Raw genomic sequence first — 54,623 nt, 5'->3', positions numbered from 1 at the left:
TGGACTTCCTTCGCTTCCGCTTCCGTCAATCCGGAAGGGGACCTGTAGCTATCCGCCATAGTCGGATCTCCTTGAACTGGCCTCGCGGCCGTTACCGCGCTTCGCCCGCGCAGCAGGGATGGCCGTGGCGGGAGATGCCACGGGTGTCTGGCAGCCCGGCGTGCCGGGTGGGCCAGAGGCGATGGCGGGGGCGGTCATCCGACCCGGCCCTCCGCGAGCTCGTGCAGCAGCCGCGCGACGCGGGGCGCGGTGACGCCGGCCTCGCCGGCTTCGCGCGCGTCGCGCTCGGCGCGGTCGCGCAGGCGCTTGGCGGCGGAGATGCGGATGAGGAAGGGCTCCGTCTCGAGGTGCCGCTCGAGCAGGGATTGCGCCTCGGCGTCCCAGCGCTCGGCGGGGCGGGCCGGCGTCGCCTCGACCTTGTCGAGGTCGGTGCCGAGGGGAAGGATGTGAAACAGCGCGTCGAACAGAGCGTTGCAGTATTCCTGCACGATGTAGGTGGCGCCGGCATAGCCCATGAAGGGCGTGCCGGTGGCGCGGCGGATGATCGCGCCGGGGAAGCTCGCCGGGATGTAGGTGCTGCGGGCCTTGGCCTCGGCCGCGTACATCCGCTCGTTGTAGCTGCCGAACAGAACCAGGTGCGGCGTGGCGCGGATGGCGGCGCGGACCGCGGCGTTGTCGGTCTTCATCCCCGGCTGGCGGGCGAAGGAGAAGGCGCAGGGCACGCCCATCTCCTCCTCGAGGAAACGCCGGAAGCCGCGGACGTAGGTCTCGGTCGCCACGATGGCGAAACTGGCCGTCGCGAAGAAATCCTGCGTGACGGAGCGCCAGAGATCCCAGATCGGCTTGATGGTGGTGTGCTTCTCGCGCTCGATGAAGGGCTCGGGGTCGAGGCCGGTCAGCTCGCCGAGCTTGCGGAGGAAATTGGTGGTGGCGAAGAGGCCGATCGGCGCCATCAGGTAGGGGCGGTCGAGCGTCTCACACAGTTTCCGGCCGAACTCGCGGTACATGCAGATGTTGACGTCGGCGTCCGGCAGCTTGGCCACGTCCTCGATGTGGGAGCCGAGCGGGAAGACCAGGTTGATGGTGCAGCCGATGCCCTCGACCAGGCGGCGGATCTCGGCGAGGTCCGACGGCATGTTGAAGGTGCCGTAGATGGGGCCGATGATGTTCACGCGCGGCGGCAGGCCGGGCTTGCGGGCGCGCACCTTCTTCGCGCCGAATTCGGTCCAGAGCCAGTTGATGGCGCGGTCGGCCGCCTGCCACTGGTCCTCGTCGATGGTGCGGGGGATGAAGCGGCGGAGGTTGCTGCCCTCGGGCGTCACGCCGCCGCCGATCATCTCGGCGATGCTGCCGGTGACCACCACCGCGGGCAGGTCCGGGTCCTGCGTCGCCGAGGCGCGGCGCATGGAATCCTCGGTGCCGTTCTTCGAGAGGCTGTCCTCGTCGAGGCCGGTGACGACGACCGGCAGCTCGTGCGGCGGCAGCGCGTCGGTGTAGTGCAGCACGGCGGTGACGGGCAGGTTCTCGCAGCCGACCGGGCCGTCGATGACGACGCGCAGGCCGCGCACCGCGGTGAAGGCATAGACGGCGCCCCAGTAGCCGCCGGCGCGATCGTGGTCGAGGACGAGCATCGCCTTACGTCCCCACCGCTTCTTCGGCCTTGGCCTTGGCCGCCCGCAGCTTGCGCTGGCGGTCGCGGAAGCCGGGCGGGTCGACCGGCTTCTCGCGGAAGCCGTAGCCGGCGCCATCGGGGGTGCCGACGCCCTCGAAGAAGCTGACCATGCGGCCGAAGCGCTCCCGCCCCCTGGTCTGCGCCGCGACGATGGCGGCCATGGAGCCGGCGCCGGCCGGGCCGAACAGCGGCCGGGCGGAGACCATGTTGGTGAAGTAGAGCGCCGGGATGCCCTGCTCCTTCGCCTTCTGCACCAGCGGCGTGGTGCCGAGCGCGAGGTCGGGCTTCACCTCCAGCATCGCCGCCATGTCCTGCTCCAGGCTGGCGCGGTACTGGACATGGGTGCCGCGGGAGGCGAGCCAGGCGCGGTCGGCCTCGGACCATTCGGTGCGTGGGCAGGCGGTGCCGACATAGGGCACCTCGGCGCCGGCCTCGACCAGCAGCCGGGCGACCAGCAGTTCCGAGCCCTCGTAGCCGGAGACGGTGACGCGGGCCTTGATGGGCGCGGCATCGAGCGCGGCGCGGATGGCGGGCAGTGCCTTGCCGAGGGCGAGGTCGATGCGGGATTGCGGCAAGCCGGCGGCGCGGCCGATGGCGTTGAGCCAGGCCTCGGTGCCCTCCACGCCGACCGGGCCGGAGCCCACCACGGGGCGGCCGGCGGCGCGGAACTCGCGGATGCTGGCGGTGTAGAAGGGATGCACCGCGGCGGCGACCTCGCAGTCGAGCGCGGCGTAGAGGTCGCGCCATTCCCGGGCCGGGGTCTGCGGCGCGACGGCGAGGCCCATGGGCGCGAGCAGGGCGGCGACGCCCATCGGGTCGGCGGGAAACAGCTCGCCGATGAGGGCGACGGTCGGCTCGCCATCCACCAGGTTGCGGGGGCGGGCGACGGGGCCGGCCTCGGCCTCGTTGCGGGCATAGCGGAGCATGGCGCCGGCGAGGACGTCCTTGGCCTCGGCATGGGTCGGGACGCCGAAGCCGGGGACGTCGATGCCGATGATGCGGACGCCGTCGATCTGCTTCGGCAGCAGGTCGAGCGGCACGCCGGAGGCGGTGGGCACGCAGAGGTTGATCACGATGACGGTGTCGTAGTCCGCCGGCCTGGCGGTCTCGTGCACCGCCTCGCGGATGTCCTCGAACAGCTTGCCGGTGACGAGGGATTCCGAATTGAAAGGCACGTAGCCGACGGTGCGCTTGGCGCCGTAGAAGTGGCTGGTGAAGGTCAGGCCATAGACGCAGCAGGCACTGCCCGAGAGGATGGTCGCGGTGCGGCGCATCCGCAGCCCGACCCGCAGCGAGCCGAAGGCCGGGCACATGCTCTGCGGCTGGTCGTGCGGGCCGCGCGGGTAGTCCGCCAGCATGCGGGCCACCTGCTCCGACTTGCCCGCGGTGCGGGCGGCGTCAAGCATGGTCTCGCGGCCGCCGTGGCAGGAGGGGGCTTCGGTCGCCATGGCTCAGCTGCCCTCGTAGACCACTTCGAGGGAGGGCTTCTCGACCAGGGCGCTGCCGCACATGTCTTCCATGGTGGCGGGGTTCAGCACCACGCCGCGGCCGACCGCATCGCCCTTGAACAGGCCGAGCAGCGCGTCATGCGTCAGCGGGGTCGGGCGGACCGGGGGGGCCGTCGCAACCTGCTCGGCGAGCGTCTCGAAGACGCTGGCCCAGGGGCTGCCGGGGGTGCCGACGATCTCATAGTTGGCGGACTTGCGGCGGATGTCGTCGTCGGCGGGAATGGCCGACAGGACCGGGATGCCGACCGCGGCGGCGAAGGCTTGCGCTTCACCCGTGCCGTCGTCCTTGTTGATGACCAGGCCGGCGACGCCGACGTTGCCGCCCAGGCGCCGGAAGTAGTCCACCGCCGAGCAGACGTTGTTGGCGACGTAGAGGGATTGCAGGTCGTTGCTGCCGACGACGATGACCTTCTGGCACATGTCGCGGGCGATCGGCAGGCCGAAGCCGCCGCAGACCACGTCGCCGAGGAAGTCGAGCAGCACGTAGTCGAAGTCCCACTGGTGGAAGCCGAGCTTCTCCAGCAGCTCGAAGCCGTGGATGATGCCGCGGCCGCCGCAGCCGCGGCCGACCTCGGGGCCGCCGAGCTCCATGGCATAGACGCCGTCGCGCTTGAAGCAGACGTCGCCGATCTGCACCGCCTCGCCGGCCAGCTTCTTCTTGCTGCTGGTCTCGATGATGGTCGGGCAGGCGCGGCCGCCGAACAGCAGGCTGGTGGTGTCGGATTTCGGGTCGCAGCCGATGAGCAGCACGCGCTTGCCCTGCTGCGCCATCATGTAGCTGAGGTTCGCCAGGGTGAAGGACTTGCCGATGCCGCCCTTCCCATAGATGGCGATGATCTGGGTTTCCTTCTTCACCGGGCCGGTGTGGACGGCGTCCGGTTCCTGCGCGGCTTCGTCGCGCAGCGCGGATTGCATGGCCTCGGCGGAGGAGGGTTTGCCGACAGCAGCGTTCATGAGCACGAGCTCCAATCCAGGACCATTTTCAGGCAGGCAGCGTCGGTGAAGGCGGTGCGGTAGGCGGCAGGCGCCTCGGGTGCGGCGGCCTGGTGGGTGATGAGGCCGTCGAGCGAGAGGCGGCCGTCGGCCATCAGCGCATTGACCGCGGCGATGTCGGGCTCGCGCCATTCGGCGGCGACGCGGATGCGGGCCTCGCGCAGGAAGGCGGGCGGGAAGGCGAAGGTGAGCGGCGCGGCGTAGAAGCCGGCGAGGGTGATCTCGCCGCCCGGCGCGAGGCGGCCGATCAGCGTATCCAGCAACCCGCTGTCGCCGCTGACGTCGTAGATGGCGCGGTAGTCGCGGCGCGCATCCTCGGCGGGGTCGATCACGCGGTAGCCGGTGGCGCCGTCGCGGCGGCCGGCATTGGTCTCCCACACCGTCGGCGGCGGGGCGCCGGCGACCAGCGCCAGGCGGGCCAGCAGGCGGCCGAGCACGCCGTGGCCGATGATGAGGTCCGGCTGCGCCGCACCGGCGGCGGCGTGGTAGGCGGTGGCGGCCAGCGCCAGCAGCACGCCCTGCTCGCGCAGGGACTCCGCGACCGGGACGACCTTGGCGCCGGCGGTGACGAGGCGACGCGCGGCGCCGCCGAACAACCCGCGCACCGGGCCGAAGCAGCGGGCGCCCGGGACGAAGACGCGCTGGCCGATCTCGCGGCCCGACTCAGGCCCCGCGAAGGCGATGCGGCCGACGGATTCGTAGCCGGGCACCAGCGGGTAGCCCATGCCGGGAAACATCGGCATGCGGCCGGACCAGAGCAGGCGTTCGGTGCCGGTGCTGATGCCGCTCCACTCCACGTCGACGACGACATCCGCGGCGCCGGGCGGGGTCAGCTCGAGACGGCTGAGCAGGAGGTGCTCGGGTTCCTGGAGCAGGACTGCGATGGTTTCCACGATATCCGCCCTCCCCTTTCCGGCTTACTGTCACCTTAGCCTGACGCCCCCGACTGTCAATCAGAAACGACAGTTTAAGCGGCGGCGGTGTCAGGCTGGCTTGGCAACCATGACGCGGGCGAGCAGCGGCGTGCTGGTGGGCAGCAGCTTCAGCGCGCCGAAGCCGGCGGCGCGGAGCAGGGCTTCCAGCTCCGTCGGCGTGCGGGCGCGGCCGGTGCCCATGGCGAGGAGGTAGAAGCCGAAATAGGCCTCGGCGATGGGCTCGGCGCCGGGGGTGCCGGACATGGGCTCGGCCAGCAGCAGGGTGCCGCCGGGGGCGAGGGCGCGGCGGGCGGCGCGCAGCAGCAGCAGCACGCGGTCGTCGTCGTGGTCGTGCACCACGCGGACCAGGCTGATGAGGTCGGCGCCCTCGGGCAGCGCATCGGCGCCGAAGTCGCCGCCGAAGCACTGCGCGCGATGGGCGAGGCCGGCCTCGGCGAAGCGGGCGCGGGCGCGTTCGGCGACGGCGGGCAGGTCGAACAGCATGAGCTGCAGGCCGGGCGCCGCAGCCGCGGCGGCGCGGAGGAAACTGCCGTCGCCACCGCCGACATCGAGCAGGCGCTTGTGGCCGCGCAGCGGATAGGCGCCGAGGATCTCGGCGGCGATGATCGGCTGGGAGGCCGCCATTAGGGTGGTATAGGCGGCGACCTGATCCGGGCGCAGCGCCGAGGGGCGGTCGGTCTCGGCATAGGGCCAGTAGCCGGAGAGGCCGTTCCCTCCGCGATCGCGGCGCAGCAAGGCGACGGGGTCGGCGAGGTCGCCGTAGACCATGGCATGGTGCTCGACCATCGCCGTGACGGCCGGGTTGTCCACCATGGCGGCGCCCAGCGCGCCGAGGCCCCAGCGGCCGCCGCGGCGCCTGGCGACAAGCTTGAGCGAGGCGGCGGCGTTCAGCAGCCGCAGCGTCGCATCGGGCGAGAGGGCGAGGCGGCCGGCGAGCGTCGCGGTATCCTGCGGGCCTTCCGTCAGGATCTCGAACAGCCGCAGGCGGACGCAGGCGAGCAGCACCTGGGAATAGACGAAGCCGGCGCAGAGATCGAAGAGCGCGCGCACCCGGCGGCGCACCACCGGCCGGGTCAGCGGGAAGCGGGTGGCGAGCTGGCGGAAGCGCGGGCTGGCCAGGATGCGGTCGTAGTGGTCGCGCAGCCGGTCCAGCAGGCGCGGTTGCTCCATCAGGCTCGCCGACACTCAGGCGGCCCGGGCCGCGAGGCTGCGCGGCAGCAGGCGCTGGGTCTCGAGCAGGATGACGGCGCGAAGGTCGGCGGCGCCGGGGCAGGACGGGATGGCGCCGACGGCATCGGCGGCCAGCGCCCGCAGCCGGTCGATGGCACCGTCGAGGCCGAAGAGCGCGACCGCATTGGGCCGGTGATGCGCGGCATCCTGTCCGATCGGCTTGCCCAGTTCCTCCTCGTCGGAGACGGCGTCGCGGATGTCGTCGGCGACCTGGTAGGCCTCGCCGAGGCGGTCGCCGAGCCGGCGCCATTCGTCGGGGTTGGCCCCCGAGGCGGCGGCGCCGGCGGCGGTCGCCGCGGCGAAGAGGGAGCCGGTCTTCTGCTGCTGGTACTGCGCCAGGTCGCAGCGCGGCTCGCTCTCCCAGCCCTGGCCAGCGACGATGCCATGCGGCATGCCGACCGAATCGCCGATGGTGAGGATCAGCCCGCCCAGCCGCTGCGGCGCGCCGGCCGCGGCGCGGGCCATGATCTGGAAGGCGAGGACGATCATCGCATCGCCGGCCAGCACCGCCAGCGGCTCGCTGAAGGCGCGGTGGACGCTGGGCTTGCCGCGGCGGGTCGCCGCATCGTCGAAGCAGGGCAGGTCGTCGTGGATGAGCGAGGCGCAGTGCAGCAGCTCGATCGAGGCGGCGGCGGCATCGGTCAGGCCGGGCTGGTCGTCGCCGCAGGCGCCGGCGACGGCGAGGCAGAGGCGCGGGCGGATGCGGGCGCCCCGCGGAAAGACGGCGTAGCGCATGGCCTCCGCCAGGCGGGGCGGACTGCCGGGCGAGGCGGCCAGGTCCATGGAGGCGTTGAGGGCACGCTCAATCCGCGTCACGGCGTCCATGGAACCTCCCACCGAAGCTGCCCACGGAATGCGTGTCAGCTTTTGTTGTCGGCTGGAAGTGTCATTCTTAATGGACAGAAGCGTCAATCAGTTTTGTCATCGCGGGATGGTGATCCCTGCCGGTTCGTATGGCAGTGCCATATCAGTGGGCGAAGTCTCGGCTCCAGGTCGGGGTCGGGATCCCTCAAGGGAGTACGCCCATGGCTATCGCCTGGACCAATGGCGCCGCGCTCGAGGTTGCCGATCCTGTCATCCACCGCATCGGCCTGCCGGACCTGCGGCAGGCATTGGCCAAGGGACGGGATGATTTCCTCGCCACGCCGACGCAGCTCGTCTTCCTCTGCGTGCTTTACCCGATCGTCGGGCTCGTCGCGGCGCGGATGCTGGCGGGGGACAACACCATCCAGCTGATCTTCCCGCTGGTGGCGGGGCTGTCGCTGGTCGGGCCGGTCGCGGCCGTGGGGCTGTACCAGATCAGCCGGCGGCGGGAACGCGGCGAGCCGGCGAGCTGGCTGAATGCCTTCGACGTCCTGCGCGACCCGTCCTTTCTCTCCATCGCCGGGGTGGGGCTGCTGCTGACGGTGGTCTTCGTCGCCTGGCTTGCCGCGGCGCGGGCGATCTTCGAGGCGACGGTGGGCCCGGTCCCCGGCAGCTTCGGTGCGCTGGCGCAGGCGGTGTTCCACACCCCGGAAGGGCACCGGCTGATCCTGCTGGGCAACCTCGTCGGCTTCGGCTTCGCCGTCGCGGTGCTGATGCTGACGGTGGTCTCGGTGCCGCTGCTGCTGGACCGCAATGTCGGCATCGCCACGGCGCTGCGGACCTCGATCCGCGCCTGCCTGGCCAATCCGCTGCCGATGGCGGTCTGGGGGCTGATCGTCGCCGTGCTGCTGATGCTGGGCTCCCTGCCCGCCTTCATCGGCCTGGCGGTGGTGATGCCGGTGCTGGGGCATGCGACCTGGCACCTGTACCGCCGGGTGGTCGGCTAGGCCGGCGGGCTCGCCTGCCGGCGGTCCTGCGCCAGCAGGAAGAGGTCGACGAGCCGGCCGATGCCGGTCTCCTCGACCACCGGCCGGCGCGGGATGGCCTCGACCAGGTAGCGCGTCGCCTCCAGCGGCGGCGCGGCGAGGGCCCGGGCCGGCAGCGCGATGGCGCCGAGGCTGCGGGCCAGCAGGGCCAGCTTGCGGCGCCCTGAGACGACGGCGCGGCGGGAGACGCTGTCGCCGCCGTGGCGCAGCACCTCCGCGCCGATTTCCGCATAGATGTAGCGGGCGGCGCCGATTCCGGGACGGCAGGCCAGCGGCAGCCGGGCGATGCCGGATTCCGAGCGCCGGTAGAGCGCATCGGCGCGGGCCAGCAGGCGGCGGACCACGCGGCCGATGCGGGCATCGAAGACGGGGTTCGCCAGCCAGGCCTCGGGGTCCAGCCCTTCCTCCCGCAGCCAGGCGAGCGGCAGGTAGAGGCGGCCGGCGCGGGCATCCTCCCCCACATCCCGGGCGATGTTCGAGAGCTGCATGGCGACGCCGAGGTCGCAGGCGCGGGCGACGACCTCGGGCGCGCGGGCGCCCATCAGCAGGGTCATCATGGCGCCGACCGAGCCGGCGACGCGGGCGGCATACTCCTCCAGCGCCGCGATGGTCTCGTAGCGGCGGCCCTCGCGGTCCCAGGCGAATCCGTCCAGCAGGGCGGCGGGCAGGGCGCGGGGGATGCCATAGGCGGTGACGACGGCGGCGAGCGCCCGGTCGGCCGGCGTATCCATGGGCTGGCCGGCGTAGATGGCGTCCAGCCGGCGGTGCAGCAGGGCCAGGGCGCCGAGCGAGCCGTCGAGGTCGATGGCGTCGTCGGCGACGCGGCAGAAGGCATAGAGCGCCGCGGCCGGCTCGCAGACCCGGCGCGGCAGCAGGCGGGAGGCGGCGTGGAAGCTTTTCGAGCCGCCCTTGAGCAGGGTGCGGCAGGCTTCGAGGTCGGCCTGGCTCAGCACCGGCCTGCGGCCCAGCAACGGCATTCCGGCGCCCTCCCCTTGTGTCAGATTTATCCGTCACCATAAGTGTAAGCCTGAATTGACAGGCGATGCCAGGGCGAATCGTCGCTAGGATGGCGGCATGACGGCGAGCCTGCTGGCCTGTGCGACCCTGTTCCTCGTCGCCCTGGCCGCGGCGACGATCCTGCCGCTGCAGTCGGAGGCGGTGCTGGTGGGGCTGCTGCTGGAAGGCAGCCTGCCGCCTTGGCTGCTGGTCGCCGTGGCGAGCGCGGGGAATACCCTGGGCTCGGCGGTGAACTGGTGGCTCGGGCGGCAGCTGCACCGCTTCCGCGACCGGCCCTGGTTCCCCTTGAAGGGCGAGGCGCTGGCGCGGGCGGAGGGCTGGTACCGGCGCTGGGGCAAATGGTCGCTGCTGCTGAGCTGGATGCCGCTGATCGGCGACCCGCTGACCCTGGTGGCCGGCGCGCTGCGGGAGCCGCTGCCGGTCTTCCTGCTGCTGGTGGCGATGGCGAAGACCGGGCGATATGCGACGCTTGCCTGGGTGACGCTCGGCCTGAGCTGAGCCATGCTGGCGCCCAAGAAACCACCGTGCAGGGAAAGCCGATGTCCGAGACCCGCCCTCATGCCATCGTCATCGGCTCCGGCTTCGGCGGATTGGCGGCGGCGGTGCGGCTGGGGGCGCGGGGCTTCCGGGTGACGGTGCTGGAGAAGCTCGATGCGCCGGGCGGCCGGGCCTATGTGTACCGGCAGGATGGCTTCGTCTTCGACGCCGGGCCGACCATCATCACCGCGCCCTATCTGCTGGAGGAGCTCTGGGCGCTGTGCGGGAAGCGGCTGGCCGATGACGTGGACCTGCGCAGCATCGACCCCTTCTACCAGATCCGCTTCGACGACGGCACGGTGATGCGCTGCACCGCCGACCTCGACGCGATGCGGGCGGAGGTACGGCGGATCGAGCCGGAGGATGTCGCCGGCTTCGACCGCTTCATCCGGGACAGCGAGGCGATCTACAACATCGCCTTCCTGCAGCAGGCGGCGCAGCCCTTCCACAAATTCATGACCATGCTGGCGGCGGCGCCGGACCTGCTGCGGCTGGGCGGGCAGCATTCGGTCTTCAACAAGGTCGGGCAGTATTTCCGCAACGAGAAGCTGCGGATCGCCTTCAGCTTCCACCCGCTGCTGATCGGCGGCAATCCGCTGACCACCACGGCCTACTACTGCCTGATCGCGCATCTGGAGCGGACCCATGGCGTGCATTTCGCCATGGGCGGGACCGGCGCGGTGGTGACCGGGCTGGTCGGGCTGATCGAGGGCCAGGGTGGGGTGCTGCGCTACAACGCCGAGGTGGAGCAGGTCACCGTCGAGGCGGGCCGGGCGACGGGCGTGCGGCTGGCGGATGGGGAGGAGATCCCGGCGGCCATCGTCGTCTCCAACGCCGATGTCGCCTGGACCTATGGCAGGCTGCTGTCGCGCCACAAGCGCCGCCGCTGGACCGACCGCAAGCTGAAGCGGGCGCGGTATTCGATGAGCCTCTTCGTCTGGTATTTCGGCACCAACCGGCGCTTCGAGGATGTCTATCACCACACCATGGTGCTGGGGCCGCGCTACCGCGAGCTGCTCGACGACATCTTCACGAAGAAGCATCTGGCGGAGGATTTCAGCCTGTACCTGCATCGGCCGACGGCGACCGATCCGTCGCTGGCGCCGGCGGGGTGCGACGCCTTCTACGTGCTGGCGCCGGTGCCGCATCTCGGCGGCGGCGTGGATTGGCGGGCCAAGGCGGAGCCCTACCGGGCGGCGATCCAGCGGCGGCTGGAGGAGACGATCATGCCGGGGCTGGGGGAGACGATCGTCACCTCCCGCCTGCTGACGCCGCAGGATTTCCAGGACCGGCTGCTCTCGGTGAATGGCGCCGCCTTCTCGCTGGAGCCGCAGCTCTTCCAGAGCGCCTGGTTCCGGCCGCACAACCTCAGCGAGGAGGTGGCGGGCCTCTATCTGGTGGGCGCGGGGACGCATCCGGGGGCGGGGCTGCCGGGGGTGGTCTCCTCGGCGAAGATCCTGGACGAGGTGGTGCCGGACGCGGCCAGCTTCCGCTAGGCGGCGGCGGTGCGGCGGGTAGGCGGCTTCGCCAGCTTGCGCCACTGGTACAGGATGATGGAGATGCCGGTGACCAGCGGGATCGACCAGGTCACCGGATGCAAGGCGAGTTCCGGGATGACGCGGACCGAGCCGAAGGCGAGGAAGGCGGTGTAGACGGAGATCCCGGCGCCGACGAGCGCCTTGATATGCTCCCGCAGCCAGGCCTGCGGCGCCGGCGTCGGGTTCAGCAGGAATCGCAGGTTGGTGACGCCGGTGGCGACGCCGACGAGGGAGATGCCCATCATCAGCGGCTGGCCGATGAGCCAGCCCTGCACCGCGCAATTCACCGCCGCCAGGATCACCGCGGCCTGCAGCGCCAGGTTCAGCCGGGTGCGGTTGGCGGCATGGTTGCGGCGGTTCTTGATGCAGAGCCAGCCGTACCAGGCCAGGTTGATGGTCAGCACCCCCATGTGCAGCATCATCCAGCCGAAGATGCCGCGGATGAAGCCGGGCTCGAAGCGGCCCTCGAGATGCGGATGCGTCGCCATCGGCTCGAAGGTGGTCAGCAGCGCCATGAGCACGGCGCAGCAGCCGGTGGCCAGCATGGCGAAGGTGAAGACGCGGCCCCAGCGCTTGTGCTCCGCGCCGCCCTTGCGCGCCAGGATCGGCACCCAGAAGGCCAGGGCGCCGGTGCTGCCGGTGACGATGTGCCCGGCGACCAGGGTGTGAAACAGGGCCAATTCCATGGGACGGCGTTCCGCGGCTCCGGCTGACAGTATGCATTGACAGTATGTAGTGTAAACCTAAACTGACGTCCGGCCACAGCCTGGAGGTTCCGGTGTACTGCCCCCCGAGACCGAAGGCCCGCTCCGCCCTTGTCGCCCTGGTACGCGCCGCCCTGCAGGGCGACGGCAACCTGCTCGGCCTGCTGCCGGCCGAGGCCTACCGCATGAAGATCGGGCCGCTCGGCTATTCCCGGCGCTCGACCATCATCGTCAACCAGCCGGACCTGGTGCGCCACGTGCTGCTGGACCCGCAGGGGATCTTCCCGAAGAGCGACCTGATGGTGAATGCGCTGGAGCCGCTGATCGGCGACAGCATCTTCGTCAGCAGCGGCGCGACGTGGAAGCGGCAGCGGGCGATGATCGACCCGGCGCTGTCGATGATGCGGGTGAACCGGGCCTTCCCGGCGATGCAGGCCGGCGTGGATGCCTGCGAGGCGACGCTGGAGGAAGCCGCCGGGACCGGCGCCCCCTTCTCGCTCGACCTGGCGATGAGCCACCTGACGGCCGACATCATCTGCCGCACCGTCTTCTCGACCACCCTGCAGACCCAGGTGGCGCACGACGTCTTCGACGCCTTCACCGTCTTCGAGCGCAGCGTGGCCCAGGTGGAGATCCGCCGGCTCATCATGGACCCGGCCTGGACCCGCGTGCCGCAGCAGCCGGGGGTGCTGGAGGCCTGCCGGCTGATCCGGCACCAGCTGGGCGAGCTGCTGGACACCCACCTGCTGGGGGATGGGCGCAGCTTCGACGACATCGCCGCGGCGGTGATCGCGGCGCGGGACGACCTGGGCGGCCGGGCCTTCACCCGGGAGGAGCTGATCGACCAGCTCGGCGTGCTGTTCCTGGCGGGGCATGAGACCAGCGCCAGCGTGCTGACCTGGGTCTTCTTCATCCTGGCGACGCAGCCGCAGGTGGTCGCGCGGATGCGGGCGGAGATCGACGCCGTGGTCGGCGACGGCCCGGTGGAATTCGAGCACACCAAGCGCCTCGTCTTCGTCCGCAACGTCTTCCGCGAGACCCTGCGGCTCTACCCGCCGATCACCTTCCTGCCGCGCATCGCCAACGAACGGACCATGATCGGCGACTACCCGGTCAAGCGCGGCGCGTTGGTGATGATCGCGCCCTGGACCCTGCACCGGCACCAGGAGTACTGGCGCAACCCCGACCAATTCGACCCCGACCGCTTCCTGCCGGAACGCGAGGCCGAACTGACGCCGGGCGCCTATATCCCCTTCGGCCTGGGGCCGCGCATCTGCGCCGGCGCGGCCTTCGCCACCATCGAGGCGACGCTGCTGATCGCCCGGCTGTTCCGCCGCTTCGACTTCAAGGTGCGGGACGCGGAGAAGGTGCGCCCGGCGGCGCGGCTGACGACGCGGCCGGCGGAGCAGATCCTCTGCACCGTGGCGCGGCGGTGAAGACCGTATTGCTGACGCTGGGGCGGCTGCCGAAGGCGCTCGACCTGGCGCGCAGCTTCGCCGCCGCGGGCTGGCGGGTGGTGGTGGCCGAGCCCTTCCGGCGGCACCTGGCCGGCGCTTCCCGCCATGTCGCGCGCAGCTACCAGGTCACCGCGCCCGCGGTGGACCGGCACCGCTACCTCGCCGAACTCGCCGATGTCGTGCTGCGGGAGGATGTCGGCCTGGTGGTGCCGATCTCGGAGGAGACGATGCATGTCGCCTTCCTCGCCCCGCTGGTCGGGCCGGAGGTGCGCGTCTTCACCATGCCGCCGGAGGTGGTGCTGCCGCTGCACGACAAGCACCGCTTCATCCTTCGCGCCCGGGCGGAGGGGGTGGCGGCGCCGGAGACGGTGGCGCTCGGCGACCCGGCCGCGGCGGCGATGGTGGCGCGGCAGGATGTGGTGGTGAAGCCGGTCTATTCCTGCTCCGGCCGCGGGGTGCGGATGCTGCCGCGCGGTTCGCCGCTGCCGCGGGACGAGGCGGCGATCGTCCAGGCCTTCATTCCCGGCGCGATCTACAGCACCTGTTCCCTCGCCCATGGCGGGCAGCCGGCGGTGACGGTGGTGTACCGCGCGGTCACCCTGTCCGGAAGCGTCGCGGTGGCCTTCGAGCGCGTCACCGACCAGCCGGCGATCGAGGCCTGGGTCACGCGCTTCATCGCCGGCACCAGCTACAGCGGCTTCATCTCCTTCGACTTCGTAGTGGATGAGGCGGGCAAGCCCTGGGGGATCGAGTGCAACCCGCGCACCACCAGTGGCCTGCATTTCCTGGCGCCCGAGGACCTCGCCCCGGCGATCGTCGCGCCGGGCACGGCGGTGCGCTTCCGCCCGGACCGCCAGCTGCAGCAATTCTGGTCCTGCCTGACCGAGACCCAGCACGCCTTCGGCGACTGGCCGCGCTTCCGCGCCAACCTGCAGCAGCTGGTCGGCACCCGCGACGTGACCTGGCACTGGCGCGACCCGCTGCCGCTGCTGACCATGCCCTATACCGCCTGGCAGATCATCGCCATGGCCCGCGCCCGGGGCGTGCCCTTCGGCGAGGTGGCGACGCTCGACGTCGGCTGGTACGGCGATCCCGTCAGCGCAGCGGCCGCGGCACCTTGAAGGGCAGCATGGCGTACATCGCCGGCGAGCGGAAACGGTCGAGCGACAGGCTCTCATGCACCGCCGTCGCCTCCTGGCCCAGCAGGTGGGTGCGGATCTCGCTGCGGGAATAGAAGGGCGTATCCTCCAGGCTGCGGACCACGCGCGCGGCGCCGGTCTCGGATCGCGTGGGGCGTGGGATCAGCCAGCGCGTGCGCGGCAGGTCCACCCGCGGCGGCGGCTCGAAATCCTCGACCACACCGTTGCGGCCGACGCGCAAGGCCAGGGACTGGGAGGTGCCGTCGCGGCGCTCGGCGTTGTAGAGCACCGCCGTCGCCTCCTCCATCGGCGCGCGGCACCAGTCCCAGCGGATGAAATCCTGCTCCAGCGGCGCGCTGCCGGCATTGGTGTCGAAATAGGCGGGGCCGGACCAGCGCAGCGCGGGGCTGGTGAACGCGACCTCGACGCGGGATCGCGCGGCGATCGGCTGCCACTGATGACGGCCATCGGCATCGAGCTGGAAACGCCGCTCGGACAGCGCCTGCGGCCGCAGCCGGACGGTGCCGCTGAGGCGGGAGGGGATGGGCGCGGTGGTCTCCTCGATCCGGATGGTCAGCGTCTCGCCGTCCCAGGCGAGGCTGCTGGGGCCGATCTCGAGGTGATCCGCGTCGCGCCGCAGCGCATCGCGGCGGCGGTCGGTCATCGCCCAGCGGCGCGGGTTGCCATACAGCGCGACGTTGAGGCAGCAGTGGTTCTCCGGGTCGCCGCCGCCGCCCCGCCGCGCCAGCGCGTACCAGGGCGAGAAGACCGTGCCGATGAAGGCGATGAGGGTGATGCCGTGCCGGCCGTCGTCGCTGAGGGCATCGACATACCACCAGCAATAGCCGCGCGGCGGCACCGATTGGTCGAAGGCCCAGGCGCGGCTCATGCCGCCTCCCCCAGCACGGCGGCGGCGGCGAGCCGGCCGGACAGCGTGGCCATCGGCACGCCGGCGCCGGGATGCGTGCTGCCGCCGGCGAGGAACAGCCCGGCCAGCTTCGTGCGCGATCCGGGCCGGCCGAAGGTCGCCTGCCAGCCATGCACCGACTGGCCATAAAGCGCGCCGCCGGTCGCCGGGAACAGCGCATCGAACCCCGTGGGCGTGGTCAGCACCGTGCGCTCCGGCGCGCGGTCCAGCCGCAGCCCGGCGCGATCCAGCAGCGCGAAGGCGGCCCGCTCGGCAGCGGCGACGGCGGCCTCGGGCAGCGGGCGGTAGTCGCCGCGGGCGGGGGCGTTGATCAGGCAGAGCAGGCGCTCGGGGCCCTCGCGCGCCGCATCGTCGTCGCCGCGGTCCTGGGCGCAGACATAGACGGTGGGGGTCGCGGGCAGGCTGCCACGGCTGGTGAGGTCGGCGAATTCGCCGGCATAGTCGCCGGAGAAGAAGACGTTGTGCCGCAGCAGCGGGAAGCCTTGCGTCCGCGCCGTCAGTGCCCAGGTCACCGCCGAGAGCGAGCGGCCCGCGCGCGGCACGGCACCCACCGCCTTCGCCGCCGCCGCGCCGAAGCGCCCGGCGGCCAGCGCCGCCACGTCGGCATTGGCGATGACGGCGGCGGCCGGGATCACCTCGCCATCGGCCAGCCGCACGCCGGTGGTGCGGCCATTGGCGGCGAGGATCTCGGCCACCTCGGCGCCGTAGCGGAAGCCCGCACCCCGGGCGGCGGCGAGATCGGCGACGGTGCGGGCCACCCGATGCATGCCGCCCTCCACCAGCCAGACGCCGGATTGCTCGACATGGGCGATGAGCATCAGCGTCGCCGGCGCGAGGAAGGGCGAGGAGCCGACATAGGTGGCGTAGCGGCCGAACAGCTGGCGCAGCCGCGGGTCCTTGAAATGCTCGCCGAGCGCGTTCCACAAGGTGCTGAAGGGCGAGGTCGCCAGCAGCCGGCCGACACCGCCGAGCCCGGCGCGGGCCACGAGCGAGACCGGGCTCGGCCGGGCGCCGCGGATGAAGGGCCCCTCCAGCGCCGCATAGGTCCGGCGGGCGCGGGCGCAGAAGTCGAGGTAGCCGCGCGCCTCGGCCGCGCCGGCGAAGCGGCCGATGGCCGCCGCCGACTGCTCGATGTCGGCGAACAGGTCCAGCCGCGCGCCGCCGTCCCAGGCATGGCGCGCGAGGGTGGTGACGGGCTGCAGCGTGAGATGCTCGGCCAGCGTGGTGCCGGCCTGGGCGAAGAGCTCGTCGAAGACCCAGCGCATGGTGAAGACGGTCGGGCCGCCGTCGATCCGCGCCTCGCCGATGGCGATCTCCCGCATCTTGCCGCCGGGCGTCGCGGCGCGTTCGAGCACGAGCACCTCCATGCCGCGCGCGGCGAGCGCCAGGGCCGCGGCGAGGCCACCGATGCCGGCGCCGATGATCACCACGCGGCGGCTCATGCAGGCTGCTTCATTCTTGGCTCCCGTGTGGCCCGCGATGATGGGTCGGCAACAGGATGCAGGTCAATCGCCGTCGCTGTTCCACGCCACGCGTCCATGCCAATCTTCGCGGTGCATGCAAAGCTTTCGACGAACCGCCGCAGTGGCGATGGCGCTGCTGGCGCTGGTGGGCATCGGCCTCGGGCTGGCGCGGCTGCGCGCGGCGCGCGCGGGGCTGCAGGTGGAACGGATCGCCGTCGGGGAGGTACCGGCGACGGTGTTCCGCCAGCCCGATGCGACGGGGCCGGTGGTGGTGATCGCGCATGGCTTCGCCGGGTCGCAGCAGATGATGCAGCCCTTCGCCGATACCCTCGCCCAGGCCGGCTATGTCGCGGTGACCTTCGACTTCCCCGGCCATGGGCGCAATCCGCAGCCGCTGTCGGGCGGGCTGCGGGATGATGCGGCCGCCGCCGGCGCATTGCTCGATTCGCTGGGCCGCGTGGTCGCGGCGACGCGCGGGCTGGGCGACGGGCGGCTGGCGCTGCTCGGGCATTCGATGGCCTCCGACATCGTCGTGCGCTGGGCGCTCGACCGGCCCGAGGTCGGGGCGACGGTGGCGCTCTCCCTGTTCGGCCCCAAGGTCACCGCCGACCGGCCACGCAACCTGCTGGTGGTGGTCGGCGCCTGGGAGCCGGCTTTCCTGATCGGGGAAGGCCGCCGCATCGCCGGCATGGCGACGCCGGGCGAGGTGGCGGAGCGCACCACCTACGGCCGCTTCGCCGATGGCACCGCGCGCCGGCTGGTCCTGGCCCGCGGCGTCGAGCATATCGGCGTGCTCTACAGCCGGGACAGCCTGGCGGCGGCGCGGGACTGGCTGAACCAGGCCTTCGGCCGGAGCGGCGGCGGCCGGCTCGATGTCCGCGGCGGCGCGCTCGGGCTGCTGTTCGGCGGGCTGCTGCTGCTGGCCTGGCCGCTGTCGCTGCTGCTGCCGCGGGTCGGTCCGGGACAGGGCGCGGGGCTCGGCTGGCGGCGGCTCTGGCCGGTGGTCTTCGGACCCGCCATCGTCACGCCGCTGCTGCTGCGGCTGCTGCCGACCGAGCTGCTGCCGCTGCTGCTCGGCGACTACCTCGTGCTGCATTTCGCCCTGTACGGAGCGCTGACGGCGGCGGCGCTGTGGTGGCGCGGGGCGCGGCGGCCCGGGCCGATCGCGGCGCCGCGCTTCGCGCTGGCGGCGGCGGCGGTCGCCGCCTTCGGCATCCTCGGCTTCGGCCTGCCGATCGAGGCCTTCCTGACCAGCTTCTGGCCCACGCCGCACCGGCTCTGGCTGGTGCCGGCGATGCTGGTGGGGACGCTGCCCTGGTTCCTGGCGGATGAATGGGCGACGCGCGGGCCGGGCGCGGCGCGCCTCGCCTATCCCGCGACCAAGCTGGCCTTCCTGCTGTCGCTGCTCGGGGCGGTGGCGCTCGACCCGCCGCGGCTGTTCTTCCTCATCATCATCGTGCCGGTGATGCTGGTCTTCCTCACGGTCTACGGGCTGTTCGGCGCCTGGGCCAACCGGGCGACCGGCACGCCGCTGGTCGCCGCCACGGCGCATGCGCTGGCGCTCGCCTGGGCCATGGCCGTCACCTTCCCGATGGTGGTCCGATGAGCCTCGACCGGCGCGTCACCATGTGGCGGATCTGGCGCACGCCGAGCGCCACCGCGACCGCCACCAGCGGGATGGCGATGCCGGTGACGAGATCGACGTCAAGCCTCATGCCGCCGGCCTTCAGCCCCTTGGCGACATAGGCGACCAGCCCGACGATGTAGTAGGTGACCGCGGCGATCGAGAGGCCCTCGACCGTCTCCTGCAGCCGCAGCTGCAGCTGCGCCCGGCGGTCCATGTTCGCCAGCACCACCTGGTTCTGCAATTCGCGCGTCAGGTCCACCCGGGTCGAGAGCAGCTGCGTGGCCCGGGCGACGCGGCGGGACAGCGCGTCCTGCCGGGCGGCGACGGCGCGGCAGGTGTTCATCGCCGGGGCCAGCCGGCGCTCGGTGAATTCCTGCAGGGTCTGCATCCCCTCCATGCGCGTCTCGCGCAATTCGGCGATGCGGCGCTGCACCAGCTCGTAATAGGCATCGGCGGCGCTGAAGCGGTACAGGGTCTGCGCCTCGCGGCTCTCGATCTCGGCGGCGAGGCGGGTGAGGCTCTCGAGCAGGCCGGGCTCGTCCGCCGGGCCGGCCGAGACCAGCGCGGCGGTGATCTCGGCCAGCTTGCGCTCGGCGGCGGTGAGGTAGGGGCCGATCTCCCGCGCCAGCGGCAGGGCGAGGAGCGCCAGCATCCGGTAGGTGTCGATCTCCAGCAGCCGCTGGATGATGCGGCCCGCCTGGCGCGGGGTGGTGCTGCGGTCCTGCACCAGGAAGCGGCTGAAGCCGCCGGTATGGATGCGGAAATCGGTGAAGACCCGCGCCGCCCCGCCGGAGACGGTGCCGCCGACCAGCCAATTGCCGGCGAAGAGCCGCTCCGAGAGCCGGTCGATGTCGGCCAGCGCCGCCTCCCCCGGCACCAGCGCCAGATGGGCGGCGACCATCAGCTCGCCGGGCAGCGCCTGCACCCAGTCGGGCGGGACGGCGGCGATGGCGGGATCGGCGAAGGGATCCTCCCCGGCGCCCGGAGCGATGATCATGAAGCGGCTGAACTCGGTGTGCCGCTCCCACTTCAGCCGGAAGGGGCCGAGGTCGGCGCTGAAATGGCTGGCGCCCGGCAGCGGCGGGGCGACGGCGGAGCGGCGGGCGAGGTCGCAGACCGCCTCCCAGGAGGCATCGCGGCGCAGCGGGTCGGCCAGCAGGGCGAGGTAGGAGACCCGCAGGCTGGGCGCCATCGCCTCCGGCGGCCGCGCATGGACCTCGTCGTTGAGCTCGAGCCGCTGCGGATGCGAGGCCGGGAGGATCATGCCGGCGCGAGCGCCAGCACCCCCGCCTCGGCGGCGATGCCCTCGATGACCGCGGCGACCCGCGCCGGCTGCTCCTCATGCGCCAGGTGGCCCAGGCCGGGCAGCGGGACGATGCGGAGCGCCGGCAGCATCGCGCGCAGCCGCCTGGCATCGGCGGGCGGCACGGTGCGGTCGGCGCCGCCGACCAGCAGCACCGGCGGCGGGGCCAGCCGGCGCAGGTCGCGCAGCAGCGGATGCAGGTCCCAGTGCGCCATCATGCCGAGCGCCGCGGCCACATGCGCGGGGCGGCGGACCAGCCGGGCGTAGAGCTCCACCCCCTCGGGGTCCAGCGCCGAGCCGGTGTCGCGCAGCAGCCGTTCGACCACCGCGCGGTCCCCGGCGCGGCGGGCGAAGAACCAGGGCACCGCGGGCACCCCCGAGAGCAGCCGGGCGATCGGCGAGAAGACCTGCCCGGCCAGCCCCTCGAAGGGCAGCAGCGCGGCATTGAGGCCGATGAGGGCGCGGGGGGCGATGGCGCCGTCCAGCGCCATGCGGGCCAGGATGGCGGCGCCGGCCGAATGCCCGGCGACCAGTTCGGGCCGCTGGCCGAGCGCGGCGAGCAGCGCCGCCAGGGCGCGGGCCATGTAGGGCAGCGAGAGCCGGCCGCCGGCCGGGGCGGTGGTGAAGCCATGCCCCGGCAGGTCCGGGGCGACGACGGTGAAGCGGCGGGCCAGCAGCGGCAGCAGGCCGCGCCAGGAATGGGTCGCGGCGCCGGTGCCATGGACCAGCAGCAGCACCGGCCCCTCCCCCGCCTGCTGGACATGCCAGCGCAGCCCGCCGGCCTGGACGAAGCGGCTGGCGGCGCGGTTGGGCCAGTCGCGGCCGTCGTTCTCCCACTGCGGCCGGTCGCTCATCGGCCGGCGCCCCGCATCGCCTGGGACCCGGTGCTTCGCACCGCCTGAGACAAGGTGGCGGCATCGGCCATGGGCAGCGGCAGGTAGCGGGCGCCCATCTCGGCCGCCAGCCGCCGCCCGGCCTCCTGCGGCCGCGGCGAGGTATCGACCAGCAGGCCGGTGAGCCGGGCGGCGCGGCAGGCGCGGGCGGCCTCATGCGCCTCCGCCTCGGCCCGGGGGCGGCCGCCCTTGCCGTCGCGGGCGACATTGGCGCGGCCATCGGTCAGCAGCACGACCAGCGGGGTCTGGCCGCGGCGGCGGATGGCCTCCGCCAGCAGCAGCGCCTGGTCCAGCGCCGCCGCCATGGGCGTGCCGCCGCCGCCCGGCAGACCGGCCAGGCTGCGCTTGGCCCGCACGAGGGAATTGGTGGGCGGCAGCAGCAGCTCCGCCGTGGTGCCGCGGAAGGCGATCAGCGCCACCTTGTCGCGGCGGATGTAGCAATCGGCCAGCAGCAGCTCGACCGCGCCCTTGGCCTCGGCCAGGCGGTTCAGCGCGGCGGAGCCGGAGGCGTCCACCACGAAGATGGTGGCGGTCTCCGACTTCTCCCGGAAGCGGAGGATGCGGAGATCCTCGGGGCGGATCGCCAGCCGGCCGGAGGTGGCGCCGCGCAGCCGCTGCCAGGGCGCCGCGGCGCGCAGCGTCTCGACCAGGGCGAGGCGGCTGCCGCCGCGCAGCGCCCCGGCGCGGCTGCCGATCGGCCGGCCGCGCTTCGGCGACTGCTTCTGCTGCCCGGCCTTGCCGGGGGCGCTGGCCCGGCCGGGGCCGCCGGCGAGGCGCAGCTGGTTGAGCAGCCCGGCGGGCATGCTGGCGGCAGCGGCGGCGAGCAGGATGTCCTGCAGCGCCTCGGCCTCCGGCGGCGGCGGCGGCGGGGTATCCTCGGGCGGCGGCTGGTCCTCGGGCGGGGGCGGCTCGGGCTCGGGCGGCTCGGCGGCGGGAAGCTGGGTGGCGCGGGGGCCGAGGACGCGGCGCGCGGCCAGCGCCGGCTCCACCTCCGTCACCGCCGCGCGGCCGGCCAGCGCCGCCGCCGCCCGGGCCACCCGCAGCGCCAGCAGCGGGGCGCGCAGCGAGCCGATGCCGAGCGCCAGGGCGGTGCCGCAGAGCGCCTCCAGCACGTCGGCCCCCGCCGTCACCGCGGGCAGCAGGGCGCGGGCCGCGGCGAGGTCCTGCACCGGCGGCAGGGGCGCCTCGCCGGCCCGGAGCGGGGTCAGGTCCAGGCGGAAGGCCAGGCGGTCCAGCAGGGCCGCGGGCGGCGCCTCCTCCGGGCCGATGCCCTCATCCAGCGCCACCACGCCGAGGCGGGCGTCGGCACGGAGGGCGAGGCCGTCGCGTTCGGCGGCGACCCGGCCGGTATCCTGCACCGCGGCGAGGCGGGCGGCGGTGCCGGGGCCCAGCCGCTCGGCCATGGCGAGCAGGATGATGCCGCCATCGGCCTCGGCCAGCAGGCCGCGTTCCGCCACCGGGCGGCCGGCCCGCAGCGTGGCGGCGAGGTCGAGGCCGCCCAGCAGCCTACCGTCGGCGATCCCGGCCGGTACCCGCCGCCAGGGCGTCCCCGGCGGCAGCAGCGCCCGCAGCGCCTCCAGCCAGCGGTCGCGCACCGGCCCGGGCAGGGCATGCAGGCAGGCCCCCCCGGCCCCGGCGGGGTCGATGGCGAGCAGGGTGGCGGCGAGCACGGCGTCCCCCCAGGGCGAAGGGACCTCCGCCATCACACGCCGAACAATTCCTGGACGGCGCGCTCGACCCGGGTGGTGGAGACCGCCTCGTCCAGCGGGTTGCGCCGCAGCCGGTGGCGCAGCGCCGGCGGGGCGACGCGGCGGAGCGCGGCGTCATCCACCGCATCGCCGCCCTCGAAGGCCGTCAGGGCGCGCGCGGCGCGGATCAGCGTGAGTTCGCCGCGCAGCCCGTCGGTGCCGAGCGCCATGCAGAGCCGGGCGGCCCGTTCCAGCGCCGCCTCGGGCACCTCGATCGCGCCCAGCCGGGCGCGGGCGGCGAGGATCCGGCTCCGCAGCATCGCCTCGGCGTCCGACCACGCCGCGAGGAAGCCGGCGGGGTCGCGGTCGAAGCGGTCGCGGCGGCGGATGACCTCGATGCGGCTGGGCAGGTCCTGCGGGGTGGCGACCTCGACCGAGAGGCCGAAGCGGTCGAGCAGCTGGGGCCGCAGCTCGCCTTCCTCGGGGTTGCCGGAGCCGACCAGGACGAAGCGGGCGGGGTGGCGGATGCTGAGCCCCTCGCGCTCGACCACGTTCTCGCCGGAGGCGGCGACGTCGAGCAGGAGGTCCACCAGGTGGTCCTCCAGCAGGTTCGCCTCGTCGATGTAGAGGAAGCCGCGGTTGGCGCGGGCCAGCAGGCCGGGCTCGAATGCCTTCTCGCCATGGGCCAGGGCGCGCTGGATGTCGAGGGCGCCGACCACCCGGTCCTCGGTCGCGCCGAGCGGCAGGTCGACCACGGCGACCGGCGACAGGTGGCCGGGCAGCGGCCCCCCGGCGCGGCGGCTGCGGCAGTCGGGACAGAGCATGCGGTCGTCGCTGGGGTCGCAGCGGTAGGGGCAGCCATCGACCACCGGGATCTCGGGCAGCAGCGCGGCCAGGGCGCGGACCGCGGTGGACTTGCCGGTGCCGCGGTCGCCGAAGACGAGCACGCCGCCGATGCCGGGGTCGACCGCGGCGACCAGGATGGCGAGCTTCATCTCGTCCTGGCCGACGATGGCGGAGAAGGGAAAGGCCGGGCGCCCGCTCATGCCGGCCTGCCTGGATCTGCCGGCAGGAACTGGTGCGGCGAGCGGCCGCCCCCCCGGACTACGCCGGCTTGGCGGCCCAGACCGCGCACCAGCCTTCCGGGCTGATGTCGCCGGAGACGATGGCGCAGGCATTCGGCGCCTGGAAATGCAGGCAGCCGCTGCACTTCTGCCCATCCTTCGGCGTTGCCTGGTACATGACCATGGCGGGGGCCAGCTTGTCCTGGGCCTTGGCCCGGCGCGAGCCGAGGCCCAGGCCGAGCGGGGCGATGGCAGCTAGGCCGGCGGCCTGGAGTGCGGCGCGGCGGGTCTTCTGGTCTTGCATCAGCTTCGGTACCTCCCGTGTTCAAGCAACGCCAGTAGCCTGGGCATGGTTTTGGATTTGCCAATCTCCGACAAAATAACTTCCAAGTAAGCTTTTGCATGGTCACGCGGCGCGCTGCAGGCTGAACTGCGACCAGATGCTGGACAGCGCCTCGACCAGATGGTCGATGTCGGCGGCGGTATGCAGCGGGCCCGGGGTGATGCGCAGCCGCTCAGTGCCCCGCGGAACCGTCGGGTAGTTGATCGGCTGCACGTAGATTCCGTAGTGGTCCAGCAGCAGGTCGCTGATCTGCTTGCAGACCACCGGGTCGCGCACCATCACCGGGACGATGTGGCTGGGGTTGTCGAGGTGCGGCACCCCGGCCTCGTCCAGCCGGCGGCGGACCTCGGCGGCGCGGGCATGCAGCCCGTCGCGCTCGGCGCTGCTCTCCTTCAGGTGGCGGATGCTGGCGACCACGCCGGCGGCGACCGCGGGCGGGATGGCGGTGGTGAAGATGAAGCCCGAGGCATAGCTGCGGACGAAGTCGCACATGGCGGCCGAGCCGGCGATGTAGCCGCCGACCACGCCGAAGGCCTTGGCCAGCGTGCCCTCGATGACGGTGAGCCGGTGCGCCACGCCGTCGCGCTCGGTGATGCCGCCGCCGCGCTGGCCGTAGAGGCCGACGGCATGGACCTCGTCGATATAGGTCATGGCGCCGAATTCCTCGGCCACGTCGCAGATGGCGGCGATCGGCGCGATGTCGCCGTCCATCGAGTAGACGGATTCGAAGGCGACCAGCTTGGGCGTCTCCGGCGCCAGCTCGGACAGGATCCGGCGCAGGTCCTCGGGGTCGTTGTGGGCGAAGACCCGGCGCTCGGCGCGGCTGTGGCGGATGCCCTCGATCATCGAGGCATGGTTCATCTCGTCGGAGATGATGACGCAGCCGGGCATGCGGGAGGCCAGCGTCGAGAGGCTGGCCCAGTTCGACATGTAGCCGCTGTTGAACAGCAGCGCCGCCTCGGTGCCGTGCAGGTCGGCGAGTTCCTGCTCCAGCAGGACGTGGTAGTGGTTGGTGCCGGCGATGTTGCGGGTGCCCCCGGCGCCGGCGCCGCATTTGTCCAGCGCCTCGTGCATCGCCGCCAGCACCTTCGGGTGCTGGCCCATGCCGAGGTAGTCGTTGGAGCACCAGACGGTGACCTGCTGGTTGCCGCGCGGACGGTGGTGCGTCGCATAGGGGAAGGAGCCGGCCTGGCGTTCGAGGTCGGCGAAGACCCGGTAGCGGCCTTCGCGGTGGAGGGCGCCGATCTGCTTCCGGAAGAATGCTTCGTAGTTCATTGTCCCTCCCTCCGGCCCCATGGGGCCTTGTCTGGTCGTCAGGCGACGGGGCATGGCGCGCGGAGCGGCCCCGTCACCGCCTTGGTCTCAGCCGGCGGCGGGGCGGCAGGCTCCGGCGCCGCGGCACGCGACTTCATGCTCCAGTTCCACAGCGCCTCCGCAGGAATGGGCAGCACCAGGAACCAGTGCTCCAGGATCGCCAGCGCGGTGAGCACGCCGAGGAAGGTGAAGCCCGCCGCCTGGAAGTCGTCGGCGCTGGCGCCGAAGGCCCGGTGGAAGAACCAGGCGCAGAGCAGCGTGCCGAGGGTGACCGAGGCCGGGAACAGCAGGTTCATCGGCTTCCGCGCGAAGAAGCTGCCGAGGTACTGCAGGTGCGGCGGCAGGAACTGCTCGTTCAGGTTCCGGGCGCCGAGGAAGACGTTCAGCTTGGCCGACTGCCGCATGCCCCAGAGCAGCAGATAGGTGTAGGTGCCGATCTGGTTCGGCTGGCCCCAGGTGGCCCAGACCACCGCGACGGCGCCGAGGATGATGGCGAGCTCGTGGTACAGGATCGTCATCACCGCCAGGCGAAAGCGCGGCCAGCCGGTGCAGCCCTCCGGGCAGCGGTCCCGCTGCGGCCCGGTGGCGTAGCCCATCAGGAAGGCCATCTCCTGCCAGGCCCAGGCGAGCAGCCCGCAGGAGAAGGCGCAGTAGGCCCCGGTGGGCGAGGCATCCGCGCTGCTCGCCGCCAGCCCATACAGCCCCGCCACCAGCACCGCCGAGGCCGCCAGCATGCTCCAGCGGTAGGTCCGCGCCGGCAGCCCGTCCAGCCAGATGATCAGCCCGGTGCTGAACCACCAGATGAACAGCGCGAAGAGGGTGGGGAAGCCGTGGTCGGCCATGGCGCGGTGCGGCCCTCTACCAGGCCGGCGCCATGCGGATCTCGGTCGGCAGCGGCGCGTGCTTGCCGGGCAGCAGGTAGAGCCGGGCGAAGGTGGCGGCGGCGGCGATGCTGAGGCCGATGCCCTTCGCCTTGCCGGCAATGCCGCCCTGCGCCTTGGCCGCGGCCATCCGCTCGGTGATGCGGAACAGCCGGTCGAGGCCGCGGCGCATCACCGGGTGGTCGGTGTCGAGGGTGACCGGGAAGACCTGCTTGCAGATCTCGGTGCAGGTCTCGAAGACCTTGTGGTCGTAGTCGGTCGGCGTCATGCCGAGCGCCTTGTGGAACTCCGGCCGGGCATGGTCGCGCACGTACATGGTGGCATAGACGGCGAGCTGGAAGAACTTCACCCAGAGCTTGTTGCCGCCCTGCAGCAGCTGCGGGTTGGCCCGCATCAGCAGGGCGAAGGCCTCGCCGTGGCGGAACTCGTCGTTGCACCACTTCTCGAACCACATGAAGATCGGGTGGAAGCGCAGCTCCGGATGCCGCTCGAACTGGCGGAAGATGGTGATGTAGCGGGCATAGCCGATCTTCTCGCTGAGGTAGGTGGCGTAGAAGATGAACTTCGGCTGGAAGTAGTGGTACTTCTTGGCCTTGGTCAGGAAGCCGAGGTCGACGCCGATGTTGATGTCCTTCAGCGCGTCGTTAATGAAGCCGGCGTGCCGGGCCTCGTCGCGCGACATCACGCCGAACAGGTCCTTCATGTCCGGGTTCTTCACCCGCTTGCGGATCTCGGCATAGAGCACGCAGCCGGAGAACTCGGCGGCCACCGAGCTGACCAGGAATTCCACCAGCTCCTTCTGCAGCGGCGCCGGCAGGGCCTCCAGGCGGAAATCGTCGAAGGCCTCGGTGCGGACGAAATGCCCCTTGTTCAGGTCCTGATGGAATTCCGCCATCAGCGCATCCCATTCGGCCCGCACGGCGCTGACGTCGATGCGGTCCATCGCGTCGAAGTCGGTCGTGTAGAACCGCGGGCTGAGCACGGTCTCGGTGGTGGCCTGGCGCGTCGTCTCGTTCAACGGCCGGCGGGCGGGGGTGACGGCGTTCATGGCGCTTCCTTGGGCTCGAAGCCGCAATGATAGAGTTCGGTGAGTTCCAGGATGGCGGAGAACTCGCACCAGGCCCGCTCCAGCCAGCCGGCGCGGATGACCGTGGCGCGGCACTGGTAGCGGACCGCCTCGCCGTAGGGGATGCCGGCGGGGGCGCCGTGCACCACCACGCGGTCGCCGGGGCGCAGCATCACCCCCTCCGGGATGGCATGGGCGTGCAGGCTGTCGAAGGTCTGCTCGATGTCCACCGAGCAGGCGACGTCCTCGGTCCTGCGGCCGCCGATCCAGGCGAGAAGATTGGCCGGCATGCTCATCGTGCACCCTCCCTCAACATGAGGAGCCTAGCGAAGGATTCCCGGTTCGTGGAGCCAAAAGCGTCGAGTCCCAGCATGCGTCCGGTCAGCGGATCGCTCAGCGTCAGCTGCCCGTCCGGCCATGCCGCCAGGCGCACCGCGGCGCCGGGGCCGATCTCGTGCTGGCGCCGTTCCCGCGCCAGCGCGCGCAGCGTGCCGCGGATGAAATTGTTTGAGCCGGGCTCGAGCCGGGTGACCTCCGCCTGGCTGTCGGCGTCGCGCACCAGGACGCCGCCGTCGGCCAGGTCGAGGAAGACGAGGGAGCGCGCGGCCAGCGGCGCGCCGGCCGGCAGCACCGGCGCGCCCATGCCGGTCAGCCGCGCCGCCGCCGTGCCCAGCACGACCAGCAGGACCAGCAGGCCGACCCCGAGGAGGGGCCGGCGCGCCAGATAGACCGGGCGCGGGGGATGGGGATGGCCGGCGGGTTGGTGCATGGCGGGTTCCTCCCGGCTCAGGCGGCGGCGGGATGCTGCCGGGCGTCGCCCGCGGCATCGGACCGGACGGCATCCGCCAGCGGCTGCACCGGCATCGCGGCGTCGGCGGCCAGCGCCCGCGACAGCAGCTGCGCCAGCTGCGCCGCCTCCGGCACGCAGCGCAGGGTCGGCTGCCCCCGGCGGTAGTGCCAGGGGCGCACATGCGGCCAGAAGAACAGGTAGGAGATCCGCTGCGACGGCACCAGCGCCAGGCTGATGTCGCCGCTGCCATCCGGATGGACGGTGACGGCCGCCGCCTGGATCACCGTGAACGGCAGGTTCGCGGTGATCGGCAGGGCGATGCCCAGCCGCATCACCAGCCGGCGGTTGGTGACGGTATAGGCGGTGCTGCGCGCCGCGAGCCAGCCGAAGGCCAGCACCACGGCCAGGGTGGCCAGCGCGAAGGGGGTGAACCACAGCGCGTTCCACGCCGCGACGGCGGGGGCGGTCCCCTCAAGCAGGGCGGCCACGGCATGGGTGGCGAGCAGCAGGGCGAAATACCCGGCCAGCAGCGGCAGGTGCAGCGCTCGCCGGGTCAGCGCCCGCCAGTCCGGCCTGCCCTGCCAGAGGATCCGCTCGCCCGCGGGAAGCTGCTCCGGCAGGCCCCAGATCGGCTCGTTCTCATGTTCCCTCACGGCACGGATCCTCAGACGACAGGGCCGAAGCGGGACGGGGTCGCATACATGTGGCCGCCGGCGAAGTAGCCGCTGATGCGGTCCTCCTCGCGCAGGGTGATGGTGTCGGGATTCTGCAGGCCCGGCGCCTCGAGGAACTGGTGCGACATGACGCTGACGACGTTCACCTCGCGGCGGTTGCGGTCGATGGTCGCCAGGAACATCGGGAAGACGATGCGGCGCTGGCCGGTGGTGCCCTCGGCGTCCGCCTCGAGGTAGCGGATCAGCATGTCCGAGCGGTCGACCCAGGCATCGACCACGGTGCCGGCGACGCGTCCGTCGGCGGTGATCACGGCGAAGCCCACCGGGTTCGGATCCTCCGCGGCGATGGAATAGGCCGGGGCGGTGCGCAGCGGTACGATCTTCGGGGTGTTGTCGTCGAAGGTCATGTCCGAGACATCGGCGCGCAGCGCATAGGAGGCCGGGCCGACGCCATCGGCCATCGGGTTGCCGAGCGGCTGCAGCGGCGCGCCGGGCAGCAGGCCGAGCGGGCTGAGCAGCCCGGTCAGGTCGCGCTCCGGCGTCTCCGGCACGATGCGGCCGTGATGCAGGGTCAGGAACGACTTCGGCGGCGGCGGGGTCATCGGGTTGCGGACCACCAGCTCGCCGCGCACCTCGTTCAGCAGCGGGAAGCCCTCCCGCCGGCTCTCGCGCACGAGGTAGTAGATCAGCGCGGCGAAGGCGACCCAGAACACATAGAGCGAGATCAGGGCAAGATCGACATGGGTGTTGATCAGTTCCGATTGCATGGTGCTTTCTCCCCCTGGATCACGGTGAATGCGCCGGCCGGGCGAGCCCGAGCCGGTCGGAATGCGGGAAGCCCGGGATGGTGTTGCGCACCAGCGGGCCGATGACCGCGATGGCGGCGAAGAGCAGCGCGATCTCGATGAGATAGACGGCGCCGTAGCCGGTGACCGCGCCGGTCAGCGCCGGCCCGAGCAGCCCCTGCTCCGCCGCATGCGAGACCACGTCGCGCAGGACGCCGCCGACCGCGATGGCGCTGCCGGCGGCGGTGGCCTGCACCGAGCCCCAGGCCCCGAGTGCCAGCCCGACCTGCTCGGCCGGCGCCGCCCGCATGCAGGCGGTGAGGGTGCTGTGCGCGAAGAGCCCGGCGCCGAGGCCGATGAAGCCGGTCCCGACCGCGAAGGCCGCGCCGCTGTCGAAGGGCGCGGCCAGCATGACGGCGGCGAGGCCGAAGGCGCCGCAGAGCGAGCCGAAGCCGGCGACCCGGTGGGCGTCGCCGCCGCCGCCGATGATGCGCGCGGCCCAGACGAAGCCGCTGATGCCGCCGGCGGCAAAGAGCGCGGTCAGCAGGGTGGTCTGCGCCACCGACAGCCCGAGGATCTGCCCGCCGTAGGGCTCGAGCAGCACGTCCTGCATGGAGAAGGCGAAGCTGCCGATGCCGACCGCGGCCAGGCGGCGGATCCAGGGCCCCTGGCTGCGGAGGTCGCGCCAGGCCTGCTGGAAGCCGGGCCGCTCGCGGTCGGGCCGGGTCGCCTCGGGATTGCGGGCCTCCTGCTTCCACAAGGCCACGAGGTTGAGCGTGATGCTCAGCAGCGCGGTGCCCTGGATGACCTGGATGAGCCGGAGCTGGCTGAAATTCGACAGCAGGGCGCCGTAGATCAGCGCGGTGACGAGCATGCTGAGCAGCAGCATGACCGAAAGCAGGGCCACGACCCGCGGCTGGTTCTCCGGCGGGGAGAGGTCGGTCGCCAGCGCCAGGCCGACGGTCTGCGTGGTATGCAGCCCGGCGCCGACGATGAGGAAGCAGATGCCGGCGATGAGCTGGTTGACGATGGGCGGCGCGGTGCTGTCGCCCGAGAGCAGGATGAGCGCGAAGGGCATCATCGACAGCCCGCCGAACATGACGATGGAGCCCATCCAGATGTAGGGCACGCGGCGCCAGCCGAGGACCGACTTGTGCTGGTCCGAGCGGAAGCCGATCAGCGCCCGCAGTGGCGCGGCGACCAGCGGCAGCGACAGCATCACCGCCACCAGCCAGGTCGGCACCTGGAGTTCCACGATCATCACCCGGTTCAGCGTGCCGATGAGCAGCACGCTGACCATGCCGATCGAGACCTGGAACAGCGACAGCCGCAGCAGCCGGCCCAGCGGCAGGCTCTCGGAGGCCGCGTCCGCGAAGGGCAGCAGGTCCGGGCTCAGCCTCATCCAGGCGCGGGAGAGCCTCATGCGCGGCGGACCTCCAGCGCCTGGGAGGTATAGAAGCCGCTGGCGATGCGCCGGGTCCGGGCGACCTGCCACCCCGTCAGCTCGGCGGCGATCAGCCCGGCCAGGCGGCGCTCGCCCACCGGCTCGATCGCCGGGGCCCGGTCGCTGCGCGGGAACAGCTTGCCGACGGCATGCATGGCGGTCAGCAGCGGCGTGCGCGGCGCGAAGGTGAAGAGCATCGAATGCCGGGTCCGGGCCGCGAGGCCCGACAGCACGCGCACCACGTCGCCGGGGCGGTAGTGGATGAGGCTGTCCATGGCGACGATGTGGTCGAATTCGCCCAAGTCTGGGTCCTGCATGTCGCCGGTGCGGAACTCGACATGGCCGGCGCCGAACTGGCCCGCCGCGCGCTCGGCGGCGAGGCCGACCAGCTTGGGCGAGAGGTCGATGGCGGTGACATGGGCGCCGCGGCGGGCGGCCTCCAGCGCCAAGGCGCCGGTACCGCAGCCGGCATCGAGGATGCGGCGGCCGGTCAGGTCATCCGGCAGGTAGGAGAGCAGGGTGGCGCGCATCGCATCCCGCCCGGCCCGGACCGTCGCGCGGATGCGGCCGACCGGCGCGGTGGAGGTGAGGCGCATCCAGGCCTCGACCGCGGTGCGGTCGAAGTAGGTCTCGAGCTGGCCGCGGCGATGCGCGTAGGTCTGGGTCGGCATCAGTCGAACCCCAGCAGGTCGAAGATGTCCCGGTCCTTCATCGGCGAGGCGGCCAGGGCCGGCGTCCCGGCCCAGAGGTTGGCGGCGAGGCGAAGGTATTCCTCCTGCACCGCGAGCAGCTCCGGCGTCGGGTCCATCTCGAACAGGGTGGATTTCTTCAGGCGGGAGCGGCGGATGACGTCGAGGTCGGGGAAATGCGCCAGGGTCTGCATGCCGGTCGCCGCGTTGAACTTGTCGATCTGGTCGGTCGCACCGCTACGGTTGACGATGACCCCGCCGAGCCGGACGTCGTAGTTCTTCGACTTGGCCTTGATGGCGGCGACGATGCGGTTCATCGCGAAGATGCTGTCGAAGTCGTTGGCGGCGACGATGATGCCGCGGTCGGCGTGCTGCAGCGGCGCCGCGAAGCCGCCGCAGACCACGTCGCCGAGGACGTCGAAGATCACCACGTCGGTGTCTTCCAGAAGGTGGTGCTCCTTCAGCAGCTTCACCGTCTGGCCGACGACGTAGCCGCCGCAGCCGGTGCCGGCGGGCGGGCCGCCGGCCTCGACGCACATGACGCCGTTGTAGCCTTCGAAGACGAAATCCTCGGTGCGCAGCTCCTCCGAGTGGAAGTCGACCCCTTCCAGCACGTCGATGACGGTCGGGATCAGCGACTTGGTCAGGGTGAAGGTGCTGTCGTGCTTCGGGTCGCAGCCGATCTGCAGCACCCGCTTGCCGAGCTTGCTGAAGGCGACCGAGAGGTTGGAGCTGGTGGTGCTCTTGCCGATGCCGCCCTTGCCGTAGACGGAGAAGACCTTGGCGGTCCCGATGGTCAGGTTGGGGTCCAGGTGGACCTGCACGCTGCCGTCGCCATCCATGCGGGATGGCTGCGGGCGGCGGTGCAGCGCGGCGTGCGGCGTTTCGATTCTCATGCGGCCATCTCCACGCTGATTCCTTCGAGCCGGTCCTCCAGCTCCTCCCCCGCCTGGCGCAGCGCATCGAGCACGGACTGGTCCGGGGACCAGTATTTCCGGTCGTGCGCCTCGAGCAGGCGGTTGGCGATTTTGGCCGAGGCGGTCGGGTTGAGCGTCGCCAGGCGTTCCCGCATGGCGGCATCCAGCACGAAGGTCTCGGTCATCTGCTGGTAGACCCAGGGGGAGACTTCCCCGGTGGTCGCCGACCAGCCGAGGGTATTGCTGACCTGCGCCTCGATCTGCCGCACGCCCTCGTAGCCATGGGCCAGCATGCCCTCGTACCACTTGGGGTTCAGGGTCCGGGTGCGGGTTTCCAGCGAGACCTGCTCGGACAGCGTGCGGACGGTGCCGTCGCCGCGGGTCTGGTCGCCGATATAGACGGCGGCGCTGCTGCCGCGGGCCCGCTTCACCGCCCGGGTGATGCCGCCGAGGGTGTCGAAGTAGTGGTCGACGGTGGTGACGCCCAGCTCGACCGAATCGAGGTTCTGGTAGGTGATCTCGACGCTGGCGAGGACATGCGCCAGCACCGCGTCCCGGCGCACCGGCTTGCCGTCGGCGCCATAGGCGAAGCCCTTGCGCTTCTCGTAGGCGTCGGCCAGCTCGTCCTCGTCGTTCCAGGCGCCGCTGCCGACCAGCTCGTTGACATTGGCGCCATAGGCCCCGTCGGCATTGCCGAAGACGCGGAGCGCGGCCTGGGCCATGTCGCCGCCATGCGCGGCCTGGAAGGCCAGGGCGTGCTTGCGGATGAAGTTCTGCGCCAGCGGCTCGTCGGCCTCGGCGGCCAGCAGCGCCGCCTCGGCCAGCAGGCGGGTCTGCAGCGGCAGCAGGTCGCGGAAGATGCCCGAGAGGGTGACCACCACGTCGACCCGGGCGCGGCCCAGGGTCTCCAGCGGCACGAGCTGCGCGCCGCAGAGCCGGCCATAGGCATCGAAGCGCGGCGCCGCGCCCATCAGCCACAGCGCCTGGGCGATCGGGCCGCCCTCGGTCTTCAGGTTGTCGGTGCCCCAGAGCACCATCGCCACGGTCTCCGGCAGGCCGTGCCCATCGGCGGCATGGCGGGCCAGCAGGCGGTCGGCCTGGTGGGCGCCGTCCTTGATGGCGAAAGCGCTCGGCAGGCGGAAGGGATCGAAGCCATGCAGGTTGCGGCCGGTGGGCAGCACCTCCGTGGTGCGCAGCAGGTCGCCGCCGGGGGCGGGGCGGATGTAGCCGCCGTCCAGCGCATGGATCAGCGCCGGCAGCTCATGGTCCTTGGCCAGCAGGGCATCGAGGTGGGCGCGGCGCTCCGGCTCGGTGACGCCGGCGGCATCCAGCATCTCGGCGCGGTCATGCGCATTCGGCGGCTGGCCGATGACATGCAGCCCGTAGGGAATGAGCGTCGCCTCGAGCTCCATCAGCGCCGTGCCGAGGCGCTGCGCCTCGGCCTCGGCATCCGCCCAGGGCGGCGAGGCCGACGCGAGATCGACCGCCGCGGCCTGGGCCTGCACCATCTCGGCGAGCGAGGCGCGCTGGTCGGCATCGGTATCGGGCTCCAGCGCCCGCCAGCGGTCGAGCGAGGCCTTCAGGTCCAGCAGCCCGCGGTAGAGCCCGGCATGGGCCACCGGCGGGGTGAGGTAGCTGATGAGCGCGGCGCCGGCCCGGCGCTTGGCGATGGTGCCCTCGGAGGGGTTGTTGCTGGCGTAGAGGTAGAAATTCGGCAGGTCGGCGATCAGGCGGTCGGGCCAGCACTCGCCGGACATGCCGGCCTGCTTGCCCGGCATGAATTCCAGCGCGCCATGGGTGCCGAAGTGCAGCACCGCATGCGCGCCGAAGCTGTCGCGGATCCAGCGGTAGAAGGCGGTGAAGGCATGGGTCGGGGAGAAGCCGTGCTCGAACAGCAGCCGCATCGGGTCGCCCTCGAAGCCGAAGGCGGGCTGCACGCCGACCACCACGTTGCCGAAATCGGCGCCGAGGACGAAGATGCTGCTGCCGTCGGTCTGGATGCGGCCGGGCGCCGCGCCCCATTGCCGCTCGATCTCGGGCAGCCAGGACTGGTTGCGGACATGGTCGTCGCTGCCGACCTTGGCCAGCACGTTGGCGACGGTGCCGTGGCGGGCGGCATTGCCGACCAGCAGCCGGTCGCGCAGCGCGTCGACGCTGGCGGGCACCTCAACCTGGTAGCCGGCATCGCGCAGCACGCCCAGGGTGCGGTGCAGCGACTCGAAGACACCGAGATAGGCGGCGGTGCCGACGGCGCCGGCATTCGGCGGGAAGTTGAAGATGACCAGCGCCAGCTTGCGGGCCGCCCGCTCGGACCGCCGCAGCGTCACCAGCCGGGCGACCCGGCCCGCGAGCGCGGCGGCACGTTCCTCATGCACCACCATGTCGTGGCTGCAGTCGCGCGGGTTGGGCGTGCCGTCGGGCAGGATGCAGCGGGCGCAGCGATCCGCGGTGCCGGACCTGCCGCAGCGGCCGCCGAAGGTCATCGGCCAGACCCCGCCGTCGAGTTCCGGGATCGCCACCATGATGGTGGTCTCGACCGGCAGCAGGCCGCGCGTATCGGCCTGCCACTGCGCCATCGTCTGGAATTCGAGCGGATGCGCGGTGATGTAGGGCACGTCGAGCTGCGCCAGGATGGCCTCGGCGGCGCGGGCATCGTTGTAGGCGGGACCGCCGACCAGGGAGAAGCCGGTCAGCGAGACCACGGCATCGACCGTGGTGACGCCGTCGCGCAGGAAGAAATGCTCGATGGCCGGGCGGGCGTCGAGCCCGCTGGCGAAGGCCGGGATCACCTTCAGGCCGCGCGCCTCGATGGCGGCGATGACGCCGTCGTAGTGGCCGGCGTTGTTGGCCAGCACGTAGGACCGCAGGATCAGCAGCCCGACCGTGCCGTTGCGGCCATGGCCGGGCAGGTCCTCCAGCCGCTCGGTGATGCGGCCGGCAAGTCGCGGGTGATAGAGGCCGACATCCGGATATTCGACCGGCGCCGCCGCCTGGATGCGGCCGACCAATGCCTGGCGCGGCCCGGCGGCATAGCGGCCGACCAGCAGCCGGACCATGTTGGCGAGGTTCTCCTCGGAGCCGGCCAGCCAGTACTGCAGCGAGAGGAAATAGGCCCGCACATCCTGCGCCGTGCCGGGGATGAAGCGCAGCAGCCGCGGCAGCTGCCGCAGCATCTTCATCTGGTCCTTGCCGCTGTTCGGCACGCCGGGCTTCCTGCTGCCGCGCAGGCGCTTCAGCAGGCCCATCACGCCGGTGGCCTCGCCATCCATGCGGAATTTGCCGATGCGGGTGAGCTTCATCACCTCCCCGCCCGAGATCATGCCAAGCAGGGCATCGCAATGATCGCGGCGAGCGGCCAGCGCCGGCAGGACGGCGCGGATATGGTCGTCGAGGAAGAGCATCGCCGCGATGATGATGTCGCCGCGGGCGATATCGGCATGGCAGGCGGCGAGCGCCACCTCATCCGAGCTCCACTGATCCGCCGCATGGACCATGAGCTGCAGCCCGGGAAGTTCGCGCTGCAGCAGGGTGACGGCATTGGCGACGGCACCACTCAGGTGGCTGTCCATCGTCACCACCACCACCCGGATGGGCGTGGGCAGGGCACTAGCGGGCGAAGTGGGCTTTTGCATCATACAACGTCTCGATTGTTATGGTGCCGATGCCGCGTTCGGATGCGTAGCGTTCCGTATTCCGCCGGGCCTTGCCGCGGACGAAGAACGGGATTTTGCCCAACTCCTTCTCTGCTTCGGTGGCCCAGGTTGCGGGGCCTGCCACCACGACTGCTGTTGCCTGGCGTTCGGTGACGGCACCACCGAGATGGGAGGGCGCCGCCTCACCATGGAATTCGAAGTCCTCGCGGAACATGCCGAGCAGATGTTCCTCGAGCCCCATCATCAGCGGATGGACCCAGGTGTCGAAGAGCACGTTCGCGCCCTCGAAGCCCATCTGCGGCGAATAGCGCGCGGGATAGTCCTGCACGTGCACCGGCGACGAGATGACGGCGCAGGGGATGCCGAGCCGCTTGGCGATGTGGCGCTCCATCTGGGTGCCGAGGATCAGCTCGACCTGCAGCCCCTGGATGGCGGCCTCGACCTCAAGGTAGTCCTCGGTGACCAGCGCCTCGATGCCATGGGACTTCGCGGCGTCGCGGACGTCGCGGGCGTATTCGCGGCTGTAGGTGCCGAGGCCGACGATCGTGAAGCCGATCTCCTCGGCGGCCATGCGCGCGGCGGCGATGGCGTGGGAGGCATCGCCGAAGACGAAGACCCGCTTGCCCGTGAGGTAGTTGCTGTCGACCGAGCGGGCATACCAGGCGGCGCGCGAGGTCTCGGCGGCGAGGATCGGCGCGGCGTCGAGCCCGGCCAGCGCCGCGACCTCGGCGATGAACTCGCGCGTCGCGTTGCTGCCGATCGGGATGGTCTTCGTCGCCTTCTGGCCGAAGGTCCGGCCGAGCCAGGCGGCGGCCTGGCCGGCGATCTCGGGGTAGAGTACGACGTTGAAATCGGCCTCGCCGAGGCGGGTCAGGTCATGCGGCGTGGCGCCGAGCGGCGCGGCGACGTTGATGCGCACCCCCATGCGGCCGAGCAGCCCGGTGATCTCGGCCAGGTCGTCGCGGTGGCGGAAGCCGAGCGCGGTCGGCCCGAGGATGTTGCAGACCGGGCCAGGGCTGCGCCTGGTGCCGGGCGGTGGCGCATGCGGGCCGGCCAGCGCCCGGACCAGCTGGTAGAAGGTCTCGGCGGCGCCCCAGTTCTCCTTCTTCTGGTAGCTCGGCAGCTCCAGCGGGATGACCGGGATGGGCAGGGCCAAGGCCTTAGCGAGGCCGCCGGGGTCGTCCTGGATCAGCTCGGCGGTGCAGGAGGCGCCGACGATCATCGCCTGCGGGCGGAAGCGCTCGAAGGCCTCGCGCGCGGCATTCTTGAACAGCTCCGCGGTGTCGCCGCCGAGGTCGCGGGCCTGGAAGGTGGTGTAGGTGACCGGCGGGCGCTTGGCCCGCCGCTCGATCATGGTGAAGAGCAGGTCGGCATAAGTATCGCCCTGCGGCGCATGCAGGACGTAGTGCAGGCCTTCCATCGCGGTGGCGATGCGCATGGCGCCGACATGGGGCGGACCTTCATAGGTCCAGACCGCGAGCTGCATGGTGCTAGACCATCAGCCGGGTGCGGCGGACCAGCGGGCGGGCGAAGAGCTCCGCGAGGTCGCCGGCCTGGTCGTAGCCCTGGATCGGGGTGAAGACCAGCTCGATCGACCACTTCGTGGCGAAGCCCTCCGCCTCCAGCGGGTTGGCGAGGCCGAGGCCGCAGACCACGAGGTCGGGCCGCGCCTCGCGGCAGCGGTCGAGCTGGCGGTCGACGTGCTGGCCCTCGCTCAGCCTTGTGCCGGCGGGCAGCAGGGCGAGCTCCTCCGCCAGATGCTGGCGGTGCAGGTAGGGCGTGCCGACCTCGACCGGGACCATGCCGAGCTCGCGCGCCAGGAAGCGGGCGAGCGGGATCTCGAGCTGGCTGTCGGGGAAGAAGAAGATCCGCTTGCCGGCGAGCTGGTCGCGGTGGCGGGCGAGGGCCACCGCGGCACGGGCCTCGCCGGCGGCGGTGACGCTGCGGAACAGCGTGGGGTCGACGCCCCAGGCGGTGGCCGCGGCCTGCAGCCAGGCGGTGGTGCCCTCGGCCCCCAGCGGGAAGGGTGCGGCGAGGCGTTGCGCGCCGCGGGCCTCGAGCAGGCGGGCGGTCTCGGCCAGGAAGGGCTGGGCCAGCAGCATGCGGGTGTTGGGGCCGACGCCGGGCAGGTCCGCGGCGCGGCGCGGCGGCAGGAAGGTGACGGGGCCGATGCCGAGTGCCTCGAAGAGCCGGCGCAGCTGGTCCTCGACCACCTCGGCGAGCGCGCCCACGACCAGCAGGGACCGGGTGGCGGCGGGCCGCATCTCCGGCACCAGCGCGGCGAGGCAGGCGTCCTCGCCCTGGGTGAAGGTCGTCTCGATGCCGCTGCCGGAGTAGTTCAGCACGCGGACGCCGGGCGCATGGGTGACGTTCAGCCGCTGCGCCGCGCGGGAGAGGTCGAGCTTGATAACCTCCGACGGGCAGGAGCCGACGAGGAAGAGCAGCTTGATGTCGGGGCGACGGGAGAGCAGTTGCGCCACGACGCGGTCGAGCTCCTCATTCGCATCGGCGAGGCCGGCGAGGTCGCGCTCATCGATGATGGCGGTGGCGAAGCGCGGCTCGGCGAAGATCATCACGCCGGCGGCGGATTGCATCAGGTGGGCGCAGGTGCGGCTGCCGACGATGAGGAAGAAGGCGTCCTGGATCTTGCGGTGCAGCCAGATGATGCCGGTGAGGCCGCAGAAGACCTCGCGCTGCCCGCGCTCCCGCAGGACCGGGGCCTCGGCGCAGCCGATGTCCTTGGCCGGCGGGGCGAGCAGCGCCGCGCTCACTTGGAGAAGCCCAGGGCGCCGTGGTCGGTGCCGCGCCAGCCGGCCTCGTCGCGGCGGGCGGCGCGCAGCTTCATGATGAACTGCGTCGCGTTGACGACGTAGGAGGCATAGGCGGCGAGTGCCAGGAACATCAGGAAGCGGGCGTCGCCGAAGCCGGTCGCCAGCGCCAGCAGGTAGCCGGTGTGCAGCGCCAGCACCAGCATGCTGAAGACGTCCTCCCAGAAGAAGGCGCGGGCGAAGAGGTACTTGCCGAAGACCACCTTCTCCCAGATGCAGCCGGTGATCATGATGCCGTAGAGCAGCAGCGTCTTGACGACGATGGAGAGGGTGGCTTCCGCATAGCCCTCGCCGGTGGCGAGGTAGCGCAGCACCAGGCTGACGCTGATGAGGAAGACCAGGAATTGCAGCGGCGCGAGGATGCCCTGCACCAGGGTCCAGCCGGTGCCGTCCCGGCGGAGGCGTTCCTCCGGCGTGTACAGCGGCTGGCGGGAGCGATGCGCCTCCTCGGCGTGGCGGTGGCGGCCGGAGACCGTTCCCCAGGGGCTGCCATCGATGGAGTCGATAAGACGGGCCATGAAGCCATTTGTAAGCATTGCTTGACAACCCTCTGTCCAGAAGGTCCGCTGACGAACTGGCCTGTGGCGGTCGACCCCTGTCCCGCTGCATTTCCGAAGAAACGACCGCGTGTCATGGGCCTCTTTCCCGGCCAGCCTGCCTCCCGAAGCGTGACGCTCTCAGTGAACGGAAGGCTAAGGCGGCGCCCTTCAGGGTGTCAAGCGCGATTGACGTAAAGACAGATTGACAGCGATCTGGACCGGGTACGATAACCATCGGCGGGAGACAGCCGATGGCCACAATGGGACGAACCGCCCGTTCAATGGATCGCAGGGACCGCGCTGCGGCGCTCCCGGAGGGCGACACGGCCCTGCTCCAGCGACCGTCGCCGACCGCCTTCGAGGCCCGCATCCACAGCCCCGCCGCCTGGCTCGACCGTCCCGGGCTGGCCCGTCCCCTGGCCGTGCCGCCGCCGCCCGCCGGCTTCTCCGCGCGCCTCAGCGAGGCCGTCGCCGCCGCGGTGATCCCGCGCCTGCAGCTGGCCCATGCCGCCGCCGCCGAGTCCGTGCCGAACGCCGCCGACGTCACCGCGCTCAGCGCCCTGCTGCTGCGCCATGACGCGGCCGGCGCCAGCGCCTATCTCGAGGCGCTGCACCACGCCGGCACCAGCGCCGAGCATCTCTTCCTCGACCTGCTGGCGCCCGCCGCGCGGCTGCTGGGCCAGTTCTGGGCCGATGACGTCTGCGACTTCGCCACGGTGACCCTCGGCATGATGCAGCTGCGGCGGATGCAGCGCGACTTCGCGCCGCGCTTCCTGGCCGGCAGCCGGCCCCGCCTCGCGGCCGAGGCGCCGCGCGCGCTGATCGTCTCCGTCCCCGGCGAGCAGCATGTCTTCGGCCTCGACCTGGTGGCGGATTTCTTCCGCCGCGCCGGCTGGCAGGCGGATGTCTCGCCGCTGCGCTCGGCCGACGAGCTGGCCAGCATGGTGCGGCGGGAAAGCTATGCGGTGGTGGGGCTGTCGCTCGGCGACACCGACCGGATGGACGCGCTGGCGGCGACCATCCGCAAGCTGCGCCGGGCGTCACGCAACCGGTCGGTCGGGGTGATGGTCGGCGGCCCGGCCTTCATTGGCCATCCCGGCTACGTGGCGCTGGTCGGCGCCGATGCCACCGCGGCGGATGCAAGGCAGGCGCCGCTGCAGGCCGAGCGGCTGCTGCGCGTGCTGGCCCAGCATGACTGAGGGAGTGTCAGGCCTAGAAAAGGGAGGTATCAGGCCCTCTTCGATGAAGGAATATGCCACCCGTGCAGGCGTTCAAAGCCCCGAAGACATCGCTGGGCAATCTGGATGCGGAAGCCGCAGCGATCCTGATCTCCGCCGCGGCGGATATCGCCCTCATCATCGATGAGGCGGGCGTGATCCGGGATGCCGCCTTCAACAGCCAGGAGCTGGCCCTGGAGATGGAGGGCCAGGAGAGCTGGCTCGGCCGCCCCTGGGTGGACACGGTGGCCGAGGACAGCCGGCCGAAGGTGGAGGCCATGCTGCGCGACGTCGCCGCCCGGTCCCTGCCGCGCTGGCGCCACATCAACCAGGGTGCGCTGCGCGGCACCTCGGTGCCGATCCTCTTCTCCACCGTGCGGGTCGGCGACGGCGGCCGGGTGGTCGCCTTCGGCCGCGACCTGCGGCCGCTCTCGGCCCTGCAGCAGAGACTGGTCGAGGCGCAGCAGTCGATCGACCGGGACTACGCCCGGCTGCGCAACGCCGAGACCCGCTACCGCATGCTGTTCCAGCTCTGGACCGAGCCGGTGCTGATCCTGGAGGGCGCCTCGCAGAAGGTGCTGGAGGCGAACCGCGCGGCGGACGCGCTGCTCGGCCGCGGCGGCAAGCGCGGCACCGCGCGGGTCTTCCTCGAGATGTTCGCGCCCGAGGGCCAGGGGCCGATCGACCAGCTGATGGCCAGCGTCCGGGCCACCGGCCGGGCCGACGACGTGCGGGCGCGGCTGCTGGAGGATGGCCGCGAGGTGCTGATCTCCGCCACCCCCTTCCGCCAGGAGAACGCCAGCCTGGTGCTGGTGCGGCTGACCTATCCGCAGGGCGAGGCCGGGGCGATCGTGCTGCCCAAGGCCAAGTCGAAGCTGCTGAAGCTGATCGAGAGCGTGCCGGATGCCTTCGTCGTCACCGGCCAGGACGGCCGGGTGCTGACCGCCAATGCCGCCTTCCTCGAGATGACGCAGCTCGCCTCCGAGGAGCAGGCGGTGGGCGAGCAGCTCGAGCGCTGGCTGGGCCAGCCCGGCGTCGAGATGGAGGTGCTGACCGCCAACCTGCGCCAGCGCGGGCCGGTGCGGCTGTTTGCCACGACCATGCGGGGCGAGTTCGGCGCGACGGTCGATGTCGAGATCTCCGCGGTCTCGGTGATGAACGGCACCGGCCCCTGCTTCGGCTTCGCCATCCGCGACATCGGCACCCGCGTCGCCCCGCCGCCCCGCATCGGGGCCAAGGCGCCGCGCTCGGTCGAGCAGCTGACCGAGCTGATCGGCCAGGTCCCGCTGAAGGACCTCGTGCGCGAGGCGACCGACGTGATCGAGCGGCTCTGCATCGAGGCGGCCCTGGAGCTGACCGGGGACAACCGCGCCTCGGCCGCCGAGATGCTCGGGCTCAGCCGGCAGAGCCTCTACGTGAAGCTGCGGCGCTACGGGTTGGGCGACCTGCCCGCCGAGAACGGGGAGGCGGGATAGGCCATGGACCACGCGGCGCCCCGGCGACTGGAATTCGCGGCCTGCCTCGAGCTGCTGAAGCCGATCACCTGGTTCGCGCCGATGTGGGCCTTCTCCTGCGGGGTGGTCTCCTCGGGGTTGGGCGGCAACGGCCGCTGGACGCTGATCGTCGCCGGGCTGCTGCTGACCGGGCCGCTGGTCTGCGGCACCAGCCAGGCGATCAACGACTGGTACGACCGGCACGTGGACGCCATCAACGAGCCGAACCGGCCGATTCCCTCGGGGCGCATCCCCGGCAAGTGGGGCTTCTACATCGCCATCGGCTGGACCCTGCTGTCGCTGCTGGTGGCGACCTTGCTGGGGACCTGGGGCTTCCTCGCCACGGTGCTCGGCCTGGCGCTGGCCTGGGCCTATAGCGCGCCGCCGCTGCGGCTGAAGCAGAACGGCTGGTGGGGCAACACCGCCTGCGCCGCCTGCTACGAGGGCCTGCCCTGGATCACCGGCGCCGCGGTCATGAGCGCGATGGCCCCCGATGCGGCGGTGGTGCTGATGGCGGCGCTCTACAGCATCGGCGCGCATGGCATCATGACGCTGAACGACTTCAAGTCGGTCGAGGGCGACAGCCGCATGGGCATCGGCTCGCTGCCGGTGAAGCTCGGCGTGAACCGCGCGGCGCAGGTCGCCTGCGGGGTGATGGCGGCGCCGCAGGTGGTGGTGGTCGGGCTGCTGCTGGCCTGGGGCCGGCCCTGGTACGCCGGCGCCATCGCCGTGCTGCTCGCGGTGCAGCTCGTGCTGATGCAGAGGCTGCTGGCCGACCCGCGTGGCAAGGCGCCCTGGTACAACGGCACCGGCACCACGCTGTACGTGATGGGCATGCTGATCACCGCCTTCGCGCTGCGGCCAGTGGTGCTGCCATGAATGCCGGCGCCCCGCTCGGCTGGCTCGGCATCCTGCGGCTCGGGCTGGTGCAGACCGCGCTCGGCGCCATCGTCGTGCTGACCACCTCGGCGATCAACCGGGTGATGGTGGTCGAGCTCGGCCTGCCCGCCACCATTCCCGGGCTGCTGGTGGCGCTGCACTACGCGGTGCAGCTGATGCGGCCGGCGATGGGCTACGGCTCGGACCTCGGCGGGCGGCGGACGCCCTGGATCATCGGCGGCATGGCGGTGCTGGCGACGGGTGGCCTCGGCGCCGCGGTGGCGACCGGGCTGATGGCCGAGGCGCGCCTCGCCGGGCTGGCGCTGGCGATGCTCTCCTTCGTGCTGATCGGCCTCGGCGTCGGCGCCGCCGGCACCTCGCTGCTGGCGCTGCTGGCGACGCGGGTGGCGCCATCCCGGCGCCCGGCGGCGGCGACGGTGGTCTGGCTGATGATGATCTTCGGCTTCATCGTCACCACGGGCGTCGCCGGGCGCTTCCTCGACCCCTTCTCGCCGCTGCGGCTGGTGGCGGTGACCGGCACGGTCTCGGCGCTGGCCATGGTGGTGACGCTGCTGGCGGTGTGGCGGATGGAGGGGGCGCCGGCCGCCGCCCCCGCCGCGGCGCCGCGCGGCGGCTTCCGCGCCGCGCTCGGCGAGATCTGGGACGAGCCGCAGGCGCGGCAGTTCACCGTCTTCGTCTTCGTCTCCATGCTGGCCTACAGCGCGCAGGATTTGATCCTCGAGCCCTTCGGCGGCGTGGTCTTCGCACTCAGCCTGGGCGAGACCACGAAGCTGGCCTCGGCCCAGCATGGCGGCGTCTTCGCCGGCATGATCCTGGTGGCGCTGGCGGCGGGGCGGCTCGGCTCGCTGAAGGCCTGGGCGGTCGGCGGCTGCGCCGCCTCGGCGCTGGCGCTGTTCGCCCTGGCGGGCTCCGGCTTCGTCGGCCAGGGCTGGCCGCTGGCGGCCTCCTATGTCGCGCTGGGCCTGGCCAACGGCGCCTTCGCCGCGGCCGCCATCGCCACCATGATGCAGCTCGCCGGCCAGGGCCGCAGCGGGCGCGAGGGCATGCGCATGGGGCTCTGGGGCGCGGCGCAGGCCATCGCCTTCGGCCTCGGCGGGTTGGCCGGGTCGATGGCCAGCGATGTGGCACGCAGCCTCATCGCCGCGCCGGCCGCGGCCTATGGCGCGGTGTTCTTCGCCGAAGGCGCGCTCTTCGTCGTCTCCGGCCTGCTGGCGGCGCGCATCGGCCGGGCGCCGGCGCGGCGGCTGCCGCTCGGCACATTTGCCGCAACGCGCAACTGAGGGAGGGTGGCCATGGAGACCTTCGATGTCGTGGTGGTGGGCGGTGGCCCCTCGGGCGCGACCGCGGCGCATGACCTGGCGCGGCAAGGCCGGCGGGTGCTGCTGCTGGACAAGGCGGGCCGCATCAAGCCCTGCGGCGGCGCCATCCCGCCGCGGCTGGTGCGCGACTTCGACATCCCCGACAGCATCATCGTCGCCCGGGTGAATGCGGCGCGGATGATCTCGCCCACCGACAAGGAAGTGGACATGCCGATCGACGGCGGCTTCGTCGGCATGGTGGACCGCGAGCATTTCGACGAGTTCCTGCGCGCGCGTGCCGCCGAGTGCGGCGCGGTGCGGCGGACCGGCAGCTTCGAGCAGGTCGAGCGCGACCTGGACGGCACCGCCATCGTCGCCTTCACCGAGAAGGGCGGCACCCTGGTGCGCATCCGGGCGCGCAGCGTGATCGGCGCGGATGGCGCGAAATCCAAGGTGGCCAAGCAGGAAGTGCCGGCCGCGGCCCGCGTGCCCTGCGTCTTCGCCTACCACGAGATCATCGAATCCCCCGCCGATGGCGCCGGCAAGTTCGATGCGAAGCGCTGCGACGTCTTCTACCAGGGCAAGCATTCCCCGGATTTCTATTCCTGGATCTTCCCGCATGGCGACACGACCAGCATCGGCACGGGCTCGGCGCACAAGGGCTTCTCGCTGCGCGGCTCGGTCGGCGCGCTGCGGCAGGCGACGGGCCTCGAGGGCGCGCGGACCATCCGCCGCGAGGGCGCGCCGATCCCGATGAAGCCGGCGAAGCGCTGGGATAACGGGCGCGACGTGGTGCTCGCCGGCGATGCCTCCGGCGTGGTCGCCCCGGCCTCGGGCGAGGGCATCTACTACGCCATGCTCGGCGGCCGGCTGGCGGCGGAGGCGGCGGAGGCCTTCCTCGCCTCCGGCGATCCGGCGGCGCTGAAGCTGGCGCGGAAGCGCTTCATGAAGGCGCATGGCCGGGTCTTCTGGATCCTCGGGATCATGCAGTACTTCTGGTACTCCTCGGACAAGCGGCGCGAGAAATTCGTCGCCATCTGCGCTGACAAGGATGTCCAGCGCCTTACCTGGGAATCCTACATGAACAAGGAGCTGGTCCGGCGTGACCCGCTCGCCCATGTCAGGATTTTCTTCAAGGATCTCGCCCATCTTTTCGGCTTCGCCCGTGCGTGAAGGACCCCTGCCATGAGCCGCCTGCGGTCGCTTGATACCCCCACCGCGCCACGGCACGGCCGGGGCCATACCCTGCCGTTGAAGGTCGGCACCCGCGGTTCGCCTCTGGCGTTGTGGCAGACCCAGCACTTCCTCGGCATCATCAGCGGCTTCTGCCCGGTGCTGCGCGATGCGGAAGCCTTCGAGGAACATGTCATCAGCACCGAGGGCGACCGGGTGCAGGACAAGCGCCTCGCCGACATCGGCGGCAAGGGCCTGTTCGCCAAGGAGATCCACGAGGCGCTGCTGGACGGCCAGGTGGATTTCGCGGTCCACAGCCTGAAGGACCTCGAGACCGAGCTGCCGCCCGGCATCGTGCTGGCCTGCCTGCTGAAGCGGGAGGACCCCCGCGATGCCATCATCCTCGGCCCGGTCTGCGGCGCGCCCGACCGGCGCGACCCGCTCGCCTGCATCCCGCAGGGGGCGCTGATCGGCACCGCCTCGGTCCGCCGCCAGTCGCAGATCCTGGCCATGCGGCCGGACCTGCGCTGCGAGATCATCCGCGGCAACGTGCAGACCCGGCTCGGCAAGGTCCGCAACGGCGACTTCGCCGCCAGCTTCCTGGCGCTCGCCGGGCTGAAGCGCATGGGCCTGGAGCGGGAGGCCGGCCTGCTGCTGGACGCCGACGCCATGGTCCCGGCGGCCGGCCAGGGCATCGTCGGGGTCACCGTCCGCGCCACCGACGTCGAGCTGCACGAGCTGCTCGGCGCCATCGAGGACCGCGAGGCCCGCATCGTCGCCACCGCGGAGCGGGCGCTGCTCGGCGCGCTCGACGGCTCCTGCCGGACCCCGATCGGCGCCTTCGCCCGGCTGCGCCCGGATGGGACCATCAGCCTGACCGGGCTGCTGGCCCGGCCCGACGGCAGCTACCTGCTGCGCCACACCGCCGAGGGCGCCGCGGCCGATGCCGCGCGGCTCGGCCGCGAGCTGGGCGACCGGCTGCGGCGGGAGGCCCCGGCGGACATCCTGGCCTAGCGCCGCCCGTCCCGGCTCAGTGGTGCGAGCCCGGCGCCTGCACCGGGAAGGTCAGCTCCGCCCGGGTGCCGCTGCCCCCGGCCCCCGGCCCGCGGGAGAAGCTGCCGCGCAGCTGCGCCGCCATGCCCCGGAGCAGCCGTGTGCCAAGGCCGGTGCCCAGCGGCCGCGACCGTCCCGAGGACGCCTCCGGCTGGTCCTCGGCCGGGGTGCCGGTGCCGTCATCCTCGACGGTCAGGTGGAAGTCCTCGCCGGAGCGGCTGAAGCGGACCTGCACCTTGCCGGCCCGGTCGTCCGGGAAGGCGTATTTCAGCGCGTTGGTGACGCATTCGTTCAGCACCAGCCCGACCAGGATGGCCCGTTCGGAATTGAGCGGATGCGCCTCCGCCGTCGCATTCAGGGCGACCGGGCGCAGGCCCTCGGTGGCATGGGTCTCGCCGAGCTGGATCGACAGGCCCTCGACGAAGCCGCGGGTATCGACCAGCGTCGGGTCGTTCTCGTGGATGGCCCCCTGGGCCAGCAGCGTATGCACCCGGGCCAGGGCGCGGGCATGCTCGGCCGCCTCGCGCAGCCCGTCCTGCGCCGCGGGAGAGGGCGCCGCGCGGGCCCGCAGCAGCAGCAGGGCGACCAGGGACTGCAGGTCGTTCCTGGTCCGGTGGCGGAATTCCTGCAGCAGCAGCTGGCGCTGGGAATCGGTGCGCGCCAGATCCTCATGCGCGGCCCGGAGGCGCCGCAGCGTGGTGTGGAACCCGTCGATGAGCATGCTGATGCAGCCGGCGATCAGCAGGAACAGGGCCCAGGCCGCCGCGTCCTGCCGTTCCGGCAGCAGGGCGCCCTGGCCCGGCGCGAGGTGGAACCACAGGATGGCGGCGGCGGCGAAGAACGCTGCCAGCAGGCCGGAATTGCGGTCGAACAGCGTCGCGGTGACCAGCACCGCGAGGATCGGCATGAGGAAGATGTTGTGGTCCGGCAGGCCGCCCTGCAGCCCGGCCCGCAGGCCGAAGGCGGCGGCGACGATCAGCAGGGTCAGCAGGTAGCGAGCCCAGACCGGCAGGGACCTGGTCCCGCTGGTCAGCGTCATGAAGCTGGAGAATGAAAGCATCCCGCTGGGAACGACCGCAACCCCGTTACGGAGGCAGGAGCTGACTGCCTTGTGAACCGGCCGCCCCCTGGTCAAACCCACGCGGCGCGCCGCGGTGCATGGCCGCTGCGGCCGGACCCGGGTTGCGGGAGGTCGGCAATGGGCGGCGACGCTGCGGAGCGGGCCAAGCGGCTAGTCGGCCTCATGCGGCGTGGTCGCCGGCACCCGGTGCAGCGGGGCATTGGCGAAGCGGTCGCGCAGCTTGCGGACGCGGGCCCGGTGCTCCATCCAGCCCGGCACCAGGCGCGCGGCAATGACCAGGGCCAGGACGCCGCCCGCCGCGAGCCAGGCTAACTCAAAACTATTCAAGGAGGGTCTCCCGCTTCGACCACAGGCAATACCACAGGTAATGCCAGCTTGGTACAGAAGGGAGCGTGAGCCGGAGGCGCTGGAGCGGGCGGGGGGAATCGAACCCCCGACATTCAGCTTGGGAAGCTGACGTTCTACCTCTGAACTACGCCCGCACGCCGCGGCACAGTAGCCGGCCTGCCGCTCCGGCTCAAGCCCGCGCCTTGCGTCCGGCGCCGCGAACCCGCATGGTTGCGCCCGAGGAATTGCCAGGCCCGCGGTCCATCGCCGGGAGGGCCCTGCTTCATGAACCGTCGCGACCTGCTGCTGGGGGCCGGGGCCCTCGCCACCACCCCTGCCCTGCTGCCCAGCCCGGCCAAGGCCCAGGCGGACCGCGGCATGCTCCGCGTCGCCATGACCACCGGCGACATCCCGCTCACCACCGGCCAGCCCAGCCAGGGCGCCGAGGGCAACCGCTTCCTCGGCATCACCCTCTACGACCCCCTCATCGCCTGGGACCTTTCGAAGGCCGATGCGCCGCCGGCGCTGAAGCCTGCCCTCGCCCTCTCCTGGGCGGTCGATCCCGCCGATACCAGGCGCTGGACCTTCCAGCTCCGCCCCGGCGTCGCCTTCCACGACGGCAGCGCCTTCACCGCCGAGAGCGTCGCCTGGAACCTCGCCAAGCTGCTCGACCGCGACGCCCCGCAGTTCGACAGGCAGCAGGCCGCGCAGGGCAGCCTCTGGATCGGCAGCATCGCCCGATGGGCGGTGCGCGGCCCGCTGACGATCGAGATCGAGACCCGCACGCCGGACGCCGTGCTGCCCTTCTCGCTGGCCAATGTCTTCTTCTCCTCGCCCGCCCGGTGGGAGGCGCTGGGCCGCAGCTGGGAACGCTTCGCCGAGAAGCCCTCCGGCACCGGCCCCTACATCGCCGACCGCTTCATCCCCCGGCAGCGCCTGGAAGCCGTCCGCAACACCGCCTACTGGGACCCCGCCCGCATCCCGAAGCACGAGCGCCTGGCGCTGATCCCGATGCCGGATGCCCTGACCCGCACCGCCGCGCTGCTCTCGGGCCAGGTCGACCTCATCGAGGCCCCGCCGCCCGATGCCGCCGCCCGCATCCGCGCCGGCGGCGGCAGCGTCGTCACCAATGTCTATCCGCACAACTGGTGCTTCCACCTCAGCTTCGTCGAGGGCTCGCCCTTCCGCGACCTCCGCATCCGCAAGGCGGCCAACCTCGCCATCGACCGCGACGGCATCGTCGGCATGCTGGCCGGCATGGCCGCCCCCGCCGCCGGCATGGTGACCAAGGGCCACCCCTGGTTCGGCACACCCAGCTTCGAGATCAGGCACGACCCCGACCAGGCCCGCCGCCTGCTGGCCGAGGCCGGCTTCGGCCCGCGCAACCCGGTGAAGGTCAGGCTCATCATCTCCCCCAGCGGCTCCGGCCAGATGCAGCCGCTGCCGATGAACGAGGCGATCCAGCAGAACCTCCGCGCCGTCGGCATCGAGGTCGAGTTCGACGTGATGGACTGGGAGGCGCTGCGCGCCCGCCGCCGCGCCGGGGCCGAGGCGCCGGAGAACCGCGGCTGCCACGGCATCAACAATTCCTGGGCCTTCTGGGACCCCGACATCGGCCTGCTCGGCCCGGCCCAGAGCACCGACCGCCGCCCCGGCGGCTTCAACTGGGGCCACTTCATCGACCCGGAGGCCGATGCCCTGGCCATCAAGGCCCGCGCCACCTTCGACCCGGAGGCGCAGCGCCAGGTCCTCGCCGCGCTGCATGCCCGCATCGTCGACCAGGCCATGTGGCTCTGGGTGGTGCATGACGTGAACCCGCGCGGCCTCGCCCGCCGGGTGAAGGGCTTCGTCCAGGCGCAGAGCTGGTACCAGGACCTGACCCCCATCACCCTGGAGGGCTAATCCCGGCTTGACCCGGCCGGGGCAGCGTCGCTAACTGCGGCCGGGCCGTGGTTCCTGACCGCGGCTGGGCCGCGAGGCCCCCTCGCGATTTGTCCGGCCAGCTTGCGGCGAGGTGAAACATGCGCGCTAAATCGGCCGTCGAGGGCTAGCCCCCTCGCGCCCCGTCAAGGGTGCCGGACGCCATGCGTTTGCCAAGGTGCTCCATGTCCAAGTCCCTGCCCGATCGCCCGCTGCGCCCCGCCACCCTGCTGGTCCGCGGCGGCACCACCCGGACCAACCACGACGAGACCTCCGAGGCATTGTTCCTGACCTCGGGCTTCGTCTACGACAGCGCGGAACAGGCCGAGGCCACCTTCGCCGGCACCGCCACCCACTACCAGTACTCCCGCTTCGGCAACCCGACCGTCGCCATGCTCGAGGGCCGGCTGGCCGCGCTCGAAGGCGCCGAGGCCTGCCGCGTCACCGCGACCGGCATGGCCGCCGTCCATGCCGCGATGCTCTCCCACCTCAAGGCCGGCGACCGCGTCGTCGCCTCCCGCGCGCTGTTCGGGTCGTGCCACTGGATCGTCTCCACCCTGCTGCCGCGCTACGGCATCACCGGCGTCTTCGTCGACGGCGGCGACCTCGCGCAGTGGGAAGCGGCGCTGGCCGAGCCGACCGCCCTGGTGCTGCTCGAGACGCCCTCCAACCCCATGCTGCAGCTGGTGGACCTGCCCGCCGTCGCCGAGCTGGCGCACAAGGCCGGCGCCATCGTCGTGGTGGACAACGTCTTCGCCACCCCGCTGCTGCAGAAGCCGCTGACCTTGGGCGCCGACGTCGTCGTCTATTCCTGCACCAAGCACATGGACGGCCAGGGCCGGGTGCTGGGCGGCGCCATCCTCGGCACCAAGACATGGGTCGAGGAGACGCTGCAGCCCTTCATCCGCAACACCGGCCCCTCGATCTCCGCCTTCAATGCCTGGGTGATCCTGAAGGGGCTGGAGACGCTGCACCTCCGGGTCACCGCCATGGCCCGCAGCGCCGCCGCCATCGCCGAATTCCTCGGCGAGCGGGTGGAGGTCGCCCGCGCCCTCTACCCCTTCAGCGCCAGCCACCCGCAATACGCGCTGGCGCAGCGGCTGATGACCGGCGGCGGCACCGTCGTCACCTTCGACCTCGCCGGCGGCAAGGAGGCGGCCTTCCGCTTCTGCAACGCGTTGCGGGTCATCGATGTCTCGAACAACCTCGGCGATTCCAAAAGCCTGGTGACGCATCCCGCCACCACCACCCACATGCGCATCGGTGCCGAGGAGCGCGCCCGGCTCGGCATCACCGACGGCACCATCCGCCTCTCGGTCGGGCTCGAGGACGTGGCCGACCTGATCGAGGACCTGGCCGAGGCCCTCGATGCCGCGGGTGGCGCCGCGGTCGCCCGCGCCGCCGAATAGGCCGCCAGCGCGGCAGTAGCGCGCCGGGCCGGGGCCGTGGCAGGCTCCGGCCCGGACTTCCGGGAGGACGGCGGCATGGGCATCGCGACCGGCCGTGGCGCCGGCCTCCCCCCCCGCCTCCCCATGCAAGGGCTGACCCCGATGCCGAGCCCACCCGCCGACCCCGATCCGAACGCCGCCCGCCAGCCCGGCTACACCGCGGTGACGCGGGAGGTGCGCGTCTCCGTCCGCACCTTCTACCTCGCCGACCAGTCGGAGCCCGAGCGCAACCACTACGTCTGGGCCTACCGGGTCAGCATCGCCAACGAGGGGCGGCAGGCCGTGCAGCTGCTCAAGCGCACCTGGCTGATCACCGATGCCCAGGGGCGCACCCAGCGGGTGCACGGCGACGGCGTGGTCGGGGAGAGGCCGGTGCTCGATCCCGGCGAGAGCTTCGAGTACACCTCCGGCACGCCGCTCACCACGCCCTCCGGCTTCATGCGCGGCACCTACCACATGGTGCTGACCGATACCGGGGAAGGCTTCGACGCGGCGATCCCGACCTTCAGCCTCGACAGCCCGCACCAGCCGCACCAGCTGCACTGAGCCTGGCTACTCGCCGCCGGGCCCGGCCAGCTTGCGTTCGTAGTGCTTCGAGTATTTCGCGGTGATCAGGTCGGTCTTCACCACGATGCAGACATCCGTGGTGTTGAATTGCGGATCGAGCACCGCCCCGTCGCCGACGAAGCCGCCGAGCCGCAGGTAGCCCTTCACCAGCGGCGGCAGCGCATGCAGCACGCTGCGGATGTTCAGCCCGGCCGGGTCCTGCCGGTCCATCGCGACGTAGCGCTCCGGCAGGGCGCGCGGCCGCAGGTGCGGCGGCGCCAGGTGGTTGGCGTGGAGGTAGGTCAGCACCGGCGCCAGCGCCTCGAGGTCGGTGCCCGGCAGGCTGGCGCAGCCGAACATGACCGCGACCCGGTGGCGGGAGACATAGGCGGCGATCCCGCGCCAGAGCAACTGCAGGGTGCCGCGGGTGCGGTGGTCGGCATCGACGCAGGACCGGCCCAGCTCCAGGATCGGCGAGGGCAGCGCCATCAGCGGGCCGATGTCGTATTCCGCCGCCGAGTAGAAGCGGCCGACCGACTTGGCCGCTTCCCGCCGGATCAGCCGGTAGGTGCCGACCACGGCCTCCGGCCCCTCGCCCTGGTCGTGGTCGATGACCAGCAGGTGGTCGGCGACGCCGTCGAATTCGTCGCGGTCGCGGGCGGCGGCGCGGGTCTCGGCATCCGCATGGGCGCCCATCTCGTCGTAGAAGACGCGGTAGCGCAGCGCCTGGGCGGCATCGACCTCGGCCGCCGACTCCGCGATGCGAACCCCGAGGTTGCCGGCCCGGATCTCCCCGAAGCCGGCGTCCAGCCCCGGATGCGGCGCCGCGCTCATGTATCGCTGGGCCGCTTGCCTCGGCGGGGCGTGGCGGCGGGCTTGGCCTCGGGGAAGCGGCGGCCGAAGAGTTCGAGCCGGTGGTCGACGAGCTCGAAGCCCAGCCGCGCCGCGATCTCCTGCGCCAGGGCCTCGTGCCGGGCCTCGGCGAATTCGATGACCTTGCCGGTGTCGACGTCGATCAGGTGGTGGTGGTGGCCATGCTCGGTCGGCTCGTAACGGGCGCGGCCCCCGCCGAAGTCGTGCCGCTCGAGGATGCCCTTCTCCTCCAGCAGCCGGACCGTCCGGTAGACGGTGGCGATGGAGATGCGGCTGTCCTGCGCCACGGCGCGGCGGTACAGCTCCTCGACATCGGGATGATCGGCACTGTCGGACAGCACGCGGGCGATGAGCCGGCGCTGGCCGGTCATCTTCAGGCCGCGCTCGATGCACAGCCTTTCGATGCGCGAGATGCCCTCTCGGTCAACGGTAGCGGGCGTATCCATGCGGCTGGTGGTCTGCCCTTCCTGGCGGACGGCAGGGAAAGCCTGCCGCGCGCGTCCTCATCAGGAGGGCGACCATAGCCCGGCTGGACGGCCGCGACCATGCCAGACACGCCACCCCCCCGGGAACCGTCGGAGAACCGTCGGCGCGAGACCGCCCGACGGCCCCGGCAGCCCGGCCTCAGGGCGCCTTGACGGCCGTCGGGGCGGCGTCGCGCCGGCCGGCCCGCGGCGGACGGCCCCGCGGCTTGGTGCCGAGCCCGATCTTCTTGGCCAGGGACGACCGATGCTTGGCATAATTCGGCGCCACCATCGGATAATCCGAGCCGAGGCCCCAACGTTCCCGGTATTGCTCGGGGGTCAGGTTGTAGGAGGTCTGAAGATGCCGTTTCAGCATCTTGAGCTTCTTCCCGTCCTCGAGGCAGATCAGGTATTCGGGGGTGATCGATTTCTTCACCGGCACCGCAGGTTGTGGCCGATCCGGCTGCGCCTTGACCACCGGCAGTCCCACCGAGGCCAGGGTCCGGTAGACTTCTTGAATCAGGCTCGGCAGATCAGCCAGGGCCACCGAATTGTTGGACACGTGCGCGGCAACGATTTCGGCAGTCAGTCCCAGCAGCTCGCCAGAAGGGGTTTCTTCAGACATCCGGCTCGTCTTCCCATATGTAGTGTGGTTGCTATAGTGCCGTTCCCGGCCGTTTCGCAATGCGTTTTACGTGTTTGAAGGGCAAGAAACCTTGAGTTTTACCAGTCCGAAAGAACTGACCGGCGATCGGGAACTCGACATCACCGCCGAGACTTGCCCGATGACCTTCGTTCGTACCCGACTTGCGCTGGATCGTATGCCGATCGGGTCGACTCTGCTGCTGCGGCTGCGCGGCGACGAACCGCGCCGCAATATTCCGCAGACCGCGGCCGAACAGGGCCATGCGGTACTCGGCCAGCAGGAGCTGGGGGACGGCACGACCCTGCTGCTGCTCAGGAAGGGCTGAGATCCCGGCGCAGGACCAGCGCATCGCTGCCGTCGGCATAGTAACGATGGCGGCGGCCGACCTCGGCGAAGCCCGCCGCCCGATAGAGCGCCAGCGCCGCCGCGTTGCCGGCCGCGACCTCGAGGAACATCGCCGCGGCGCCCCGCAGCACCGCCCCCTGCAGGGCCCCGGCCAGCAGCGCGGCGCCGAGGCCGCGGCGGCGGGCCGCGGGCGCCACCGCCAGGGTCAGGATCTCCGCCTCGCCGCCCGCGGCGCGGGCCAGCACCAGCCCCGCCCCCGGCCGCCACAGGCCGAAGGCGCCGGGCATCTCCAGCATCAGCGCCATGGCCCCGGCGCCCCAGGCCTCGGCCGGCGGGAAGGCGGCGGCGTGCAGCGCCGCCAGGGCCGGCG

At 71.9% G+C, this 54,623-nt stretch carries 52 protein-coding genes, 1 tRNA gene and 1 riboswitch (1 of these 54 running past the window's edge); of the genes, 16 read left to right on the top strand and 37 right to left on the bottom strand.

Translation table 11 applies throughout. The features are described 5' to 3' along the window. The 7 genes from QWZ14_RS24725 to QWZ14_RS24695 form a co-directional block, all read right to left on the bottom strand. A protein-coding gene (locus QWZ14_RS24725) for a M14 family metallopeptidase (RefSeq protein ID WP_290319645.1) crosses the window boundary here: on the bottom strand, positions 1-59 show its 5' end (the start). 127 nt of this gene lie to the left of the window's left edge; 59 of the gene's 186 nt are visible here — the first part of the coding sequence; it begins with the start codon at positions 57-59; its stop codon lies beyond the left edge, outside the window. A gap of 135 nt (positions 60-194) precedes the next feature. Next, positions 195-1,631, bottom strand: coding sequence for a chlorophyllide a reductase subunit Z (bchZ, locus tag QWZ14_RS24720; RefSeq protein ID WP_290319644.1), 1,437 nt, complete (start codon positions 1,629-1,631; stop codon positions 195-197). Between the two features lie 4 nt (positions 1,632-1,635). After that, on the bottom strand, positions 1,636-3,120 hold the full coding sequence (gene bchY, locus QWZ14_RS24715; RefSeq protein WP_290319643.1) for a chlorophyllide a reductase subunit Y: 1,485 nt from the start codon (positions 3,118-3,120) through the stop codon (positions 1,636-1,638). A gap of 3 nt (positions 3,121-3,123) precedes the next feature. Then, on the bottom strand, positions 3,124-4,134 hold the full coding sequence (locus QWZ14_RS24710) for a chlorophyllide a reductase iron protein subunit X (protein WP_290319642.1): 1,011 nt from the start codon (positions 4,132-4,134) through the stop codon (positions 3,124-3,126). After that, positions 4,131-5,066: a chlorophyll synthesis pathway protein BchC gene (bchC, locus tag QWZ14_RS24705; RefSeq protein WP_290319641.1), complete on the bottom strand. Its 936-nt coding sequence runs from the start codon at positions 5,064-5,066 to the stop codon at positions 4,131-4,133. The genes QWZ14_RS24710 and bchC overlap by 4 nt, the downstream gene beginning before the upstream one ends. 90 nt (positions 5,067-5,156) lie before the next feature. Continuing rightward, positions 5,157-6,278, bottom strand: a complete 1,122-nt coding sequence (locus QWZ14_RS24700) for a methyltransferase (protein ID WP_290319640.1) — start codon at positions 6,276-6,278, stop codon at positions 5,157-5,159. A 15-nt stretch (positions 6,279-6,293) separates the two neighbouring features. Beyond that, positions 6,294-7,163 carry a polyprenyl synthetase family protein gene (locus QWZ14_RS24695; RefSeq protein WP_290319639.1) on the bottom strand — a complete coding sequence of 290 codons (870 nt, stop codon included), beginning with the start codon at positions 7,161-7,163 and terminating at the stop codon, positions 6,294-6,296. A 200-nt stretch (positions 7,164-7,363) separates the two neighbouring features. Here QWZ14_RS24695 and QWZ14_RS24690 point away from each other — a divergent pair, with 200 nt between their 5' ends. Further along, positions 7,364-8,149 (top strand): DUF2189 domain-containing protein, encoded by a 786-nt coding sequence (locus QWZ14_RS24690; protein WP_290319638.1) that lies wholly within the window; start codon positions 7,364-7,366, stop codon positions 8,147-8,149. Here the strand turns inward: QWZ14_RS24690 and QWZ14_RS24685 are convergent. Beyond that, positions 8,146-9,165 carry a phytoene/squalene synthase family protein gene (locus tag QWZ14_RS24685; RefSeq protein ID WP_290319637.1) on the bottom strand — a complete coding sequence of 340 codons (1,020 nt, stop codon included), beginning with the start codon at positions 9,163-9,165 and terminating at the stop codon, positions 8,146-8,148. The genes QWZ14_RS24690 and QWZ14_RS24685 overlap by 4 nt on opposite strands. Positions 9,166-9,262: 97 nt before the next feature. On the opposite strand from QWZ14_RS24685, the gene QWZ14_RS24680 reads away from it, so the two are divergent. Beyond that, positions 9,263-9,703, top strand: coding sequence for a YqaA family protein (locus QWZ14_RS24680; RefSeq protein WP_290319636.1), 441 nt, complete (start codon positions 9,263-9,265; stop codon positions 9,701-9,703). 41 nt (positions 9,704-9,744) lie between these two features. Beyond that, positions 9,745-11,238 carry a phytoene desaturase gene (locus tag QWZ14_RS24675; RefSeq protein WP_290319635.1) on the top strand — a complete coding sequence of 498 codons (1,494 nt, stop codon included), beginning with the start codon at positions 9,745-9,747 and terminating at the stop codon, positions 11,236-11,238. On the opposite strand, the gene QWZ14_RS24670 is transcribed toward QWZ14_RS24675, so the two are convergent. Then, a complete protein-coding gene (locus tag QWZ14_RS24670) occupies positions 11,235-11,966 on the bottom strand; it encodes a hypothetical protein (protein ID WP_290319634.1) in 732 nt (243 codons plus the stop codon). The genes QWZ14_RS24675 and QWZ14_RS24670 overlap by 4 nt on opposite strands. A gap of 92 nt (positions 11,967-12,058) precedes the next feature. Here QWZ14_RS24670 and QWZ14_RS24665 point away from each other — a divergent pair, with 92 nt between their 5' ends. Beyond that, positions 12,059-13,420, top strand: coding sequence for a cytochrome P450 (locus QWZ14_RS24665; protein ID WP_290319632.1), 1,362 nt, complete (start codon positions 12,059-12,061; stop codon positions 13,418-13,420). After that, entirely contained in the window at positions 13,417-14,562 is a 1,146-nt protein-coding gene (locus tag QWZ14_RS24660) for an ATP-grasp domain-containing protein (protein ID WP_290319630.1), read from the top strand. The genes QWZ14_RS24665 and QWZ14_RS24660 overlap by 4 nt, the downstream gene beginning before the upstream one ends. Here the strand turns inward: QWZ14_RS24660 and QWZ14_RS24655 are convergent. Continuing rightward, a complete protein-coding gene (locus QWZ14_RS24655; RefSeq protein WP_290319629.1) occupies positions 14,537-15,469 on the bottom strand; it encodes a carotenoid 1,2-hydratase in 933 nt (310 codons plus the stop codon). The two genes, QWZ14_RS24660 and QWZ14_RS24655, sit on opposite strands and share 26 nt — an antisense overlap. Beyond that, positions 15,466-16,950, bottom strand: a complete 1,485-nt coding sequence (gene crtD / locus QWZ14_RS24650) for a 1-hydroxycarotenoid 3,4-desaturase CrtD (RefSeq protein ID WP_290319628.1) — start codon at positions 16,948-16,950, stop codon at positions 15,466-15,468. The genes QWZ14_RS24655 and crtD overlap by 4 nt, the downstream gene beginning before the upstream one ends. Positions 16,951-17,098: 148 nt before the next feature. Between crtD and QWZ14_RS24645 the strand changes: the two genes are divergently transcribed. After that, positions 17,099-18,577, top strand: a complete 1,479-nt coding sequence (locus QWZ14_RS24645; protein ID WP_290319719.1) for an alpha/beta hydrolase — start codon at positions 17,099-17,101, stop codon at positions 18,575-18,577. Here the strand turns inward: QWZ14_RS24645 and QWZ14_RS24640 are convergent. The 19 genes from QWZ14_RS24640 to bchF form a co-directional block, all read right to left on the bottom strand. After that, on the bottom strand, positions 18,552-19,862 hold the full coding sequence (locus QWZ14_RS24640) for a DUF3422 family protein (protein WP_290319627.1): 1,311 nt from the start codon (positions 19,860-19,862) through the stop codon (positions 18,552-18,554). The two genes, QWZ14_RS24645 and QWZ14_RS24640, sit on opposite strands and share 26 nt — an antisense overlap. Then, positions 19,859-20,755 carry an alpha/beta fold hydrolase BchO gene (gene bchO / locus QWZ14_RS24635; protein WP_290319625.1) on the bottom strand — a complete coding sequence of 299 codons (897 nt, stop codon included), beginning with the start codon at positions 20,753-20,755 and terminating at the stop codon, positions 19,859-19,861. The genes QWZ14_RS24640 and bchO overlap by 4 nt, the downstream gene beginning before the upstream one ends. Next, positions 20,752-22,497, bottom strand: coding sequence for a magnesium chelatase subunit D (locus QWZ14_RS24630; RefSeq protein WP_290319624.1), 1,746 nt, complete (start codon positions 22,495-22,497; stop codon positions 20,752-20,754). The genes bchO and QWZ14_RS24630 overlap by 4 nt, the downstream gene beginning before the upstream one ends. Next, positions 22,497-23,528, bottom strand: a complete 1,032-nt coding sequence (gene bchI / locus QWZ14_RS24625; RefSeq protein ID WP_290319623.1) for a magnesium chelatase ATPase subunit I — start codon at positions 23,526-23,528, stop codon at positions 22,497-22,499. Before bchI ends, QWZ14_RS24630 begins: the two co-directional genes overlap by 1 nt. Positions 23,529-23,586: 58 nt before the next feature. Continuing rightward, positions 23,587-23,850, bottom strand: coding sequence for a high-potential iron-sulfur protein (locus tag QWZ14_RS24620; RefSeq protein ID WP_290319622.1), 264 nt, complete (start codon positions 23,848-23,850; stop codon positions 23,587-23,589). Between the two features lie 102 nt (positions 23,851-23,952). Continuing rightward, positions 23,953-25,164, bottom strand: coding sequence for a 5-aminolevulinate synthase (gene hemA / locus QWZ14_RS24615; RefSeq protein WP_290319621.1), 1,212 nt, complete (start codon positions 25,162-25,164; stop codon positions 23,953-23,955). A gap of 38 nt (positions 25,165-25,202) precedes the next feature. Further along, a complete protein-coding gene (puhE, locus tag QWZ14_RS24610) occupies positions 25,203-26,045 on the bottom strand; it encodes a putative photosynthetic complex assembly protein PuhE (protein ID WP_290319620.1) in 843 nt (280 codons plus the stop codon). 16 nt (positions 26,046-26,061) lie between these two features. After that, positions 26,062-27,132: a magnesium-protoporphyrin IX monomethyl ester (oxidative) cyclase gene (acsF, locus tag QWZ14_RS24605; RefSeq protein ID WP_290319618.1), complete on the bottom strand. Its 1,071-nt coding sequence runs from the start codon at positions 27,130-27,132 to the stop codon at positions 26,062-26,064. Continuing rightward, positions 27,129-27,446, bottom strand: a complete 318-nt coding sequence (locus tag QWZ14_RS24600; RefSeq protein ID WP_290319617.1) for a hypothetical protein — start codon at positions 27,444-27,446, stop codon at positions 27,129-27,131. The genes acsF and QWZ14_RS24600 overlap by 4 nt, the downstream gene beginning before the upstream one ends. Then, positions 27,443-27,919, bottom strand: a complete 477-nt coding sequence (gene puhC / locus QWZ14_RS24595; RefSeq protein WP_290319616.1) for a photosynthetic complex assembly protein PuhC — start codon at positions 27,917-27,919, stop codon at positions 27,443-27,445. The genes QWZ14_RS24600 and puhC overlap by 4 nt, the downstream gene beginning before the upstream one ends. 17 nt (positions 27,920-27,936) lie before the next feature. After that, entirely contained in the window at positions 27,937-28,593 is a 657-nt protein-coding gene (gene puhB / locus QWZ14_RS24590; RefSeq protein ID WP_290319615.1) for a photosynthetic complex putative assembly protein PuhB, read from the bottom strand. Between the two features lie 11 nt (positions 28,594-28,604). After that, on the bottom strand, positions 28,605-29,381 hold the full coding sequence (gene puhA / locus QWZ14_RS24585) for a photosynthetic reaction center subunit H (RefSeq protein WP_290319613.1): 777 nt from the start codon (positions 29,379-29,381) through the stop codon (positions 28,605-28,607). A gap of 19 nt (positions 29,382-29,400) precedes the next feature. Beyond that, positions 29,401-30,822 carry a BCD family MFS transporter gene (locus QWZ14_RS24580; RefSeq protein WP_290319612.1) on the bottom strand — a complete coding sequence of 474 codons (1,422 nt, stop codon included), beginning with the start codon at positions 30,820-30,822 and terminating at the stop codon, positions 29,401-29,403. Continuing rightward, positions 30,819-31,514, bottom strand: coding sequence for a magnesium protoporphyrin IX methyltransferase (bchM, locus tag QWZ14_RS24575; protein WP_290319611.1), 696 nt, complete (start codon positions 31,512-31,514; stop codon positions 30,819-30,821). Before bchM ends, QWZ14_RS24580 begins: the two co-directional genes overlap by 4 nt. Further along, on the bottom strand, positions 31,514-32,428 hold the full coding sequence (gene bchL, locus QWZ14_RS24570; protein ID WP_456307268.1) for a ferredoxin:protochlorophyllide reductase (ATP-dependent) iron-sulfur ATP-binding protein: 915 nt from the start codon (positions 32,426-32,428) through the stop codon (positions 31,514-31,516). The genes bchM and bchL overlap by 1 nt, the downstream gene beginning before the upstream one ends. After that, positions 32,425-36,081: a magnesium chelatase subunit H gene (locus tag QWZ14_RS24565; RefSeq protein ID WP_290319610.1), complete on the bottom strand. Its 3,657-nt coding sequence runs from the start codon at positions 36,079-36,081 to the stop codon at positions 32,425-32,427. The genes bchL and QWZ14_RS24565 overlap by 4 nt, the downstream gene beginning before the upstream one ends. Further along, positions 36,056-37,588, bottom strand: coding sequence for a ferredoxin:protochlorophyllide reductase (ATP-dependent) subunit B (gene bchB, locus QWZ14_RS24560; RefSeq protein WP_290319608.1), 1,533 nt, complete (start codon positions 37,586-37,588; stop codon positions 36,056-36,058). Before bchB ends, QWZ14_RS24565 begins: the two co-directional genes overlap by 26 nt. A 4-nt stretch (positions 37,589-37,592) precedes the next feature. Beyond that, positions 37,593-38,873: a ferredoxin:protochlorophyllide reductase (ATP-dependent) subunit N gene (locus QWZ14_RS24555; protein WP_290319607.1), complete on the bottom strand. Its 1,281-nt coding sequence runs from the start codon at positions 38,871-38,873 to the stop codon at positions 37,593-37,595. Then, positions 38,870-39,448, bottom strand: a complete 579-nt coding sequence (bchF, locus tag QWZ14_RS24550) for a 2-vinyl bacteriochlorophyllide hydratase (protein WP_290319606.1) — start codon at positions 39,446-39,448, stop codon at positions 38,870-38,872. Before bchF ends, QWZ14_RS24555 begins: the two co-directional genes overlap by 4 nt. 302 nt (positions 39,449-39,750) lie before the next feature. Between bchF and QWZ14_RS24545 the strand changes: the two genes are divergently transcribed. From QWZ14_RS24545 to hemC, 6 genes are all read left to right on the top strand, one after another. Next, a complete protein-coding gene (locus tag QWZ14_RS24545; RefSeq protein ID WP_290319605.1) occupies positions 39,751-40,668 on the top strand; it encodes a cobalamin B12-binding domain-containing protein in 918 nt (305 codons plus the stop codon). A 62-nt stretch (positions 40,669-40,730) separates the two neighbouring features. After that, on the top strand, positions 40,731-42,161 hold the full coding sequence (gene ppsR, locus QWZ14_RS24540) for a transcriptional regulator PpsR (RefSeq protein WP_290319604.1): 1,431 nt from the start codon (positions 40,731-40,733) through the stop codon (positions 42,159-42,161). A gap of 3 nt (positions 42,162-42,164) precedes the next feature. Then, positions 42,165-43,058 (top strand): chlorophyll synthase ChlG, encoded by an 894-nt coding sequence (gene chlG / locus QWZ14_RS24535; protein ID WP_290319603.1) that lies wholly within the window; start codon positions 42,165-42,167, stop codon positions 43,056-43,058. Further along, positions 43,055-44,359 (top strand): BCD family MFS transporter, encoded by a 1,305-nt coding sequence (locus QWZ14_RS24530; RefSeq protein WP_290319602.1) that lies wholly within the window; start codon positions 43,055-43,057, stop codon positions 44,357-44,359. The genes chlG and QWZ14_RS24530 overlap by 4 nt, the downstream gene beginning before the upstream one ends. A 12-nt stretch (positions 44,360-44,371) precedes the next feature. Continuing rightward, complete coding sequence (locus tag QWZ14_RS24525; protein ID WP_290319600.1) at positions 44,372-45,550, top strand: geranylgeranyl diphosphate reductase; 1,179 nt, start codon at positions 44,372-44,374, stop codon at positions 45,548-45,550. A 12-nt stretch (positions 45,551-45,562) separates the two neighbouring features. Next, a complete protein-coding gene (gene hemC, locus QWZ14_RS24520; RefSeq protein WP_290319599.1) occupies positions 45,563-46,564 on the top strand; it encodes a hydroxymethylbilane synthase in 1,002 nt (333 codons plus the stop codon). 16 nt (positions 46,565-46,580) lie between these two features. Here the strand turns inward: hemC and QWZ14_RS24515 are convergent, their stop codons facing one another. From QWZ14_RS24515 to QWZ14_RS24505, 3 genes are all read right to left on the bottom strand, one after another. Further along, entirely contained in the window at positions 46,581-47,663 is a 1,083-nt protein-coding gene (locus tag QWZ14_RS24515; RefSeq protein ID WP_290319598.1) for a sensor histidine kinase, read from the bottom strand. 171 nt (positions 47,664-47,834) lie between these two features. Continuing rightward, positions 47,835-48,011 carry a hypothetical protein gene (locus tag QWZ14_RS24510; RefSeq protein WP_290319597.1) on the bottom strand — a complete coding sequence of 59 codons (177 nt, stop codon included), beginning with the start codon at positions 48,009-48,011 and terminating at the stop codon, positions 47,835-47,837. A gap of 80 nt (positions 48,012-48,091) precedes the next feature. Further along, a tRNA-Gly gene (locus QWZ14_RS24505) sits at positions 48,092-48,166 on the bottom strand. 130 nt (positions 48,167-48,296) lie between these two features. On the opposite strand from QWZ14_RS24505, the gene QWZ14_RS24500 reads away from it, so the two are divergent. The 3 genes from QWZ14_RS24500 (at position 48,297) to apaG (ending at position 51,925) form a co-directional block, all read left to right on the top strand. After that, complete coding sequence (locus tag QWZ14_RS24500; protein ID WP_290319596.1) at positions 48,297-49,913, top strand: ABC transporter substrate-binding protein; 1,617 nt, start codon at positions 48,297-48,299, stop codon at positions 49,911-49,913. 71 nt (positions 49,914-49,984) lie between these two features. Then, positions 49,985-50,064, top strand: a riboswitch (SAM riboswitch). A gap of 52 nt (positions 50,065-50,116) precedes the next feature. Further along, positions 50,117-51,340 carry an O-succinylhomoserine sulfhydrylase gene (metZ, locus tag QWZ14_RS24495; RefSeq protein WP_290319595.1) on the top strand — a complete coding sequence of 408 codons (1,224 nt, stop codon included), beginning with the start codon at positions 50,117-50,119 and terminating at the stop codon, positions 51,338-51,340. 141 nt (positions 51,341-51,481) lie between these two features. Then, a complete protein-coding gene (gene apaG / locus QWZ14_RS24490) occupies positions 51,482-51,925 on the top strand; it encodes a Co2+/Mg2+ efflux protein ApaG (RefSeq protein ID WP_290319594.1) in 444 nt (147 codons plus the stop codon). A 6-nt stretch (positions 51,926-51,931) separates the two neighbouring features. Here the strand turns inward: apaG and QWZ14_RS24485 are convergent, their stop codons facing one another. The 3 genes from QWZ14_RS24485 to QWZ14_RS24475 all read right to left on the bottom strand — a co-directional run bounded on the left by QWZ14_RS24485 (position 51,932) and on the right by QWZ14_RS24475 (position 53,887). Beyond that, positions 51,932-52,759 (bottom strand): GNAT family N-acetyltransferase, encoded by an 828-nt coding sequence (locus QWZ14_RS24485; protein ID WP_290319593.1) that lies wholly within the window; start codon positions 52,757-52,759, stop codon positions 51,932-51,934. Continuing rightward, on the bottom strand, positions 52,756-53,244 hold the full coding sequence (locus tag QWZ14_RS24480) for a Fur family transcriptional regulator (protein ID WP_290319592.1): 489 nt from the start codon (positions 53,242-53,244) through the stop codon (positions 52,756-52,758). Before QWZ14_RS24480 ends, QWZ14_RS24485 begins: the two co-directional genes overlap by 4 nt. Positions 53,245-53,422: 178 nt before the next feature. Beyond that, positions 53,423-53,887: a MucR family transcriptional regulator gene (locus tag QWZ14_RS24475; RefSeq protein ID WP_290319591.1), complete on the bottom strand. Its 465-nt coding sequence runs from the start codon at positions 53,885-53,887 to the stop codon at positions 53,423-53,425. A gap of 160 nt (positions 53,888-54,047) precedes the next feature. On the opposite strand from QWZ14_RS24475, the gene QWZ14_RS24470 reads away from it, so the two are divergent. Continuing rightward, entirely contained in the window at positions 54,048-54,233 is a 186-nt protein-coding gene (locus tag QWZ14_RS24470) for a sulfurtransferase TusA family protein (RefSeq protein ID WP_290319717.1), read from the top strand. On the opposite strand, the gene QWZ14_RS24465 is transcribed toward QWZ14_RS24470, so the two are convergent. Further along, a complete protein-coding gene (locus QWZ14_RS24465; protein WP_290319716.1) occupies positions 54,220-54,615 on the bottom strand; it encodes a GNAT family N-acetyltransferase in 396 nt (131 codons plus the stop codon). The two genes, QWZ14_RS24470 and QWZ14_RS24465, sit on opposite strands and share 14 nt — an antisense overlap. Between the last annotated feature and the right edge of the window lie 8 nt (positions 54,616-54,623).

This window comes from Paeniroseomonas aquatica (genome assembly GCF_030409335.1).
GTDB classification, from domain to species: Bacteria; Pseudomonadota; Alphaproteobacteria; order Acetobacterales; family Acetobacteraceae; genus Belnapia; species Belnapia aquatica.
Note: the sequence above shows the minus strand (reverse complement) of the source record. Positions and strands in the feature narration are given on the sequence as shown.

Excerpts from the sequence above, each read along its gene's own strand:
- bchZ (WP_290319644.1), bottom strand. The coding sequence starts at position 1,631 with ATGCTCGTCCTCGACCACGATCGCGCCGGCGGCTACTGGGGCGCCGTC.
- bchY (WP_290319643.1), bottom strand. The coding sequence starts at position 3,120 with ATGGCGACCGAAGCCCCCTCCTGCCACGGCGGCCGCGAGACCATGCTT.
- QWZ14_RS24710 (WP_290319642.1), bottom strand. The coding sequence starts at position 4,134 with ATGAACGCTGCTGTCGGCAAACCCTCCTCCGCCGAGGCCATGCAATCC.
- QWZ14_RS24700 (WP_290319640.1), bottom strand. The coding sequence starts at position 6,278 with ATGGAGCAACCGCGCCTGCTGGACCGGCTGCGCGACCACTACGACCGC.
- QWZ14_RS24695 (WP_290319639.1), bottom strand. The coding sequence starts at position 7,163 with ATGGACGCCGTGACGCGGATTGAGCGTGCCCTCAACGCCTCCATGGAC.
- QWZ14_RS24690 (WP_290319638.1), top strand. The coding sequence starts at position 7,364 with ATGGCTATCGCCTGGACCAATGGCGCCGCGCTCGAGGTTGCCGATCCT.
- QWZ14_RS24685 (WP_290319637.1), bottom strand. The coding sequence starts at position 9,165 with ATGCCGTTGCTGGGCCGCAGGCCGGTGCTGAGCCAGGCCGACCTCGAA.
- QWZ14_RS24680 (WP_290319636.1), top strand. The coding sequence starts at position 9,263 with ATGACGGCGAGCCTGCTGGCCTGTGCGACCCTGTTCCTCGTCGCCCTG.
- QWZ14_RS24675 (WP_290319635.1), top strand. The coding sequence starts at position 9,745 with ATGTCCGAGACCCGCCCTCATGCCATCGTCATCGGCTCCGGCTTCGGC.
- QWZ14_RS24670 (WP_290319634.1), bottom strand. The coding sequence starts at position 11,966 with ATGGAATTGGCCCTGTTTCACACCCTGGTCGCCGGGCACATCGTCACC.
- QWZ14_RS24655 (WP_290319629.1), bottom strand. The coding sequence starts at position 15,469 with ATGAGCCGCGCCTGGGCCTTCGACCAATCGGTGCCGCCGCGCGGCTAT.
- crtD (WP_290319628.1), bottom strand. The coding sequence starts at position 16,950 with ATGAGCCGCCGCGTGGTGATCATCGGCGCCGGCATCGGTGGCCTCGCC.
- QWZ14_RS24645 (WP_290319719.1), top strand. The coding sequence starts at position 17,099 with ATGGCGCTGCTGGCGCTGGTGGGCATCGGCCTCGGGCTGGCGCGGCTG.
- QWZ14_RS24640 (WP_290319627.1), bottom strand. The coding sequence starts at position 19,862 with ATGATCCTCCCGGCCTCGCATCCGCAGCGGCTCGAGCTCAACGACGAG.
- bchO (WP_290319625.1), bottom strand. The coding sequence starts at position 20,755 with ATGAGCGACCGGCCGCAGTGGGAGAACGACGGCCGCGACTGGCCCAAC.
- QWZ14_RS24630 (WP_290319624.1), bottom strand. The coding sequence starts at position 22,497 with ATGGCGGAGGTCCCTTCGCCCTGGGGGGACGCCGTGCTCGCCGCCACC.
- bchI (WP_290319623.1), bottom strand. The coding sequence starts at position 23,528 with ATGAGCGGGCGCCCGGCCTTTCCCTTCTCCGCCATCGTCGGCCAGGAC.
- QWZ14_RS24620 (WP_290319622.1), bottom strand. The coding sequence starts at position 23,850 with ATGCAAGACCAGAAGACCCGCCGCGCCGCACTCCAGGCCGCCGGCCTA.
- hemA (WP_290319621.1), bottom strand. The coding sequence starts at position 25,164 with ATGAACTACGAAGCATTCTTCCGGAAGCAGATCGGCGCCCTCCACCGC.
- puhE (WP_290319620.1), bottom strand. The coding sequence starts at position 26,045 with ATGGCCGACCACGGCTTCCCCACCCTCTTCGCGCTGTTCATCTGGTGG.
- acsF (WP_290319618.1), bottom strand. The coding sequence starts at position 27,132 with ATGAACGCCGTCACCCCCGCCCGCCGGCCGTTGAACGAGACGACGCGC.
- QWZ14_RS24600 (WP_290319617.1), bottom strand. The coding sequence starts at position 27,446 with ATGAGCATGCCGGCCAATCTTCTCGCCTGGATCGGCGGCCGCAGGACC.
- puhC (WP_290319616.1), bottom strand. The coding sequence starts at position 27,919 with ATGCACCAACCCGCCGGCCATCCCCATCCCCCGCGCCCGGTCTATCTG.
- puhA (WP_290319613.1), bottom strand. The coding sequence starts at position 29,381 with ATGCAATCGGAACTGATCAACACCCATGTCGATCTTGCCCTGATCTCG.
- QWZ14_RS24580 (WP_290319612.1), bottom strand. The coding sequence starts at position 30,822 with ATGAGGCTCTCCCGCGCCTGGATGAGGCTGAGCCCGGACCTGCTGCCC.
- bchM (WP_290319611.1), bottom strand. The coding sequence starts at position 31,514 with ATGCCGACCCAGACCTACGCGCATCGCCGCGGCCAGCTCGAGACCTAC.
- bchL (WP_456307268.1), bottom strand. The coding sequence starts at position 32,428 with ATGAGAATCGAAACGCCGCACGCCGCGCTGCACCGCCGCCCGCAGCCA.
- QWZ14_RS24565 (WP_290319610.1), bottom strand. The coding sequence starts at position 36,081 with ATGCAAAAGCCCACTTCGCCCGCTAGTGCCCTGCCCACGCCCATCCGG.
- bchB (WP_290319608.1), bottom strand. The coding sequence starts at position 37,588 with ATGCAGCTCGCGGTCTGGACCTATGAAGGTCCGCCCCATGTCGGCGCC.
- bchF (WP_290319606.1), bottom strand. The coding sequence starts at position 39,448 with ATGGCCCGTCTTATCGACTCCATCGATGGCAGCCCCTGGGGAACGGTC.
- QWZ14_RS24545 (WP_290319605.1), top strand. The coding sequence starts at position 39,751 with ATGGATCGCAGGGACCGCGCTGCGGCGCTCCCGGAGGGCGACACGGCC.
- chlG (WP_290319603.1), top strand. The coding sequence starts at position 42,165 with ATGGACCACGCGGCGCCCCGGCGACTGGAATTCGCGGCCTGCCTCGAG.
- QWZ14_RS24530 (WP_290319602.1), top strand. The coding sequence starts at position 43,055 with ATGAATGCCGGCGCCCCGCTCGGCTGGCTCGGCATCCTGCGGCTCGGG.
- QWZ14_RS24525 (WP_290319600.1), top strand. The coding sequence starts at position 44,372 with ATGGAGACCTTCGATGTCGTGGTGGTGGGCGGTGGCCCCTCGGGCGCG.
- hemC (WP_290319599.1), top strand. The coding sequence starts at position 45,563 with ATGAGCCGCCTGCGGTCGCTTGATACCCCCACCGCGCCACGGCACGGC.
- QWZ14_RS24515 (WP_290319598.1), bottom strand. The coding sequence starts at position 47,663 with ATGCTTTCATTCTCCAGCTTCATGACGCTGACCAGCGGGACCAGGTCC.
- QWZ14_RS24500 (WP_290319596.1), top strand. The coding sequence starts at position 48,297 with ATGAACCGTCGCGACCTGCTGCTGGGGGCCGGGGCCCTCGCCACCACC.
- metZ (WP_290319595.1), top strand. The coding sequence starts at position 50,117 with ATGTCCAAGTCCCTGCCCGATCGCCCGCTGCGCCCCGCCACCCTGCTG.
- apaG (WP_290319594.1), top strand. The coding sequence starts at position 51,482 with ATGCCGAGCCCACCCGCCGACCCCGATCCGAACGCCGCCCGCCAGCCC.
- QWZ14_RS24485 (WP_290319593.1), bottom strand. The coding sequence starts at position 52,759 with ATGAGCGCGGCGCCGCATCCGGGGCTGGACGCCGGCTTCGGGGAGATC.
- QWZ14_RS24480 (WP_290319592.1), bottom strand. The coding sequence starts at position 53,244 with ATGGATACGCCCGCTACCGTTGACCGAGAGGGCATCTCGCGCATCGAA.
- QWZ14_RS24475 (WP_290319591.1), bottom strand. The coding sequence starts at position 53,887 with ATGTCTGAAGAAACCCCTTCTGGCGAGCTGCTGGGACTGACTGCCGAA.
- QWZ14_RS24470 (WP_290319717.1), top strand. The coding sequence starts at position 54,048 with ATGACCTTCGTTCGTACCCGACTTGCGCTGGATCGTATGCCGATCGGG.